Origin of the sequence: Roseibium aggregatum (assembly GCF_017309185.1) — a bacterium.
Taxonomy (GTDB): domain Bacteria; phylum Pseudomonadota; class Alphaproteobacteria; order Rhizobiales; family Stappiaceae; genus Roseibium; species Roseibium aggregatum_B.
Map to the genome: position 1 here is coordinate 228,580 of NZ_JAEKJZ010000003.1, position 56,755 is coordinate 285,334.

Genomic DNA, 56,755 nt, shown 5'->3' on the forward strand with positions numbered 1-56,755 from the left:
CCAGCTGAAACGCGTGGCGCGCACGCTGGCCAACAACCGGCCGGGCACCGTGATCTGGTGCATGGGCGGCACCCAGCACACCAACGGCAACAACAACACCCGCGCCTATTGCATCCTGCAGCTGGCCCTCGGCAACATGGGCACCAGCGGCGGTGGCACGAATATCTTCCGCGGCCACGACAACGTGCAGGGCGCCACGGACCTTGGCGTGCTCAGCCACACCCTGCCTGGCTACTACGGCCTGAGCGCGGGCGCCTGGGGGCACTGGGCCAGGGTCTGGGATGAGGATCCCGACTGGCTCAAATCCCAGTTCGCCACCGTGACCGGCGCCGACGGCAAGGAAAAGAACCTGATGAACCTGACCGGCATCCCGGTCAGCCGCTGGATCGACGGGGTTCTGGAGGATCCGGCCAATACGGATCAGCCGAACAAGGTTCGGGCAATGGTGCTGTGGGGGCATGCGCCCAACTCGCAGACCCGGATGACCGAAATGAAAACGGCCATGGAGCAACTGGATACGCTCGTCGTGATCGACCCATATCCGACGGTTTCCGCCGTACTTCACGATCGCACCGACGGGGTCTACCTGCTGCCGGCCTGCACGCAGTTCGAAACGCGAGGCTCGGTCACCGCCTCGAACCGCTCGCTGCAGTGGCGCGACAAGGTCGTGGAGCCGCTGTTCGAGAGTTTGCCCGATCATGTGATCATGGCGAAGTTCGCGAACAAGTTCGGCTGGGCGGACCGTCTCTTCCGCAATATCGAGATGGAAGACGACGAGACACCGAACATCGAGGACATCACCCGCGAGTTCAACCGGGGTCTCTGGACCATCGGTTATACCGGTCAGTCGCCGGAGCGGATCAAGGCGCATATGGCCAACCAGCACACGTTCGACCGGACGACGCTGCAGGCTGTAGGCGGCCCGAACGACGGCGAATACTACGGCATGCCGTGGCCCTGCTGGGGCACGCCGGAAATGAAGCATCCGGGTACGCCCAACCTCTACGACATGTCCAAGCCTGTCGCCGAAGGCGGCCTGTGCTTCCGGGCGCGTTTCGGGGTTGAACGCGACGGCGACAACCTGCTCGCCGACGGTGTCTCGAATCCGGGCGCGGAAATTCAGGACGGCTATCCGGAATTCACCATGCAGATGCTGATGGATCTCGGCTGGGACGGTGACCTGACGGACGAGGAACGGTCCGCCATCGAGGCGGTCGCCGGTCCGAAGACCAACTGGAAGACCGACCTTTCGGGCGGGATTCAGCGGGTCGCCATCAAGCACGGCTGCGCTCCTTTCGGCAACGCAAAGGCACGGGCCGTGGTGTGGACCTTCCCGGATCCGGTGCCGCTGCACCGCGAGCCGCTCTACACCAACCGGCGCGATCTGGTGGCGGATTATCCGACCTACGAGGACCGGAAGTTCTACCGTCTGCCGACCCTTTACGCCTCGATCCAGAAACAGGACTTCTCGAAGGACTATCCGATCATCCTGACCTCGGGACGGCTGGTCGAATACGAGGGCGGCGGCGACGAGACCCGCTCCAACCCCTGGCTTGCCGAACTTCAGCAGGACATGTTCGTCGAGATAAATCCCCGGGATGCCAACAATCTCGGAGTTCGCGACGGCGCACAGGTCTGGGTCGAAGGCCCGGAAGGCGGCAAGGTCAGGGTCATGGCCATGGTGACCGAGCGGGTCGGCGAGGGCGTTGCCTTCATGCCGTTCCATTTCGGCGGTCACTATCAGGGCGAGGATCTGAGATCGAAATATCCCAAGGGCGCGGACCCTTACGTGCTCGGCGAAAGTACGAACACGGCTCAGACCTACGGCTACGACTCAGTGACACAGATGCAGGAGACCAAAGCCACTCTCTGCAAGATCTCGGCTGCGTAAGGAGGATCAACAATGGCTAGATCAAAATTCCTTTGCGATGCCGAGCGTTGCATCGAGTGCAATGCCTGCGTTACGGCTTGCAAGAACGAGCATGAGATCCCCTGGGGGATCAACCGTCGCCGGGTGGTGACCATCAACGACGGCAAGCCGGGCGAACGCTCGATTTCCGTCGCCTGCATGCATTGTTCGGACGCGCCGTGCATGGCGGTGTGCCCGGTCGACTGCTTCTACCAGTCAGAAGAAGGCGTGGTTCTCCATTCCAAGGACCTGTGCATCGGTTGCGGCTACTGCTTCTATGCCTGTCCGTTCGGCGCGCCGCAGTTCCCGCAGGCGGGCAACTTCGGATCGCGGGGCAAGATGGACAAATGCACCTTCTGCGCAGGCGGTCCGGAGGAGAACAACTCGACTGCGGAGTTCTCGAAATACGGCCGCAACCGTATTGCCGAGGGCAAGCTGCCGCTCTGTGCCGAAATGTGCTCCACCAAGGCTCTGCTCGCCGGTGACGGAGACGTCGTGTCCGCGATCTACCGCGAACGCGTTGTCGCCCGCGGCTTCGGTTCCGGCGCCTGGGGTTGGGGAACCGCCTACGGCCAGAAAGGCGGTTAGGCGCCTGTACTATCGACTGCGAGGCGGCGCAGCCGTGCCGCCTCGTACAACCGGCGCGGCGCAGTCAACAAAAGAGATCGCGCGGTCCCATCGACAACACGCTGTGCGGGCGGGCGGCATCTTTGCCGCCGCGCTCGTCTTGGGATCAACCGGCGTATCGCGGCGTGGAGCCGCGATACGCCGATTTGTCCCTTTGCCGCCACTTTGAAAAGGAACCGGTCATGAAACGCGTGACTTTGGCTTTTGCCCTTTTGCTCGTCCTTCTTGTCCCGGGCGTTGCGCAGGAGCAGACACCGGACAGGTCCTCGACGGGCGGTGCGCAGACACTGGAAGATATCCTGAAACGCCAGAGAGGCGAGAAGGTCGACTACGGCTTCAAGAGCGGAAAGACCGGGGATCCGGCGTCGGCCGCGGCCATGTCGTCACAACTCGGTACGCTCGGGGGCGCATCCGATCCGGATCTCTGGCGGGCCCTGCGTTTTGGCACGGCCGACGTCAAGGTATCCGCGGGCGGCGCACCGGCACGGGTTCTGATCCAGGATGGCGGAATGAGCTGGCTGACCTTCAGAAAGGGGCCGCTCGCCACCTATGGCGCCTATTTGCTCGGCGGCACCATCGTCTTTCTGGCGCTTTTCTATCTGATCCGTGGCCGGATTCGCATCGACGGCGAGAAGACGGGTGAGACCATAACCCGCTTCAAGGCTGTCGAGCGCTTCGGTCACTGGCTGCTCGGCGGATCCTTCATCCTGCTTGCCGTGACCGGACTTCTGACGCTGTTCGGCCGGTTTGCCCTTATTCCGCTGATCGGCAAGGACGCCTTTGCGCCGCTCGCGCATTTCTCCAAATGGATCCACAACAACGTGGCCTGGGCGTTCATGATCGGCCTCGTGATGGTGTTCGTGATGTGGGTGGTGCACAACATCCCCAACAAGCTGGACCTGAAATGGATTGCCGTCGGTGGCGGTCTCTTCAAGAAGGGTGTGCATCCGCCCGCCAAGAAGTTCAACTTCGGACAGAAAATGGTGTTCTGGGGGGTGATCGTTCTCGGCGTGTCAGTCTCCGCCTCCGGGTTGTCGCTGCTCTTCCCGTTCGAGCTGCCGATGTTCGCGGCGACCTTTGAAAAGCTCAACGCGCTCGGACTGCCGCAACTGGTCGGGCTGGGCACGCTGCCGGAGCAGATGGCCCCGCATGAGGAAATGCAATATGCCCAGCTCTGGCATGCCATCGTCGCATTCGTGATGATGGCGCTCATCCTGGCGCACATCTACATCGGCTCGATCGGCATGGAGGGTGCATTCGACGCCATGGGGTCGGGCGAGGTCGAACTGCAATGGGCCAAGGAGCACCACGGGCTCTGGGTCCAGGAGGTTCAGGAGGCCGAGCGGCAAGGCCGGCCGGCGGACCACGCGGTTCCGGCCGAGTAGGGCGTCATGCCTGCAACACGGCCAGGACAGCGTTTCGATGTTGTGGCGTTCGCGAAGGCGGCGCCATGGGCCGTCTTCTTTCTGTGCCAGACTCTGGCGGCAGGCGCGGCAGAGTTCCAGACCCTCAAGGGACATGGCGGGCCCATCATGGATGTCGCCGTCTCGAAGGACAGCGGCACCGTCGCGACGGCGAGTTTCGACAATTCCGTCGGCGTCTGGAGCGGCCGGACAGCGCACTGGCTGGAAGGGCATGCCGCGGCCGTGAAGGTGGTCGCGTTCATCGACCCGGAAAGACTTGTTTCGGCCGGGGACGACAACGCCCTGATTCTCTGGGACCTTGGGAACGGTTCGAAGACGCCTCTTGAAGGCCATACGGCCAAGGTGATGGGTCTTGCCGTTTCGCCGGACAAAGACCTGATCGCAAGTGCGAGCTGGGACACCCGCATCGGATTATGGCCGGTGGCCGGTGGCGAGCCTGACTATTTGAACGGTCACACCGCCGGGGTGAACAAGGTTGCCTTTTCCCGGGACGGCAAATGGCTGTTTTCTGCTTCCGTCGATGGATCGATCAAGCAGTGGGATCTTTCAAAACGCGCGGAAAAGCAGGTCGTCGACCGCAATGGCTTCGGGATCAACGTCATTGCGCTTGGCGGGTTCGACGGCGCGTCCGAGACCTGGATTGCCTATGGCTCTCAGGATGGCGTGACACGGGTCGTCGATCTGGCGACGGGCGAACGCCTTCATGAATTCGCCTTTGAACGGCGTCCCATTCTTTCGATGACCCTCAGCCCGGACGGCAGCCGTCTGGCAACCGGCGACGGGCATGGCTACATCACCGTCTTGAACACGGAAAACTGGTCGATCGAGACCGACTTCAAGGCGGCCTTGAAAGGGCCGATCTGGGCGCTGGCCTTCTCAAAGGACGGAGCGGTCCTTCACGCGGGCGGAATCGAGAATATCGTCTATTCCTGGCCGGTCGCCGATCTGGCGCGTTTCGATCCCATGGCGACCGAGACACCCGAGTTTCTGAAGAAACCGGAGGAGATGTCCAATGGCGAACGGCAATTCGCCCGCAAGTGTTCCATCTGCCACGCATTGACGCCCGATGGAGGCCGCAAGGCCGGCCCGACGTTGCACGAAGTGTTCGGAAGGCGGGCGGGAAGCCTGCCCGGTTATTCTTATTCCCAGACCTTGCTTGAGTCCGGGATCGTGTGGTCCGAAGAGACGATTGACGGGCTTTTTCTGGACGGGCCGGATCATTACATCCCCGGCTCCAAAATGCCGATGCAGCGGATTGTGCGTCCCGCGGACCGGGACGATCTCATCGACTATCTGAAAGCGGCGACCGCCGTTGATGACTCTGACGGAGAAATGGAATGAAAGCGATGTTTATCGCCTTTGCCGCGATTGTCGTGATCGCGATCGGAGCCAATCAGGTTCTGATGCATCTCGGGTTTTCCAGTGAGGATCAGCTCACCAGCCCGTCTGTCCGGCTCGGCGAATAGTCCGGCGTTTTTATGAGGCCGGCTTGCCTCGGCATGGCGTCTCAAAAGAAAGCTCCCTCTCCCGGGGGATGGGAGAGGGAGGAAGAGAGCGGGGAAGGAACTTTCTGTAGTTCCCCGCTCTCTTAGCCCTTGAAGTGCCTTCCGGATGCAGCGACGTCCGGAAGGCTTTTTCATAAAACCGTTGCTCAGCTGCCGCCTTTTTCCGCATTCGGGAAGAACAGCTGCTGGCCGTCCACCTTGTAGGAGGCGATGGCGTCCTGGCCTTCCTTGGAGAGGATCCAGTCGATGAACTCCTGTCCCATGTCGGCCTTCACATGCTCATGGACCTTCGGGTTTACGAGAATGACACCATACTGGTTGAACATTTTGGGATCGCCTTCCACGGCGATAGTGTAATCGCCCTTGTTGCCGAAGGCTATCCATGTGGCGCGGTCGGTCATGATATATGCATCCATGCCGGTGCCGGTGTTCAGCGTCGCGCCCATGCCGGAGCCGGTTTCACGGTACCAGTCGCCGGAATTGGCGCCGGGATCGATCCCGGCAGCCTTCCACAGGCGCAATTCCGCCTTGTGGGTGCCGCTGTCGTCGCCGCGTGAGGCGAAGGCTGCCTTGCTCTCGGCGATCTTCTTCAGGGATGCCGTTACGTCGTTGGAACCCGCGACGCCCGCCGGATCGGAACTCGGACCGACGATGACGAAGTCGTTATACATGACGTCGGCACGGGACACGCCTAGGCCGTCGGCGACGAATTTTTCCTCCGAGGGACGGGAGTGCACGAAGAGGACGTCGCCATCCCCGTTGGCGGCGTTCTTGATGGCCTGTCCGGTGCCGACGGCGACAACGCGTACTTCGACGCCGGTCTTGTCCTTGAACAGCGGCAGCAGGTAGTCGAAAAGGCCTGAATTCTGCGTCGATGTCGTGGACTGAACAATGATGAACTTGTCCTCGGCAAGAGCCGGATGCCCGGTCTGGGCACACAGGAAAAGTGTGGCGGCAAGCGCCAGGAACGTTCTTCTGATCAATTTCCTCTCCCCTTGAATTCTTTCATGTTTTGCATGTTGGGTCCGAGATAGATACGGCCGTCTTTCCAGGCGCGGACCGGTTCGCTCTGGGGCGCGTTCAAAACCTGCTCGGCGGGGCCGGTCTCGGCGACCCTGCCGTTCTGCAGAAAGATGAGATCCTCGCCCAGCCGTCTCGCCTGACCGGCGTCGTGGGTCACGAGCACGATGGTGACCCCGCGAGCATTGGCTTCCAGAACCAGGTTCTCGATGGCCGCAGTTGAGGCCGGGTCGAGGTTGGCGGTCGGTTCGTCCAGAAAGAGCAGTTCCGGGTCGCAGGCGAGCGCGCGCACCAGCGAAAGACGCTGCTGTTCGCCACCGGACAGAACCCGGGCCGGCCGTCTCGCCAGATGGCTCAGGCCGGCGGTCGCCAGTGCGCTTTCGATCCTGTCCGAGCGCTCCCGGCCGCGCAGTCCCCGGACGGAGAGGGCGAATTTCAGGTTGGCCAGTACGGAGCGGCGCAGCAGGACCGGCCGCTGGAACACCATGGCCTGGGCAAACCGGGCCTCCGCCGTGAGCGGGGCTCCCTGCCACAGGATCGTGCCTTCGTCAGGCCGGAGCAAACCGTGCATCATTCGAAGCAGCAGGCTCTTGCCGGAGCCGTTGGGGCCCATGATCAAGGTCCGGGACCCTTGCCGGATGGAAAGGTCTATGCCGTTCAGCAAGCGCTCGCCGCCTGCCGAAAATCCGAGATTGGCGACTTCAAGCAAGGTTGATTGCGCATCGGCGCGCTCTAAGGTGGACGCGCTGGCAGCGCCGTTGAAGGCTACATCACGCATAAGCGGACCTCACGGCTGAGGCGCGGAGCGCCATGACGGCGGCGTTCACTGCAAAGGCGATGGCAAGAAGGATGACGCCGAGCGCAAGCGCGAGCTGGAGATTGCCCTTGGAGGTCTCCAGGGCGATGGTCGTGGTCATGACCCTGGTGACGTGATTGATATTGCCGCCGACGATGATCACCGCGCCGACTTCGGCGACCGCCCGGCCGAAACCGGCAAGAGCCACGGTGAGCAGGCTGTAGCGGGCATCCCACAACATGGCGGTCAACCGGTCCAGCGGGCCGACGCCCATGGAGGCGAATTGCTCGGAATATTCCCGGGTCAGATCCTCAACGACCTGCCGGGTAAGCGCGGCGACAATCGGCGTGACCAGAACCATCTGCGCAATGATCATGGCGGTCGGCGTGTAAAGCAGGCGCAGAGGTCCGAGCGGACCGGAAGCGGAAAGCACCAGATAGACCAGCAGTCCGACGACGACCGGCGGCAGGCCCATCAAGGCATTGAGGACAACGGCTACGAGGGTGCGGCCGGGGAAGTCGAAGGTGCCGACGGCCGCGCCGAGAGGCAGCCCGATCAGGCAGGCGAACAACACGGCCGTCAGCGTGACCCGCATGGAAAGCCCGATGATTTCCATAAGGTCCGGGTCGAGAGCGAATACAAGGCCGATGGCCCCGCCAAGCGCACTCCAGAAGCTGTCCATTCGCGTTATTTCTCCCTATTTGCGGAAAAAATAACGTAAAATGCATCAGAATCCAATTCCGATCTTCCGTGGGCGGCAAAAATCTAAGCGCGCCTGAAATCGGGCACTGTCAATCGGCATTCGATTGGATGAATTGGTTTTCCGACAGGCTGTTGGGGGATGGTGCGCCGGTGCGACCGGCGCCTGTGTGAAAGAGGCCACTTAAGCCGGGCAGGGAAGAGCCGCGAACTGTTCTCTTCCGGCGACAATTGCCCGTCCCGGCCTCCAGGCCGGGACCTTTCGATTGCTGGGCTGTTGAGAGCCGGATCTCCGCCGCGCTCCGTCCTGCTGTCAGTTGCCCAGGATGCCCGGCAGATTGAGTCCCTGTTCCCTGGCGCAGTCGAGGGCAATTTCGTAGCCGGCGTCCGCGTGGCGCATGACGCCGGTGGCTGGGTCGTTCCAGAGTACCCGTTCCAGACGCCGGTCGGCGTCTTCGGTCCCGTCGCAGCAGATCACCATGCCCGAGTGCTGGGAGAAGCCCATGCCGACGCCGCCGCCATGATGGAGCGACACCCAGGTCGCGCCTGAGGCCGTGTTGAGGAGGGCATTCAGAAGCGGCCAGTCGGACACGGCGTCCGAGCCGTCCTTCATGGCTTCTGTCTCCCGGTTGGGCGAGGCAACGGAGCCACTGTCGAGGTGGTCGCGGCCGATGACGATGGGGGCCTTCAGTTCGCCGTTGCGGACCATCTCGTTGAAGGCGAGACCGAGGCGGTGGCGCTGACCAAGGCCGACCCAGCAGATGCGCGCCGGCAGGCCCTGGAAGGATATGCGTTCGCGGGCCATGTCCAGCCAGTTGTGAAGATGGGCGTCGTCGGGGATTAGTTCCGTCACCTTGGCGTCGGTCCGGTAGATGTCCTCCGGATCTCCGGACAGCGCGCACCAGCGGAACGGGCCGACGCCCCGGCAGAACAGCGGGCGGATATAGGCAGGCACGAAGCCGGGGAAGGCGAAGGCGTTCTCAAACCCCTCCTCCTTCGCGACCTGGCGGATGTTGTTGCCGTAGTCGAGGGTCGGTACGCCGGCGCTCCAGAAATCGACCATGGCTTCCACATGCTCGCGCATGGAGGCACGGGCCGCCTTTTCGACCGCTTTGGGCTCGCTCTCCCGCTTCTCGCGCCATTCGGCGACGGTCCAGCCTTTCGGCAGATAGCCGTTGACCGGGTCGTGGGCGGAGGTCTGGTCGGTGACAATGTCAGGGCGCGGACCGCCCGCCTTCATGCGGCGGACCAGTTCGGGGAAGATGTCGGCGGCATTCCCGAGCAGGCCGACGGACTTGGCTTCCCCGGCCCTGGTCCAGGTGTCGATCATGGCCAATGCCTCGTCGAGGGAGGTGGCCTTTTCGTCGACATACCGCGTGCGCAGACGGAAATCGATGCGGGTCTCGTCGCATTCTACGGCGAGGCAGCAGGCGCCGGCCATGACCGCCGCGAGCGGCTGCGCGCCGCCCATGCCGCCGAGACCGGCGGTCAGGATCCATTTGCCGGCGAGATCGCCGCCGTAATGCTGGCGGCCGGCTTCGGCGAAGGTCTCGTAAGTGCCCTGAACGATGCCTTGCGTACCGATATAGATCCAGGAGCCGGCGGTCATCTGGCCGTACATGGCCAGGCCTTTCTTGTCGAGCTCGTGGAAATGGTCCCAATTCGCCCAGTGGGGCACCAGGTTGGAATTGGCGATCAGGACGCGCGGTGCGTCCTTGTGGGTGCGGAACACGCCGACCGGTTTGCCCGACTGGACCAGTAGCGTCTCGTCTTCTTCCAGTTGTTTCAGGCTTGCTACGATCCGGTCGAAATCCTCCCAGGTGCGTGCGGCGCGGCCGATGCCGCCGTAGACTACCAGCTCGTGCGGGTTCTCGGCGACGTCCGGGTGGAGGTTGTTCATGAGCATGCGCATCGGAGCCTCGGTCAGCCAGGATTTGGCGCTGAGCTCCGTGCCGGTCGGCGGAAAGACGTCGCGGCTGTTGTGGCGGGGATCGGTCATTGTGAACTCCCGGTGGGTGCATGGTTTTTCGGGGCGAGCGACGGCGCGAGGGTTTCCAGGGCGCTCAGGACGTCCTTGAGGTGCGAGCGCAAGGCGTCCGCTTTCGCCGTGTCGTAAGCGAAGGGCGTGTCCTCGCTCGCAAGATGCGTCTTTTGCGCCAGCTCCATCTGAATGGCATGAAACCCCATGTCGGGGCGGCCGTAATGGCGCGTCGTCCAGCCGCCTTTGAAGCGGCCGTTCAGAACCGACGTGTAGCCCTCGGCTGCTTCGGTGCGCTCGACGACGGCTGCCTCGACCGCGGGGTCGCAGGTCGTGCCGTTGTTGGTGCCAATGTTGAAATCCGGCAGCGTGCCTTCGAAAAGATAGGGCACCATCGAACGGATCGAGTGGCAATCGTAGAGGATCGCAACGCCGTGCCGGGCCCGGACCCGCTCAAGTTCACCCAGAAGTGCATCGTGATAGGAAGCGTGCCAGGTGCGGCGCCGGGCTTCTATCTCGGCCGGGTCCGGGTCTTTTCCGGAGCGATAGAGCGGGCGGCCGTCGAAATCCGTCGTCGGGCAGAGCGTGGTCGTGTTCTGTCCGGGATAGAGGGAAACGCCCTCCGGGTCCCGGTTGGCGTCAATGACGTAGCGGTGGAAATTGGCTTTCACCATGGTCGCGCCCGGCAAGAGGTCCGAGTAGAGCCGGTCCACATGCCAGTCGGTGTCGGCAAGTTTCCGGCCCGTCGCGTTGAGCCGGTCCCGGATGTCCTCGGGAACATAAGTGCCCGCATGCGGGACACCGAGGACGACGGGCCCGTCTCCCTTGATTACTTCAACGGGCTGCATGGGCGGCTCCCAGTTCGATCATGTGACTTTCGGAAAGTACGGAAACCAGCGCGCGCGTGCTGACCAGTCGGGCGGCTTTTTCCAGATCCGGGGCGAGGTAGCGGTCCTTGTCGAGGGGCGGAACCTGCTTGCGCAACGCCGCGACGACGGTCCGCAGGGCCGGGCTGGTGGCAAGCGGCGCCCTGTGTTCGATCCCCTCGGTGGCGCAGAGAAGTTCGACGCCGAGGATGCGGGCCAGATTGGCGGTCATGCGCGCCAGCCGCCGCGCGCCATGGGCGGCCATGGAGACATGGTCCTCCTGGTTGGCGCTGGTTGGAGTGGAATCCGTCGAGCAGGGATTGGCGAGATGCTTGTTCTCGCTCATCAGGGCGGCGGTGGTGACCTCGGCGATCATCAGGCCGGAGTTGAGGCCCGGATCGCGGGCGAGAAAGGGCGGCAGGTCGAAGGAGAGCGTCGGGTCGACCATGAGCGCGACCCGGCGTTGGGCGATGGCGCCGAGTTCGGCGATGGCGAGTGCGATCTGGTCGGCGGCGAAGGCGACCGGCTCGGCATGGAAGTTGCCGCCTGAAACGATCCGGTCCGCCTCGATCAGAACCAGCGGGTTGTCGGTGGCGGCGTTGGCTTCGATTTCGAGGGTCGTGGCCGCCATGCGCAGCAGATCGACACAGGCGCCCGCCACCTGGGGCTGGCAGCGGATGCAATAGGGGTCCTGCACGCGGGTGTCGCCGTCCCGGTGGCTTTCGCGGATCTCGGAGCCTTCCATGATCGCGCGCATCACGCGGGCGACCTCGATCTGTCCCCGGTGGCCACGCAATTCGTGGATCTCCGGCAGGAGAGGCGCGGTGGACCCCATGATGGCGTCGGTGGAGAGGCTCGCGGTGACAAGCGTCGCCTCCGCCAGCCGCCAGGCGTCGAACAGGCCGGTGAGGGCCGAGGCCGTCGAGAATTGCGTGCCGTTGATGAGACCCAGACCTTCCTTCGGTCCGAGAACGACCGGAGTCAGCCCTGCCTGGGCGAGGGCGTCCGCGCCCGGTATCCTCTTGCCCTCGTATTCGGCTTCGCCTTCGCCGATCAGGACGGCGGTCATATGCGCGAGCGGGGCGAGGTCGCCGGAAGCTCCGACGGAGCCTTGCGAGGGAACAATCGGCGTGACGCCCTTTTCCAGGCAGGCCTCGATCAGCTTCAGCACCTCGAAGCGCACACCGGACGCGCCACGCCCGAGCGACAGGAGCTTCAGCACCATCATCAGCCGGGTGGTGGTGCGGTCCAGCGGATCGCCGACGCCGCAGCAATGAGACAGGATCAGGTTGCGCTGAAGCGTGGCGGTGTCCTCAGGCGCGATCTTGACGCTTGCCAGCTTGCCGAAACCGGTGTTGACGCCATAGACGGCCTCGCCGCCCTGGGCTGCCTTTCCGACCCGGTCCGCCGCGAGATCGATGGCGGCCTGCGCCGCGCGGTCGATCCTGACCGGACGTTCCTCTCGGTAGATGCGCTCCAGATCGGACAGTGTGACGGAGCCGGGAGACAGGGTGAGGGTGCTCATTCAGAGCCTCCGAAAATGCGTGTTTTGAGGGCATTGAAGCCGATCCGGTAGGAGAGTTCGGCCGGATGGGCGACGTTCCAGACGGCCAGGTCGGCGACTTTACCTGCCTCAAGGGTGCCCTGATCGGAAAGGCCAAGCGCCCTGGCGGCTTCGCGGGTCACCCCGGCAAGCGCTTCTTCCGGCGTCATGCGGAAGAGGGTGCAGCCCATGTTCATGGTCAGAAGCAGGGAGGTCAGCGGCGAGGTGCCCGGATTGCAGTCCGTCGCGAGGGCCATTGGCACCTTGTGTTTTCTGAGGAGATCGAGCGGCGGGAGCTGCGTTTCCCGCAGGGTGTAGAAGGCTCCCGGCAACAGAACGGCCACGGTGCCGGCCGCCGCCATGGCTTTCACGCCTGCCTCATCCAGGTATTCCACATGGTCGGCCGACAACGCGCCGTAGGATGCGGCCAGGGCAGCGCCGCCAAGATTGGAGAGCTGTTCGGCATGGAGCTTGACCGGCAGGCCCAGTTCTTTTGCCTTGTCGAAGACTTTTGCGATCTGAACCGGGGAGAAGGCGATGCCTTCGCAGAACCCGTCGACCGCATCGACGAGGCCTTGCTCATGTGCGGCTTTCAGCGCCGGCAGGCAGATGTCCGTGAGGTAGTCGTCCGCCCGACCCTTGTAGGCGGCGGGAACCGCATGGGCTCCGAGGAACGTCGTGACCACCTGTACGGGGCGCGCCTCGCCGATCCGGCGGGCCGCGCGCAGCATGCGCACCTCGGTGTCGAGGTCGAGACCGTAGCCGGACTTGATTTCCAGCGTGGTGACGCCTTCGCCGATCAGCGCGTCGACCCGGGGCAGGGCGGCGGCCAGCAGTTCGTCCTCGCTGGCGGCACGTGTCGCCGTCACCGTGGAAACAATACCGCCGCCGGCGCGGGCTACATCCTCATAGGAGGCGCCCTGAAGCCGCATCTCGAATTCCTTCGCCCGGTCGCCGCCGAAGATCACATGGGTGTGGCAGTCGATGAGGCCGGGGGTGATCAGGCTGCCGCCCTGGTCTTCCGCGGGGATATTGGCAAAGCACTGCGGGAGATCGGCCGCCTTGCCCGCCCAGGCGATCCTGCCGCCGTCGATCGCGAGAGCGCCGTCTTCGATCAGGCCGTAGGGGGCGTCGTTTCCGGCCAATGTCGCCAGTCCGGCATTGGTGAGGAGACGTTGGGACAAGGTGTTTCTCCGACTTGATTAAATCGCGATATAAGATAATATGCATGCACATATTTGCCTGTCAACGGAGAATACGGATCATGCCAGCGGTTTCGGAAACGGAGATTTTCGCGAAGAAGGCGCTGTTGCCGGACGGTTGGGCATGTGACGTCTCCGTGCGGGTCGGCGCGGATGGTCGCATCCTTTCGGTCGCTCCGGATACCGACGCAGAAGACAAACGTCGTGGCGACACCGTCGACATCCTGCTGCCCGCACCGGTCAACCTCCACAGCCACGCCTTTCAGCGGGCCATGGCTGGCATGAGCGAGAGGAGAGGCGCGGAGGCGCGCGACAGTTTCTGGACCTGGCGCCAGATCATGTTCCGCTTTCTGGACGCGCTGACGCCGGAGGACATCGAGGCGATCACTGCCTTCGTTCAGATGGAAATGCTCGAAGCGGGCTATGCGGCGGTCGGCGAATTCCACTACCTGCATCACCAGCCGGGTGGGGCGCCGTATGAAAACCTTGCCGAACTGTCCGAGCGGATCGTGGTTGCCGCAAGCGAAACGGGGATCGGCCTGACGCTGTTGCCGGTCTTCTATCAGCATGGCGGTTGCGACAAACGTCCGCTGGCTCCGGGACAGATCCGCTTCGGCAACGATTTTGACCGGTTTCAGAAGCTCCACGACCTTGCCGCAAACGCGCTCAAGCAGCTTCCCGGCGACGCGGTCCTCGGGGTCGCGCCGCATTCCCTGCGGGCGGTCGATGCGGACGGCTTGAAACTCGCCGCAGACCTTGCTGCTGAAAACCCGCTGCACATGCATCTCGCCGAACAGGTGGCGGAAGTCGACGAGGTCAGGGAGGCCTGGGGCAAGCGCCCGGTCGAATGGCTTCTCGCCAACCGGGACGTTTCCGCGAACTGGTGCCTGATCCACTGCACGCAGATGACGCCGGAGGAAACGTTGGGCCTTGCCCGCTCGGGGGCTGTCGCCGGGCTTTGCCCGATCACGGAATCGAGCCTGGGCGACGGCATTTTCGACGGCCTACGCTATCTTGCCGAAGGTGGCCGGTTCGGCGTTGGCTCCGATTCCAACATACGCATCTCGCTTTCGGAGGAACTGCGGACCCTGGAGTATTCCCAACGGCTGCGCGACAAGTGCCGGGCGGCGGTCGCGACTTCGGAGAAGTCGACGGGCCGGGTTCTTTTCGAAGGCGCCGTCACCGGCGGGGCCCAGGCTGCGGGGCGAAAGTCCGGTGCGATTACGGAAGGCGGTTTCGCCGACCTTCTGGCGCTCGACGGCAGGTCCATCGATCTGGAAGGCCGGGAGGGCGACGAAATCCTGGATGCCTGGATATTCGCCGGAGACGACCGGATGGTTGCGGATGTCTGGTCCGCCGGCCGTCATGTCGTCAAGGAGGGAAAGCATGTGAAGGGGGAGGAAATCCGCGCGGCCTACAGGGCGACCATGACCTCCCTGCGCGAACGTCTTTGAGGACTTCCATCGTGACTGTCGCTGACACAAATTCCTGGACCGGTATCCGCGAGGAACTCCTGCGCCGGATCGTCGGCCGGGTCTGGCAGCCGGGCGAGCAGATCCCGCATGAGGCGGATCTGGCGGAGGAATTCGGCTGCGCCCGCACCACCGTCAACCGGGCCCTGAGGGATCTCGCCGAAAGCGGCCTCGTGGTGCGCAAGCGCCGGGCGGGCACCCGCGTCGCGTTGAACCCGCCCCAGAAGGCGACGCTGACCATTCCGGTTCTGCGCGAGGAGGTCGAGGCGCTCGGGCGGACCTACCGGCACAGCCTTTTGGAACGGGACTTGCGGCCTCTGCCGCCGATGCTCCATGGGGCCTTTCAGGTTCCGCCCGATGCGGATGTGCTTTATCTGAAGTCGCTTCATTTCGCCGACGACCGGCCCTACGCCTTCGAGGAACGCTACATCAACCTTGCCACCGTCCCGGGTGCGCAAGCTGCCTCGTTCGAGGCAATCAGCGCCAACGAATGGCTGGTCCAGAACGCCCCTTACAGCCACGGCGACCTCGCCTTCTTCGCGCTTAGTGCGGACGACGACCTGTCGGCGCAACTGGACGCAGCCCCCGGCACGGCCCTCTTCGCCATGGAGCGCATCACCTTCGCGGGGGAAGAGCCGATCACCCATGCGCGGCTGATCTTCGCGCCGGGGTACCGGATGCGGACGGCGATTTAGGGTTTTTCCAGGATCCCGAAACGTCTGCTTTGCGCCGTTAGTCTCGTTCTGCCTGCGGTCCGCTTTCAGGTGTTTTGCTTCGTCAGCTTTCTCTGGAGATAGTCAGAAAATTGTCCAGCATAGCGTCGCTGGAGTTCGGTACTCTTCCAATCTCTTCCGGTCACCTTCCCCCGGCAGTGAGGCGCGCCGCAGGCGCAGTCCATTTCCCAGTCATCGTCATCGCCAGTCGCGTAGTCGAAGGTAAGTTCTTCGCCGGGATCAATGTCGCGCATAGCGCGAAACGTGATTTGCCCGACGATCTGCAGGTTGGGATTGCAGGAGTGATTCAGACACATCATCGACGCTTCCCGCTCCTCCGGGGTCACAGGTCCGATGAACAAATGGTCGTCGATCTGGATTTCAGCGGGACCAAGCGTCTTGGCGAGCTCGTCCCTCTTCTTCCGGTCAAACACGTGACCGCCTTTCACGACCACGGTCTCGCCCGCCTGTATCGATGCCATGCAGAACAGGCCGCGTCCCTCAATTTCACTTCCGCGTTTTTCGACCTTCTTCGAAAACCAAGTTGTCAAAGCCTGTCTCCTTACAAATCGTGCAGCCGCCCTATCGTTATTTTGCTACAATCGCGTGACGGGGAACTTCTGAGACGACCGCGCAACAAGAGTATTCACAAGCAGACGTCCATGCTGCGGGTCGCATCCTTCGTCATGTGCTTCATCCGCACTTTCAGGATCCGGGCGACGGTAACCTTGCCTTCTTCGCGCTCAGCGCCGACGGGGACCGGTCTGCCCAGCTGGACGCCTCACCCGGCACCGCGCTCTTCGTCACGGAAGGGATCACCTTCGCGGGCGAGACTCCCATTACCCACGCGCGGTGGGTCCTCGCGCCGGGGTGCTGGATACGGACGGCGGTTTCGCGTTTTCGAAGTCTTTTCGTGCCGGTTTGGGCGTCCCAAGCGGACGTACAGGGCCGTTGGCTTTAAGCTTATTGGGTCGTCTTTGTCCGGCTGGATCATCAAACGACAGTCAGATACCGGACAAACGGCGGGCGGAGAGAGTGTATTTCTTGTTCAGTTTGGATGACCGGGTGCGGTCGAATTTGCAGTCCATGATCGAGGTGCAATTTTGTCTCTAAGCTTATAGTAGAGAGCCTCTGTTTTCGTTTTCGGTAAAAAACTGACGGGAAGTGAAAAGTGATGATCCTTGTTTGCAACGAGAACTCTTCGCATTTCGTCCAGTTCTAAAAGACAGTGTTCCGGCAAGCCAAACTCAAACGTCTTGAAACCATTGTTCCAGGCCCGATTTCTGATCGTGGACAAGAGTTCTTTTGTGCTTTCCTCCATCCATCTGCCGTCTTCCGGTTCTTCCAGGTAACCCCAAAAATAGGCGACATACATCATTGCGGTGGCCTGGTCGCAGTCAGCGCGCTCCAGAACAGTTTTCCATTCTCGTGGATGCTCGTCATAGTGTCCTGTGCAATGAAGAAAATGGTGTGCTTGAATTGGATCGCACTCGGATAAAAATGCGAGCACCACTTCGGACGCTTGGCAGCCGTCGGACAATGAATCCTTCCAGGCATTCCAAACATAATCCGGTACGAAAGACTCGTCATAATCGAGCGAACAATGATTTGCCGCGAGTGCCAGTTGCCATATCCAGGACGGCAATTTACGTCGAGACATGTTTTGCACCTTGAAAGATTTAAGTGCTAGAAAATTACAGGATTTCAATTTTAAATTGCTTAACGAATGTGATTAACACAGGCTTCAGTCCCCTGGCGATGAAACGCCAGGAGTGGAGAGGCATGCCACGATCAATCGGTCAAACGTTCTTTTCCGTCCGTCGCCGTGAGCGACGCGGACGTCATTCGCCCCCGGTTTTGGGGTCCTTGCTCAGAAGGTAGGTGTCCATCACCCAGCCGTGCTCGTTTCTTGCCGAGTTCCGGATCCGCTCGATGTCGTCACGTACATCGCGCACCTTTCCGGAAACAAGAATTTCATCCTCCGTGCCGATATAGGCACCCCAGTGGATGTTGATATCTCCGTCGAGGGAGCGAAATGCTCCTTGTCCGTCCAGCATGACAACAACATTTCCCTGGTCAATGGGAAACGCTTCGCTCAATTGGCGCGCGGTCATGATCGTCAGGGATTCCCCGATCCGGTTCAGGGGAACCTTGTGGTTCGCGGCCAGCGCCTGAACACTGCTGATACCCGGAATGACCTCGAAATCGAGGTCGAAGGTTCCGCTTGATCCGATGGTGTCGAGAATGCTCAAGGTTCCGTCGTACAGCGACGGGTCTCCCCACACGAGAAAGGCGCCGATTTCGTCTTCTGCGAGGCTTTCAGTCAGAAGCTTTTCGTATATGCGGCGCACTTCTTCGCGCCAGAGTTCGACATTCTGTTTGTAGCGTCCGTACTTCGACCTCTCGGGGATGTCGAATTCCACCAGCCGGTAGTCGCTGTTCTCGATGAAGCGCTCGCAGATATCGCGGCGCAGGCGAAGCAGCTCAGTCTTCTTAGTTCCCTTGTTCGGAATGAAGAAGACCGAAACCCGGTTCATCGCTTTGATCGCCTGAACGGTGACATAGTCGGGATTTCCGGCGCCGATGCCGATGACCATCAGGGATCGCTTCATCAAGGTTCGCTTTCAGTTGCTTTAAGACATGGAAACGTCAGGTCTTAAAGGAATACCAAGGGTAATAGACAATGGCTCATCTGACCGGTTTTCAGGCTTTTCGGCCAGGAATGTGTCGCGGGGGCGATACGGGGAATCGTCCAAGAGGCGTGTCTCGCGGGAGATCGCCTTTGGCCCATCAGATGGGTCAAAATCTATTTCCCTTGGTATAAGGCCAAGGCGTTTGTCCGTAAAACCGAAAATGCAAGTCGGAATAAGCTTGCGAAAGCGCAACGAAGGGCGGAGCTGAAATCCTCCAATCGCTGCTGCGCTCAAGCCGGGAGAGGGACGCTAAGCGGCGGCGGAGGTCCTCCGCCGCCGTCCGCATTTTCCCTTAATCCACCACGGCCCCTTCCTCGTCCTTCGCCATGTGCTTCATCCGGGCTTTCAGAATCCGGCCGAAAACGATGGGCAGCACGAAGCCGATGACGGCAAGCGACCAGAGGCCGATGGAGAGCGGGCTGTCGATCAGGGTCCACCAGTTGCCGTTGTCGATGGTGATCGCCCGGCGCAGGTTGTTTTCCATGGCGTTGCCGAGCAGCGTGCCGAGGATGATCGGAACCAGCGGCACGTCCAGCTTGCGCAGCACCCAGCCGGCCACGCCGAAGCCGATCATCACCAGGAGATCGAAGGACGATCCCGAGATGCCGTAAATGCCGACGAAGCTGACCATGGCGACGATCGGCATCAGGATGCGCGGCGGGATCAGGAGCACGCGGGTGAACAGGCCGATCATCGGAATGTTCATGGCAAGCAGCATGAAGTTGGCGATGAAGAGCGCCGCGATCAGGCCCCAGACCACGTCCGGCTGCTGGGTGAAGAGCAGCGGGCCCGGGGTGATGTTCAAGGCAAGCAGAACGGCAAGCAGTACAGCGGTGGTGCCTGAACCCGGAACGCCAAGCGCCAGCATCGGCACCAGGGCGCCACCCGCGGCCGCGTTGTTGCCCGCCTCGGGGGCGGCGACACCGCGCGGATCTCCGGTGCCGAAGGTGCCGTCCTTGTCGACCAGGCGCTTTTCCATCGTGTAGGAAATGAACGAGCCGAGGGAGGCACCGGCGCCGGGAAGCACGCCGGCGACAAAACCGAGGAAGCTGGTGCGCAGCATGGTCGGGGTGCAGGATTTCAGAAGCGACAGCGACGGCATCATCCGCCCGACGGAAACCTTGTGACCGCTGGCGTCCGACGCGCCGTGGCGGTGTTCCAGGAACAGGAACACCTCGGAAAGCGCGAACAGGCCGACAATGGCGACCAGGAAGTCGATGCCGTCGTAAAGATGGACCTCGCCGAAGGTAAAGCGCGGCACGCCGGTCTGTGTGTCTACGCCGACGGTCGCGAGCCCGATGCCGAGAGCCGCTGCGAAGGCGGTCTTGGCCTGGTTGGTCGAGGCGATGCCACCGAGGGTGGCGAAGGCAAGCGTGAAGAGGGCGAAATATTCCGCCGGACCGAACAGAAGCGCGATCTTGACGAGCTGCGGCGCCAGCAGGATCAGGCCCCAGGTCGCCAGAAAGGCGCCGACGAAGGAGGCGACGCCGGAGAGGGCAAGCGCTTCGCCCGCACGGCCGTTCTTCGCCATGGGATAACCGTCGAGGCAGGTCATCATGGCCGGTTCGTCGCCCGGGATGTTCAAGAGGATCGACGAGATGCGGCCGCCGTACATGGCGCCGTAATAGACGGAGGTCAAAAGGATCAGTGATGGCGTTGCGCCGAGCCCGAGGGTAAAGGCGAGCGGGATCAGGATCGCGACGCCATTGGAGGGGCCGAGACCGGGCAGGGCGCCCATCATGGTGCCGAGAAAACAGCCGAGCAGCGCCAGCAGAAGATTTTGCCAGGTGAGCGCGATTGCGAAGCCGTCGGCCAGAGAAGACAGGGTTTCCATGGAAGCGCTCCGTTAAAAGCCCAGGGGGCCCTTGGCCAGGGACAGGCCGAGGACGAGGTGAAACACGGCGTAGATGCCCGCCGATGTCGCGCAGCCGGACACTACGGAGGAGATCGGAGCCGAGCCGAGACGCCAGGTCAGATAGGTGGCGGCGAGCGCCGTTGCGATCAGGAAGCCAAGCTCCGGCAGCAGGATCGCGTAGAGGATCATGACGGCGATGGCCGTGCCAACCTCCAGGAAGCGCATGAACGATGGCCAGTGCGGGGCCGCGTCCGGTTTGGCGATGATGGCCAGCGACGCCAGTCCGAGGACGGTCGCGATGATCAGGGGAAAGGCTTTCGGACCGACGGCGTCGGACAGGAAGCTTTCTTCAATGGTGAGAGCGGCCCAGGCATATCCGAGTGCGAGGAGAAGCCCGACCAGCCCAAAGATGCGGTCGCTCATGATGTCTTTCCTTCAAGCGGTCCTGCCGGAGACGGCAGCCGCAGGAAACAGGTGGTTCGGTGACGGTACCTTGCGGATGCCGCCCGGATTTTCGGCGCGCCACACCGCCTCTCTCCCGCCGGGGAAAGTCTCTTGCCGGCCCTGAAGCATGGGCGGCAGATGCCGGGTTCGAAGCCGTTCTTTTAAGGCTACGCACCTCGAAAAGAGGGAGGTATGTGGGGCTATCAGCCTTGAAAAGGAGGGAGGGGCACAGGAAGCACAGACCCGTGCCCCTCCTGAAGAGATCGATGGGGCTGTTTTATTTAATGATACCGATCTCTTTGGAGATGTCCTGGATCTGCTGGACGGAAGCCGCCACGAACTGCTGGAACTCCTCGCCCTGAAGGTCGAGCGGAGCCAGGCCGTTGGCGGCCATGACGCCTTTCCATTCCTCGCTTGCGTAAAGCTCGGAGATCTTCGCGACCCAGGCATTGTAGGCGTCGTCGGACATGTTGCCCGGAGCGTAGAAACCGCGCCAGTTCGCACCGATGGCGTCCACACCCTGTTCCTTCGCCGTCGGGAAGTCGGCGAATTCGCCCGGCAGGCGGTCCGGTGCCAGAACCGCGATCACCTTGATGTCACCGCTGTCGACGAAGCCCTTGGCTTCGGAGATGTCGCCGGTGAAGGCCTGAACGGAGCCGGCCAGGAGCTGGGTGACGGCTTCGCCGCCGCCATCGAAGGCGATGTATTTCACCGAACGCACATCGCCAATGCCATAGGCATTGGCCGCGATCAGGACCTTGAGGTGATCCCAGCCGCCAACCGCGGATCCGCCGGCGACCGAAACGGAGCTCGGGTCGGCCTTGATCTGGTCGAGCAGCTCGGGAAGCGTGTTGACCGGGCTGTCGGCGGCGACCGCGATCACGCCGTAGTCCGCGCCGATCGAGGCGAGCCAGCGGACCTGATCCATGGTGTTGCCCGGATAGGCGCCCTGGGCCAGACGGGTCGCGGTGGCGGACGAGGCTGCCACGATAAGGTCGTTGTCGTCGCCGCGCTTGTTGACGACTTCGGCGAATGCCACGCCGCCGCCGCCGCCGGCCAGGTTGACCACCTGCATGGTCTTGTCGAGAAGTTTGAGATCCTGAAGGGATTTGCCCACCTGACGGCAGGTGAAGTCCCATCCGCCGCCCGGGTTCGCGGGCGCGATGCATTCCGGATTTTCCGGCTGGAAGTCGGCGGCGCTGACGCCGAGAGCGGACGCGCCAAGGAATGCGGCCGCCAGAAGAAGGCGGGACGGTGTGAATGCCATGAATTTTCCTCCACTAGAACCGGCCTGGCCGGCCGGTGAATTTTTGCTCCGCGCTCGGTCTTTGTTCAAACGCGGATGTTCACACACTAGCGCCGAACCCTGTCGTTAACCTGTCACCCAGATAGACGGATGTTCAATCGGTTCTGAAGCGGAAGAGCATCGTGCATTCTTTCGGACGAACGATGCTCTTGCGTCAGATTACTTGCGTGCAGCGTAAAGGCCGGGCAAGACAGGTCGCCGGGAGCTCCGGCAACAAGCAAAGCCGAGGTTTCATTTGCGGCGGGAAGTTAACCTCTTTCGGTCTAGACGCGTGAAAACTTCGGTTTCGTCTTCCCGGACACAGCAGAGCGGAGATCGGGGGTCGGAAGGGGCCCGCTTTCTCAATGTGGTATTGTTTGATAAATCAGATGCTTGTGGCTCTCCGATCCCGGCTCGGCGCTGACACCGGGCCGGAATGACGACCGATATGCGTTGCCTGTGACCTCATCGTTCAGGTTATGTAGAGGTCTCCAATGGGAGAGCGCTTTCCGAAACGGATCGTCCTTCGCTCTAGAAGGACAGGGGGAGGAGTACCGATTTTTGCGCCTGTTGCTCGTTGAAGACACTTTCGACATGGCGGAAGCGATCGTGATCCGGCTGGAGCGCTCTGGCATCGCCTGCGATCTGGCAAGGACGCTGGCGCAGGCCCGCGAGACCCTGAATGTCCAGCGCTACGACGTGATCGTCCTCGATATCAATCTGCCGGACGGGCTCGGCACGGAACTCCTGAAAGAGATGCGCGCGCGCGGAGACCGCACGCCGGTTCTGGTGCTGACGGCTGAGTTCTCCGTGGACGACAGGGTGTCGACCCTGAATTCCGGTGCCGACGACTATCTGGTCAAACCGTTCGACCAGCGGGAACTGGAGGCGCGTATCCGGGCGCTGTTCCGGCGGGAGCAGGGCGACAAGGCGGAGGAGATCGTGCTTGGCAATCTGACGTTCAATCCGTCCGCCCGCGTCGTGCGTCTCGACGACAGTCCGATCAATCTGACCCGGCGCGAATTCTCGCTGTTTGAACTTCTGGTCCGCAACCGGGGCAGGACGGTGAGCAAGGAACGCCTGTTCGAAGGCATTTTCAGCTTTCAGGACACGGATGTCAGCATGAATGCCCTTGAACTCTATATCGCTCGCCTGCGGAAGAAGCTCGGGGGATCGTCGATCCGGATCGAAACCCAGAGAGGGCTTGGCTACAAGCTGGAAGTCGATGCCTGAGTTTTTCCGCAGGCTGGCGAACACCTCGCTGACGGCCCGCGTCGCGCTGGGTATTGCGCTGCTTCTGGTCATGGGAGGGGTCTTCGTTTCCATCGCGGCCTTTGCCTACGGACGGGAAGCGGCCCGCAGCGCCTACGACCGGCTGCTGCTTGGAGCGGCGAACGACATCGCTTCGGCGATCGCGGTTCAAGACGGCGCACCGGTGATCGAGCTGCCGGTCTCCGCGTTCGAACTGCTGGCCTTCGCGCCGGACGACCGGATCGGCTACCGGTTGATCGGTCCGGGCGGGAAAACCCTGACAGGCTACGACGAGATCGTGCTGCCTGCCGGGCGGAGGGAAATCGGGGACGGGTTTTTCGACGGCACGTTCTTCGGCGAGCCAGCCCGCTTTGCCGTCGTGTCCCGGCGGTTCGCCGAGCGGACGCTGAACGGCACCGTCAAGGTGGTGGTCGGGCAAACGCTGCTTGCCCGCAACGAAATGGCTTTGGACATCACGCGCAAGGCGCTTTACGTGCTGGTCGCCTCCGGTTTTGCGATGGTGCTGCTGGCGGCAATCGTCGTCCGCTCGGTGCTTAGGCCGCTTGAAAGCATCGCCGGCGGTCTGTCCATGCGCGATCCCCACGACCTGACGCCGATCGACACCAGCGTGCCGAAGGAAACCACCGTCATGATCAGCGCTCTCAACGGGTTCATGGCGCGGCTCGACCGGCAGATGAATTCCATGCGCCACCTGATCTCCGATACAGCCCATCAGCTCAGAACCCCGGTTGCCGCCTTGCGGGCGCAGGCGGATCTCTTTTCCGATGAGACGGATCCCGCGCGGAAGGACCAGATCGCAGGACGCATCCGGACCCGCTCGGAAAGCCTCGGCCGGCTTCTCGACCAGATGCTGAGCCAGGCCCTTGTCATCCACCGGGGCGAAAGCGTCCGCCGGGAAAAAGTGGACCTGCGCGACATTGCGCTCGACGTTTTCGAGGAGGGGGATCACGCCGTGCTGACCCCGGAAGTGGAGGTGTCGCTCGATCTCGGCGAGGAGCCCGTCATTGTTCTGGCAGACGGACCGTCGTTGAAGGAAGCGGTCAAGAACTTCCTGAGTAACGCCGTCACCCATGGCCGTTCACCGGTCCGGATCGGGGCGGCACTGAACGGCGGCAAGGCGGAGATTTTCGTGGAGGACGCCGGCAAAGGGCCGGATGAGGCGGTGATGGCGAAACTGGGCAGCCGGTTCGCAAGAGGAAGTGTGTCCCGTTCGTCAAGCGCCGGTCTGGGTCTCGCGATCGCTCATGCGGTGGGAGACGCGTTCGGTGGAAAGCTGGTTCTGCAAAAGGGGCCGGAGACCGGTTTCAAGGCCGCGCTTGTTTTTGAGCCGGCCGGGGAGGCCGCGACATGACCGGTGCCTCTATTCTGCGCGCGCTTGTGGCGGCCCTGGCGGTTGCGGTGCCCGTTTCCTGCTTCACCTCCACGGGTTGGGGGCAGGAGTTGGTCGAGGATTTCGGAGCCGAAGACGTGGACCGGGTCATGGTGCTGCGCTCGACCACCGACATTTCGGTTTTCGGGCCCGTGGTGGACGCATTCCTGCAGCTCCGGCCGGACCTGAAAATCCGCTACGAGCAGTGGGGTTCGAACGCGCTCTACCGGATATCGCGGCAGGACTGCCGGGATGCGTCGTCCGGGGCGGATGTGGTGATCAGCTCCGGCGTGCATCAGATGGTCCAGCTGGTCAACGAGCGCTGCGCCTCGCGCTACAGGTCCCGTTTGACGGAGCAACTGCCGGAGGCGCTCAGATGGCGCGACGAGCTTTGGGGGATCACACGCGAACCGGCTGTGATCGTCTATAACCGGGAGCTGGTTCCGGAAATCGATGTGCCGCGCACCCGCTTCGATCTGCTGGACCTGCTGCGCCCTTCCGGCACGCCCTATGCAAAGCGGGTCGCGACCTATGACATCGAAGAGTCGGGTCTCGGCTACCTGTTCGCCTTCGCCGATTTCCAGGAAGCCTCGACCTTCGGTGCGCTTCAGGAGTCCTTCGGACGTACCGAGGCGGTTTCCACCTGCTGTTCCGCGGATATCATCCGCGGCGTCGCGGAGGGACGTTACCTGATCGCCTATAATGTTCTGGGCTCCTACGCGCAGGCCTACCGGCAACAGGACGACCGGATCGGCATTGTGCTGCCCTCCGACTACACGCTGGTTCTGGCGCGCGCGCTGATGATCCCGATAGCGGCGCGCAACGAGGCGGCAGCCGATGCCTTTCTCGACTTCCTCCTGTCTTCGGAAGGAACGTTTGCGCTGCGCAAGGCCCTCCTGATCAGCCCCTTGCTGGAAGTCGAGGACGGCGGTGAAGCGGAAACGCTCAGTCCAACCGCGCTCAGGCCTATCGGCCTCTCGCCGTCTCTGATGGTCGCGCTCGATGCCATGACGCGCGAGACCTTTCTGAGGCGCTGGCGGGCGACCTTTCCGGGGCCTTGAGGGGCAGCAGAGTCAGCGGACACCCAGAAAGGGATAGGGGCCGGGGAAGGAGCCGACGGGGATCAGGTGGCTGAGGAAGCGTCCACCGCGCCATTCATGCAGCATCATGCCGCCAGGTTCGACGGTCAGGCTGTTTCCGGCGTCGCTTCGCTGGTCCAGCGTGACCGCATGCGACGTGCCCTGGCAGATCTGGCAGAACCGGCCGGCGAACAGCCCGGCGATGGAGCGGTGAACATGGCCGCAGATCAGGCGGATCTCGCCGGAATATCCGGCCAGCGCATCTTCAAGCTCGTTCGCGTTCCTCAGATTTTGGGCGTCCATCGCCTGAATGCCTGTGGCGAAAGGCGGGTGATGCAGGGCGATGATGACCGGCTTGCCGTTCAGTTCGACCAATTGTCCTGACAGCCAGGCGAGGGTGTCCGGCGCTAAGGTGCCGTAGGCTTGACCTTCTTCCAGGCTGTCGAGGCCGACGACGGCGAAGTCTTCGAAGTCGGTCTGCCAGTTCACGTCTCCCTGCCGGGACATCCACCCGGTTGTTTCAAAGGCCGACCGCATCGGGCCGCGCCGGTCGTGATTGCCAGGAACGGCCCTGAAGGGAAGTTCGAGATCCGCCATGATCTCGAGAAATCTGCCATATTCGGCATCGGAACCGTGCTCGGTCAGGTCGCCGGTCACGATCACAAGATCGATAGGACCAGCCTGCGCCCGCAGACGATTGATGGTGGCGACGGTTTCCGACAGAGCGGCGGCGGTGTCGACTTTGTCGTAGGCGAGGTCTCCGTGCGGGACGATATGGGTGTCGGAGATCTGAAGTATCTTGGTCATTTCGGTCCAGAGGGTTGGTCGGAGAGGTAAAGGAGATCGGAAGGGGAAATGCTCAGGCGGACCGTGTCGCCACTTTTCGGAGCGGTCTTGCCGGGATGGTGAGCCTGCAGAAGCGCTCCGTCTGAGAGAACGTCCCGGATAGCGAGGCGGTAATGGCCGCCGGAAAAGACGGCCGTTTCGACGACCCCTGCCAATGACCCTTCCGGATCGAGGCGGATGCTTTCCGCGCGGACATAGACCTCTTTGTTTGCTGAATTTTCGGCAAGCTCGAGCCGACCGCCCTTCAGTATCAGGGCGCCGTTGTCCCGTTCACCGGTCAGCGGAATGGCGTTGCCGATGAAGCGGGCAACGAAGGCGGAGGCCGGTGCATGATAGAGGTCTTCCGGAGCTCCGACCTGCTGAAGCTCTCCCTCCGACATGACGGCGATACGGTCGGCGATGGCAAGGGCTTCGGCCTGATCGTGGGTCACGAAAACCGCGGTGATCCTGAACTGGCGCAGCATGGCGGCGAGCTCGTCGCGCAAGCTGTCGCGCAAGGCCGCGTCGAGGGCGGAGAGCGGTTCGTCGAGCAGCAGGATTTTCGGCCGGGGCGCGACCGCACGGGCAAGCGCGACCCTTTGCTGCTGACCTCCGGACAGGGCCTGGACCGGCCTGTCCGCATAGTCGGCGAGACGGCATAGCTGAAGCACTTCGTCCACTCGCCGGTCCCGTTCGGCCTTCGGCACGTGTCGAACCTTAAGCCCGTAACCGACATTTGCGCGCACGCTCATGTTCGGGAAGAGTGCATAGGACTGGAACACCATTCCGACGTTGCGTCGCTCCACGGCAAGGCCGGTCACGTCGGTCTCGCCGAAAAAGACCCGGCTGCCGGCATCCGGCTGTTCCAGGCCGGCGATGATGCGCAGCAAGGTGGTCTTGCCGCAGCCGGAAGGGCCGAGCAGAGACAGGATCTCGCCCTCACCGACAGTAAGGTCGGTCGGGAGCAGGGCGCGCGTGCCGTCCGGAAAGGTCTTGGCGGTGTTTTTTACGGTCAGGGTCATTATTGCGCGATCCTTTGCGCTCTCGCCGTGGCCCATTGCATCGCCATCAGAAGCGGCACGATCATCACGAAGAAGATCAGCGTATAGGCGGAGGCGACTTCCAGACGCATGGAGGCGTAACTGTCGGCGAGGCCGACGGGCAGGGTCTTCAGATAGGGCGTGTGCAGCATCCAGGTGAGGTTGAATTCGCCGATGGACAGCGTCACGACGGTGAGCGCCCCGGCGAGAATGCCGGGCATGGCGTTTGGCACGATGATGGTCCAGAATCGGGTCGGCGCGGTTGCCCCGAGGGTGGCGGCGCTCTCTTCCAGGGTCTTGAAATCCATCGCCATCAGAACCGCGAGCACGGAGCGGACCATGAACGGCAGGGTGTAAAGCACATGGCCGACGAGAATGAAGGTCCAGGAGGTCCGGAAGCCGGTCACGGTGCCGTAGAGTTGCAGAAGCGCGAGCGCCAGCGCGAGGCCTGGAACCGCGAGCGGCAGGGAAATGAACTCTTCCAGCACCCGCGAAAGCCGGCCCGGGTTCCGGGCAAGGGCATAGGCAGCCGGCACGCCGATAACGAGCGTGACGACAAGACACGAAACGGCCAGCCAGAGCGACAGGAAGATGCTGTCCGCGTAGAGCTCCCAGACCCTTGTGATCCATTTCAGGGTCAGGCCGGAAGAGAGGCCGCGGAAATAGCTGACCGTCAGTCCCGCCAGGATCGACTGTATCGCGGGCACGATCAGAAAGGCCGCGGTCAGCAGGGTGACGGCAAGCTGCAGCCACCAGGAGAAGGACCGGTTCATCTCACCCTCCCGCGGCCACGGTGGTGCCGGTGAAGCTGCGCGCGGCAAGCAGCAGCACCCAGGTCACAAGTCCCAGCAGGACCGACAGCGCGGAGGCCATGGCGATGTTCGCCGACAGCGTGAACTCCGTGTAGATGACCATGGGCAGCACGTCGATGTTGGTGGCGAGCGTGAAGGCCGTTCCGAAGGCGCCCATGGCGGTGGCGAAGGCGATCGCACCCGCCGCGACAAGGGAGGGCGCGAGCCCCGGCAGGATGACGTCGACGACGACGCGCAGAGGCGAGGCCCCGAGCGTGCGGGCCGCTTCCTCAAGAGCCGGGTCGAGCTTTTCGACGGCTGCCATCACGGTCAGCAGAACACGGGGAATGGAGAAATAGAGATAGCCCAGGAAGAGGCCAGTCAGGGAATAGGCAAAGACAACGTGCCCCGGCAGAAGCTGGTTGAAGAGCCCCTGTCGGCCGCCGAGCAGAATGATCATGAAGCCGACGACGACGCCGGGAAAGGCGAGCGGCAGGGTCAGGATCGATAACAGCAGGCCGCGTCCGAAGAAGCGGTTGCGGGCCAGAAAGACGCCGGCCACGGTGGAGATCAGAAGAGCTGTCACACTGACGGCGAGCGACACCAGAACCGTGTTGACCAGGGTTTCCAGGTAACGGGGTTTCTGGAGGATCTGCAGATAGATTGCCCAGCCGGCCTCCGTTTCGACGGAGCCTTGCAGAAGACGCACCAGGGGCAGCGCCAGGAAAGCCAGGGTAAAGGCGGCCAGCGGCACCAGGCACGCGGCTACGAATGTTCTGCTGGTCATTGCTTTTGGGCTTTGAAAAAGGAGACCGGTGCGCGAGGGCGCACCGGTCCGGTTTTCGGGTGAGCTTACTTGACTTCGTTCAGGTAGCGCTCGCCGAAGCCGGCCTGGGCGCGTTCCATGTGCGCGTAGTCAACGGCGGCCGCGCGGGCGTAGTCACTGGCCGGCAGGAACTTGGCTGCGACTTCCTTCGGCAGTTCGACCGGGCGGGACGGCTGCAGGTAAGCGTTGGTCCAGATGGCCTGGCCCTTGTCGGACAGGATGAAGTCGAGCACCTTCTTGCCGGTTTCCTCATGCGGAGCACCCGCGACAAGGCTCATGACGTAGGGCACGCGCACGGAGCCTTCGCACGGCAGGACGAATTCGAAGTTGCCGTCTTCCTCGTATTTGCCGCGATAGGCGTTGAAGTCGTAGTCGAACAGGATCGGGATCTCGCCGGACACGACGCGGGCAAAGGAGGTCTGCTTCGGAACGATCGGATCGTTCTTGGCCAGGTCCTTGAAGTAGTCGATGGCCGGATCGAAGTTTTCAAGGTCGCCGCCGAAAGCGAGGTTCACGGCAACGGCGCCCGCATAGCCGACAAAGGCGGACGACGGATCGAGATAGCCGACCATGCCGCGGTATTCAGGCTTTTTCAGGTCCGCGAAGCACTGCGGCACCGGTGCGCCGCCGAGCGCGTCGACATTCACGAAGAGGCCGAGCGTGCCGTAGTGGACGGCGAACCATTTGCCTTCCGGATCCTTCAGGCCGTCCGGAATGTCGTCGAAGCCTTCCGGCTTGTAGGCCTGAACGATGCCCTCGTTGCCGGCCTTGATGCCGGTGGTCACACCGTAATAGGCGACGTCGGCGACCGGGGCGTCCTTTTCGGCCAGAAGCTGGCTCATGGTCTGGCCGGAGTTCTTGTTGTCGTGCGGCAGCTTGATGCCGAGGTTTTCGTTGATGGCTTCCAGCATGGAGGCCCAGTCGGCCCATTGCGGCGGGCAGTTGTAGCAGACGGCGTCCTCGGCTTTTGCCGGAAGAACGGCGGCCATTGTCACGGCCAATGCGATAAGTGTACGTTTCATGTCGGTGACTCCTGACGTGAACTCAAACGGTTAGGGGGTTGCTCGGAGGATGGCAGGGAAGTGGCAGCTTCTCTGCCATCGGTCCTTCCGGGATCGGGCGGTCCGAGACTGCCGCCTGGCCGGAAACGGAAAGTGGTGTCGGGCGCGGGCTGCCCGGGCACGGGCCGGCCGAGCAGCCGGGCCAGGACGGTCTGTACCGCGCCTTGGCCCATGGTCCTGGGATCGGTTTCGATGGTCGTCAGATGCGGGTCGACCATCAGGCCGGTCGAGATGCCGTCAAATCCGATCAGGGAGAGGTTTTCCGGAATGCGCCGGCCGAGCGCCCGCGCCGCCTTCATGGCCGCGAGCGCAAGAAAGTCGTTGGAAGCGAAGATTCCCGTCAGGCTTTTGTGTTCTGTCAGCAGCGTTCCGAGAAGGTCCAGGAGATTGCCGTCCTGTTCCTCGATCTCGAGAAGCAGGGGCTCGGCCATGCCATAGTCCCGGCAGGCCTCGACGAAGCCTTCGTAGCGCTCGCGCGACCTGTCGGACCGGTTAAAGCGCAGGGCGAGAAATCCCGTCTGGACATGGCCGTGACCGTGAAAGGCCCGTGCCGCCTCCCGGGCGGCGCTCCGGTTGTCGATTGCCCAGGACGGCAGGCCATGGACCGACCGGTTGTAGACCAGCGAACAGGGAACCTGTCTTTTGCCGATCAGCGCCAGGGCTTCGCTGTCTTCCGCATTGTTCACGGTCAGGACAAGGCCGTCGATCTTCTTGGCAATCAGGGTGCGTACGGCCTGAAGTTCCAGTTCCTCGTCATATTCGGAGCAGGCAAGGATGAGCTGGTAGCCTTCCCGGTGGGCCTCGTGCTGGGCGGCCTGGACGACCTCGGCAAAAATCGGATTGGCCAGAGAGGGCACGATGCAGCCGATGGTCTTGGTCGAGTTCGACTGAAGAGAGCGACCCAGCGCGCTGAACTCAAAGCCGAGTGCGTCGACGGCCGCCAGCACCTTTTCTCTGGTGTCCGCGCTCGCCGATCCGCTGCCGTTCAGAACCCGGCTGACGGTCGCGATGCCGCAGCCGGCCTGTTCGGCGACGTCCTTGATCGTGGGCGGGCGCTGTTTCAAAACCGGTGCTTTCCCTGAATTGGAAACGTTTCCAAAATGTCTTACAGGGGCGCGATGTCAGTTTGATGAAAGCGTCCGCGATTTCGATTATTTCATTGCCACCGGAAGCGTGAAGGTCCAGCTGCTGCGTCCGGCGGCGGCCGGGATCGGGGGGAAGGAAGCCCGCTGCACCGCCTTCAGAACGGCCTGATCGAAATTTTTCGAACCGGAGGACCGCGCGAGGCGCGTGCCTGATACCGACCCGTTTTTTCTGACTGTGAAGCGCACAACCGCATCCGTGCGGGCCTTCTTGCCGCCACGCGGCGCCCGCACGGTTCGCAGCAGCTTGCGATAGACTTTCGCCGGATAGTTGGTCACGTCCGAGTTTCCGGCCGTCTTGCCCTTGCCTTTGCGCTGAGAACCGCCTTTCTGGGCCGTGCGTCCCGATTTTCCTCCGCTTCCGGCCCGGCTTGCCTTTTCGGCTTTCTGTTGGTTCTTCCTGGGATTTTCCGCCTTGACGGATTTGCGCTCGGCGTTTTTTTTCACCTGCTTGGTCGCGTCCGGTTTCTGGCGAACAGGGGACGGCTTCTTTGGCGGCGTTGGAACAGGTTCCGTTTCGGCGGTTTCGGTCTCTGTCACGGCGACATCCGTCTCTTCGACCTCTATCGCTTCCACCTTTCGGGGGTCGGACGGCTGTACGGCTTTCGCCGGTGTTGGCGTGACAGGCTGCGCTTCGTCCGGTTCGGCTTGTTCCACCGGGGCGGCGGGAGGCGCCGGTTTGGCTGCCTCGCTCGAGCCGGGTGGAACTTTGGCGGATTGCGGAAGTGCTTCCGTCGTCTTGTCCGGCGTTTTTTCCGGCTGGCTTTCAATCGGGGGCAAGGTTTCGAGCGGCTCGACCCGGGGTGCCTGCATCATGGCCAGGGCGTTCGGCGTCATGTCCGGCAGACTGGCGCTCAACTGCGGTTCAGGCGTGGCGACGGCAGCCGCGGCAACGGGGGCAACGGCGGGCTGAGTCGCAGGCTGGACGGCCTCCACGACCGGTTTCGGCCGGGAAACCGGTTGCGTCGCGTCATCCCTTTCAACGGGTTCCGAAATCGCGGAACTGTCTATCGTGCCGGCCGCGACCGTGTTGAAGGGCGATTCACCGAGGACGGGATGCTGAACCTCGCCCGCGCCCTCGAATTCCATATCGGAGCGTTTTTTGTAGGTGAGAGCGACCGCAATGGCGAAATGGAGTGCAAGGGAGATTGCAAGTGCGGCGACGACCGGTTTGCGCAGCGACCTCATTCGCGCAGTATCCGCGTGACGACGACCACACGTTCGGCCCCGGCCTTGTACAGCGCGCTGACATGTTCCAGCAAACGGCCTGCCTCAAGGTCTTTGTCGGCGGCAAGTTTCACCAGCTGTCCCGCCTCGTCCCCGGCTTTCGAGTGCTCTGTCAGATAGGTCTCGGCCGTGATCGGCTCGTCCCGGTAATACAGCGCCCCATCGGCGCGCACGTAAAGGGCGTCCGGTGGAGGCATACGGTCCTCCGTTGCGGCTTCGGACAGTGTCACCTCACGATCCTGGGGCGGGGCGAGCTGCCCTGCGACAAGAAAGAAGATCAGCATCAGAAAAACAATATTGATCAGAGACACGGTCGACTCGAGTGGACGTTTGACCGGTTTTTGGGGAATTTTGATCATCCGCTGCCCGTCACCGTTACCTTCAGGCCGGGAAGCGATCTCAGCCGGGTCATGACGGATACGAGGTTCTGGGTCGTGGTGTTTTCGCGCACCTGCACGAGCAGGCTGTCGATATCCCGGTCGATCAGGTCCTGAGCGCTTTGCAGAAGCGCTTCATCGGCAATGTCGCGTCCGTTGAGGCGAAGCCGTTCGCCGTCGAGAACGAGAATCGCCTTTGGTACCGTGCCGCTGCCGCCGCCTCCGGCAGGCGCGCCGATCTCGACCTGGCCGAAATTGGTAAATGTCGAGGACAGCATGAAAAACAGAAGAAGCAGAAAAATGACGTCGACCAGCGGCGTCAGGGAGATCGGTTTCTGCCTGCGGATCGGCCGGTCAACGTGCATAGGCGAGAGACTGTTCCGGATAGGCACGCGGTTCTTCGCCGGTCACCGCGAACTGCTGCATCAGAAGGGAGGAGGTCAGCGTTTCAATGGCAACGCGCTCGGCCTCCAGACGGCCCTCGAGCCAGGTGACGACCAGCGAGACGGGCATCGCGACGCCGAGACCGGCCGCGGTCGTCATCAGAGCCACCCAGATGCCCCCGGCCAATGCGGAAGGGTCGACATTGCTGCCCGCGGACTGAAGCGCCTGAAAGGCTTCGATCATGCCGAGAACCGTGCCGAACAGGCCGATGAGGGGAGCAACCTGGGCAATCGCTTCCAGGGCGCGCACGCCCTTTGAGAAGTGGTGCAGGTCGCCGGCAGCCATGACGCCGATCCGTTCCTCGATGTCTTGTTTCGGGGTCCGGGCTTCCAGAAGCCCGATGGTTTGCGCAACGGCTCTTTCCGCCGCGCCCTTCGGTGCCGCGAGACAGTTTCTGGCGTCGCCCGGCCGGCCGGATTGCCAGAGTTCGACAGCACTTCTTGCCTTTCGGGGCGTTCCGATGCCGCAATAGAAAAACTCACCGGCCTTCACAAGGACGAGCGCCAGCGCGATGACCGAAAGCCCGGCGATCACGGAGACCACCGGGCCGCCCAACGCAAGCAGCGAGGCAATGGGATCGATGATTTCAGACAGCATGCCGTTCTCCTCTGGACGGTGTGGGGTCCCGTCGCCGGAAGGTGTCCGGCGGCGGGGTCTTGGTCAGAATTTCTTGGCGAAACTCAATTTGAAACTGCGGCCGGCGCCTTCGTCGTCGCTGAGGTGGTGCCGGTAGGACGTGTCGAAAACGTTGTCGACATTGAAGCGGAGTTCGCTGTCGGCCATAAAGCCTTCGTCCGGCTTCCAGGCCGCGTAGAGATTGTGAAGCACGTAGCCGCCGGTTTTGTCTTCGTCCGTGCCGACACGGTCCTGTGTTGCGTAGAAATCGCCCCGCCAGCCGAAATCCAGGTTCCAGGGGCGGTAGGCGTAACCGACCTTCAGGAACAGATTGTCGGCGGGCACGGCGTTCAGGTAACCGCCGGTGGTGACGTTCTTGCCGCGTGTCATGGACGCGCCGAGCGTGCCGTACACGCTGTCGGTGTAGTAAGAGGCTTCAACTTCCAGGCCGTGATATCTGGCGTTCGGAATGATATCTGTCTGAACCGTGGTTCCGTCCCAGTAACTTGCGTAGTAGTTGGTGATGCTGTTGCGGAACGCGGTCGCCTTCAGCCGGAAGGCGTCGCCGTCGAGGACGAGGTCGTCGAAGGAAAACGTGACGCCGCCTTCGATATTGTTCGACAGCTCCTTCTTGATGTCGTTGACCGTGTAGTTCACGAACACTTCGTCGAGGGAGGGAAGGCGTTCCGTGTGGGCGTAGGAGCCAAACACGCCGAACCAGTCGGTCACCTTGACCATGGCGGCCAGCTTGGGAGAGACACCGACTTCGCTCTTGCTGTCGTCGGCGCTCACGAGGTTGCCGGAGCTGTTCACATAGCTGCCGATCGACACGTTGCTGTAGTCGACGCGCATGCCGGGAATGAGCGTGACCCGCTCTTTCCAGACGACTTCAGCCTGGGCATATCCGCCGACGTTCTTGGTTTCGCCTTCCGGGTGAGTCGAGGAGCCGCTTTGTGTGTAGTTCGCGAAGTAACGCGGGTTCCGGCGTTCCTGATACTGGGCGTCCAGACCGGTGGTCAGATAGGTCGTCCAGTCCGGGCCGAAGGAGAATGTCGCGGTGTTGTCGACCTTGCCTTGCCAGGTTTCGTAGGAGTACTCGGAAGCGAGGCCGAAGGGATAGGTACAGACAAAGGGACCGAAACAGATTTCGTCCTGATTTTCCTGTTTTACCCGCGTGTCCGACCAGCTGATCTGGGCCTTCAGATCCAGAAGGTCGTTCTCGGAGAAGGAATTCTCGTAGCCCACGATGGCTGTCTGGTCTGTCACCGTCCGGTCGACGTCCCCGAAGGTCGTACCCCAGGTCAGCTGGTCGTAGCTCTGATTGTTTTCGTCGCTCGACCAGTTCTGGTAACTTGCGAAGACGGATTGATCTTCGTTGGCGCCGAAGCTGTAGCGCGCCTTGACCAGCCCGTTGATGGCATCGAAGTCGGTGTCGGGGAGTTTGTTGCCGTCACCGTCCGTTATGTCGCCGGACTGGCGATAGTTGATCGCGCCGAGGACCTCGAGGTTCTTGACCGGTTCCGTCGCGACGATCGCGCTACCCAGCCAGCCGTTTCCGTTGGAATCCCACGAACCTTTCAGCCGGCCGCCGATCATGTCGCCCGGATCCAGAAAGTCGCTGGCATCCTTGGTGGTGAATGAAATGACGCCGCCCATTGCACCGGACCCGTAAAGGGTCGAGGACGCCGGGCCGCGCAGAACTTCGACCTGCTTGTAAAGTTCAGGATCGGAGAAGAAGGACCCCATCCGGTACTGTTCGAAGAACTTGTTGACCCCGTCGACCTGCATGATGATGCGGGTTTCGTCGCTGGACAGCGTCTCGCCGATGCCGCGGATGTTGAAGCTTTCCCCGAAGACCGAGTTACTTCCGATCGGGGTTATGCCGGGAATTTCGTTGAAGAGGTCGCCGATTGTTCGCGGCTGCAGTTCGTCGATGGCTTCCTGGTCCAGGACCGTGACAGCCTGGGGCGTGTCGATGGCAACCTTTTCGATCCCGGTTCCAAGCACGATCCGCTGAAGCGGAGTCACGTCCGGCGTTGAGGTTGTCGCATCGGCGGGTGCTGCCGTGTCATCACTTGCATCCTGCGCGACAGCCGCGCCGTTAATCATCAAAACCCAAAGGGCGGCACCGCCCAGCAAGCAGGCGCGGGTCGTTTTATTCTGCCCCATTAAATTGCTCCAAGAGTGCGCGTTTTGCGTCCTTATCGCCGCCTCTCAAACGGCGTTTTAAACATGAGTCCTTAACTCAGATATTGATGTCTTAATTAAATCTGAATATATAAGTCAAGTATAAGTTCGCGGCGCCGCGATAAGATAACACACTGGAATTATTCTAACTTCTCCGCTGGGGTGGTTTCCGCAGGGTGAATGGGGCGCAGTGCGAAACGTCAGACCACAGTCACTAGGGCAAGAGCATGAGAACCGATCAGACAACCGCAGAAGCCAGGCCAAGTGCCTTCGAGGTCCGGCAAGCGCGAGAAGAGAATCCGAAGATGCGCGAACGGGATCTGGCGCTCAGTCTGGGTATCTCCGAAGCGGAGCTGGTTGGAAGTTTCGTCGGGTTCGGAGCCCGTCGTATCGCGCCGCGTTTCGACGACCTTTTTCCGGGCTTGAAAGAGGTTGGAGAAGTGATGGCGCTGACCCGGAACGAAAGCGCGGTTCACGAAAAGATCGGACCGTTCGAGAAATTTGTTCCCGGAAAACGCGCCGCCCTGATGCTGGGAGAGAAGATCGATCTGCGCATGTTCCCGTCCAATTGGGTTCACGGCTTTGCAGTCGAGAAACCGGACGGCAAGGACGTGCGCCGGTCCCTCCAGTTCTTCGATGCCCACGGCGACGCGGTGCAGAAGATCCATGCCCGTCCGGCGACGGATCTGGAGGCCTGGAAGAGACTGGTCGACAGGCTCGTCCTGGAGGATCAGACGCCGGGCCGGCTACCCGAGGTCTCGGTGGCCGAGAGTTTCTCAAGGAAACGGCCGATTGAGGGTGTTGAAGACGCATTGCGCAGCCGTTGGGAAGCTATGACCGACCCGCACCAGTTTCACGGGATGCTGAAGGATCTGGATATCGACAGGGTCAGCGCCTTTGAACTGGCCGGAGAGAGCTGGGCCTGGCCACTGGATGCCGGCGCGGTTCCCGCGCTGCTCAGGATTGCCGCGTCCGAAGGCATTCCGATTATGTGTTTCGTCGCCAACCGCGGCTGCATTCAAATTCACTCGGGCGAGATTGCGACGGTCATGGACAAGGGACCCTGGATCAATGTCATGGATCCGACGTTCCATCTTCATCTGAGAACCGATCACATCCACGAGGTCTGGGCGGTGCGCAAGCCGGCCGACGTCGGCCATGTGACCTCCATCGAAGCCTATAACAGCGCAGGTGAGCAGATCATCCAGTTCTTCGGCGTGCGCGGTGAAGGCAATGCCGAACGGTCCGACTGGCGGGGACTGGCGGAAAACCTGCCTCGACTCGACCGTGCCGTTCATCTGGGAGCTGCGGAATGATCTTTTACAAGCCCTCAAAACTGCTCGGCCTCGCCGCGGCGACAGCGCTGTCCGTCGCCGCGCTGGTGACGCCGGGGGAAACGTTGTTTGCCGAAGACGACGGAACAACCTCCGCCAGCCGCATCGTTTCGGTGGGCGGATCGGTGACCGAAATCGTTTTCGCTTTGGGTGAGCAAGACCGGCTGATCGCCCGCGACACCACCAGTATCTACCCGGAGACGGCCAATGCATTGCCGGATGTCGGCTACATGCGGGCCCTGTCTCCGGAAGGCGTGATGTCGGTAGATCCGGATCTCATCCTGCTTCTGGACGGCAGCGGGCCGCCGGAAACGGTCGGTCTTCTTGAAAAATCCGGCATACCGGTGCGCAACATTCCAGACGAGTTCACGGCCCGGGGGATCGTCGAAAAGGTCCGGGCGGTCGGGGCGGCGCTCGGCGTCGAGGACAAGGCCGGAGACCTCGTTCAAAAGCTGGAAGCGGATCTTGAGGCGGCGCACGCCGAAGCTTCCGGGCAGTCCGAGGGCCTGCGCGTTCTTTTCGTTCTCTCCACGAGGGGAGGGAGCATCATGGCGTCCGGGAGCGACACCGCGGCCGACGGCATTCTGGAGCTTGCCGGTGCGCAAAACGCCATTGACGGGTTTTCCGGTTACAAGCAGCTCACCGACGAAGCCATTCTCAGCGCTGCCCCGGACGTGGTGCTCATGATGGACCGCGTCGGGGATCACGTCGCGGGCGGAGACGAACTCTTTAACCATCCCGCCCTGGCGCGCACGCCGGCGGGTGAGAACAAACGTCTCATCAGGATGCCGGGCCAGTATCTGCTCGGTTTCGGACCGAGAACGGCCGATGCGATTCGGGATCTGGCGGCCCGGCTCGCCGACATCAGGAGTTGAAAGAAGCAATGAGCGAAACGGCGGCCAGGACGGGCGTTCAGGGTTTTAAAAATCTGCTTGGTCTGAGGGAGGCGCGGACCGGCAACCGGGAAACCCTGGCGCGGGCCGTCATCGTCCTTCTTGCAGCCGTGACGGCACTGACCATGCTGGGCAGTCTGGCAACGGGACCGATTTCCGTTCCGGTATTCGACCTGCTTCCTCACCTGACAAGTCTCTCGTCCTATTCAAGCGGCGCGGTTCCCGAGGGCGTTTCGCCCCGGGACTGGATTGTCGTCACGGAGATCCGTCTGCCGCGCGTCGTGCTCGGGGCCCTGGTCGGAGCCGCGCTCGCGGTTTCGGGCGCGGTCATGCAGGGCCTCTTCCGCAATCCTCTGGCGGATCCCGGGATCGTCGGCGTTTCCGCCGGGGCCGGGCTCGGCGCGGCGCTGTTTATCGTTCTGGGAAATGCCGCCTTTGCCCCCGTCATGGCGGTTCTGGGAATATACGCCGTGCCCCTTGCCGCTTTCGCGGGCGGTCTGGTGAATACCCTGCTGCTTTACCGGATCGGCACACGCGGTGGCATCACGTCGGTCGCAACCCTTCTGCTGGCCGGTATTGCCCTGGGGGCCCTGACCGGAGCGATGACCGGCATTCTGGTCTATGTGGCCGACGATCAGCAGTTGCGGGACCTGCAGTTCTGGGGGCTCGGCTCCCTGGCGGGCTCCAATTGGGAAAAGGTTTCCTCGGCCGCACCGATCATCCTTGTCATGCTCTTCAGCGTGCCGTTTCTCGCACGCGGCCTGAACGGTCTGACGCTGGGCGAGGCGGCGGCGGCTCATATCGGCATCCGGGTTCAGCGGCTCAAGAACCTCAGCATCCTGCTGGTTGCGGGCGCGACCGGCGCATCCGTCGCAGTAAGCGGCGGGATTGGCTTTGTCGGCATTGTGGTGCCGCATCTGCTCAGGCTGACGATCGGACCGGACCACCGGTATCTGCTACCCGCGTCTGCGCTCTTGGGTGCCGTGATGCTGATTGCGGCGGACACGCTCAGCCGGACAATCGTCGCGCCGGCGGAAATGCCCATCGGCATCATCACGGCCTTTGCGGGCGCACCGTTCTTTCTCTGGATCCTGCTGCGCAAACGCGGCCTGACCGGAATTTAGGAGGCTTGAATGTCTTTTCACTTCAGGCCCGCCCGGCCTGAGCAAACCGAAAAGGACCACCGTGGAGGAGGTGAGACCAGCCTTGAGGTTGCCCGCGCCGGTGTCTCCATCGGAAAAGCGGTCATCGTGAAGGAGGTCTCCTTTCAGGCCAGAGCGGGTGAGTTTCTCGCAATCATCGGGCCCAGCGGGTCGGGTAAAACCACCCTCTTGAAGGCGATCACGGGAGAGATGTCCTTTACCGGAGACATTCGTCTGGCGGGTCGGGACGTTTCGCTGCTTACCCCCGATGCAATGGCCGAGATGCGCGGCGTGCTGCCGCAGATCAGCCAGATCGCCTTCCCTCTTTCGGTTTCCGAAGTGGTCGGGCTCGGGATCATCAACGTGCTTGGAAGACGGGCCGATCGCGCACGGCGCATCGCGGACGCGCTTTTCAAGGTCGGCCTGTCGGGGTTCGAAGGTCGAATCTATCAGGACCTTTCCGGCGGCGAGCAGCAGCGGGTGCAGCTTGCGCGGGTCCTGTGCCAGGTCTGGGAGCCCGTGCCGGAAGACGGACCGCCGCGCTGGTTGTTCCTGGATGAGCCCGTTTCGAGCCTCGATATCAAGCACCAGTATCAGATCATGCAGCTGGCGGCGGATTATGCCTCAAGAGGCGGCGGAGTGGTGACGGTCATGCACGATCTCAATCTCACCATGGCCTTCGCGGACAAGGTCCTGGTGATGAAGCAGGGACACCTTCTGGCGCATGGAAACCGCGATGCCATCATGCGACCGGAGCTTTTGTCCGAGGCTTACGACTTTCCGTTGCGTATCTCCCAACCGGCCGACGTGGACGCACCTCTCGTCGTTCCCGTCCGGCAGGACAGGCAGAACCCCTCAGCCCAGTGAGGTAAGTGCCGCGATCATCTCGGGGGAATCCCAGACCCGTTCCCCGATGGCCGCGAGGATGACATCGCCCGATCCGTCAACGACGTAGGTGACCGGCATCCCGCGCAGGTACCACTTGCCGGACAGTTTTCCGCTTTTGTCCATGAGGACGGGCAGGCCGTCGTGATCGATCCGGTCGAGAAAGCTTTGGATCTTGTTCTGGTTGTCACCGATATTGACCGCCAACACAGCGAAGCGGTCCGGAGCCAGTTCCCGGCTCAGCCCTGCCAGCGTCGGCAGTTCCTTGCGGCAGGGTGGGCACCATGTTGCCCAGAAGGAGACGACAACGGTTTTGCCGCGATAGTCTTCGATCCTGTGTACCGCGCCGGCGAGGTCCGGAACGTTCAGGACCGGGTCGTCGATGGCAAAGGGCGGTCTGGCCAGGCCGAGCTTGTGCAACTCTTCCTCGCCGGCCTGCGCCCGGCCGGCGGTCACCGCCAGAAGCGTGCCGCCGACCAGAACGTCACGTCGATTGATCAGACCCATTCCGAACCCCTGTGCGCTTGCTGAGGAATGGCCGGACGTTCTGAATGACGCGCCCGGCCTGTTGCGCCGTAGATAGGTTCTCAGGCTTTTAATGCAATTTCACGAAAGTTCACATGCGTGCGATGGGCGTATCACGCGCTCAGGAAAGATAATTCTTGAGTGCTCCGGCGACGCCGTGATTGGAGATGTTCCCGACCGCGCCACGGAAGGCGTGCTCGAAGTTCTTGTGGGTCTTGAGCTCTCCGAAGAGGTCCGGCAACGTGACGGTTTCGGCGTTTCCGGTGAAAACGCTTTGCGCCCAGGCCCGCAGAACCGGGGCGTTTTCATCCTCCAGCGTCAGCGGTTTTCCGGCTTCGTCCTTTTCCAGGCAGTAGCGGCACCATAGCGCGGTTTCCAGCGCCAGACCGGTGACGGAAAGGCCTGCGTTCAACCTGTCCAGGATGGTCGGAAGGATGAATTTCGGCTGACGGTTGGAGCCGTCGAGGCAAAGGCGGGGAATGGTGTCGCCGACAGCCGGGTTGGAAAACCGCTCCATGACCGTTGCAAGATAGTCCTGAAAACTGACGCCCGGGATTACCGGAACGGTGGGGAGGATCTCGGTCTCCTCCAGCTTTTTCAGGTAGGCGTGGATCAGGGGATCGGCCATCGCATCGTGAACGAAGTAGTGCCCGAGCAAGGCGCCGGGATAGGCGATGGCCGCATGGCCGCCGTTCAAAATGCGCAGCTTCATCAGTTCATAGGGAGCGACGTCGCCGACGAACTCCACGCCGACCTTTTCAAGAGCGGGCCGGCCGGCCGGGAAGTTGTCTTCCAGCACCCACTGACGGAAGGGTTCGCAGACGACCGGCGCGGCGTCTTCGAGGCCGAAGGTCTCCTTGACGAGGGCGCGTTCGCGCTCGCCGGTCGCGGGCGTTATGCAATCCACCATGCCGTTCGGAAAGGCCACGTTTTTCTCGATCCAGTCCGCCGGTCCGTCGTTCAGCGCGCCTGCGTAGCCGACGACCGCCTGTTTGGCGACATGGCCGTTTTCCGGCAGGTTGTCACAAGACATGATCGTGAACGGGGCCTGTCCGCTTTCCTTGCGGCGGGCAAGTGCAGCGACCAAAACCCCGAAGACGGAAGCAGGGGTCTCGGGCGCCTTCAGGTCGGCCTGAATGTCGGGGTGAGACGCATCGAAGCCGCCGGTCACCGGATCGACGAAATATCCGCCTTCGGTGATCGTGAGCGACACGATGCGAATATCGGGCTGGCAGAGACGTTCGATCAGATGGACCGGATCGACCTCGAGAAAGTCGATCATGGAGCCGCAGACGCGGGCGCTCAGGCCGTTCGGGTCGAGTTCGACAACGGTCGTCAGCCAGTCCTGCGCCTTGAGCCGTTCGCGCATGGCGGAATCGTAAGGTTTCAGCCCGGCGCCGACAATCGCCCAGTCGTGTCCCTCGCCCAGTTCGAAAAGCCGGTTGAGGTAAATGGCCTGGTGGGCGCGGTGGAAATTACCGACGCCGATGTGAAGAATGCCGGGGGACAGAAGATTGCGGTCATAGGCCGGGGCCAGGACGTTTTCGGGAAGCGAATGGAGCACAGTTTCGTCCAGTTTCTTGGTCATTGGTCAGCTCATCCAGTTGCCGCCGTCGACATTGTAGGTCTGGGCCAGGATGTAGTCGGCTTCGCTTGAGGCCAGGAATACGGCCATGCCGGTCAGATCGTCGGCGGTCGCCATGCGGCCCGCGGGAACCGAGGCGCCGACGGCGGCCTTTTTCTCGCCGGGAACAAGGCCTTCATATTTCGCAAAGAGCGCGTCGACGCCGTCCCAATGCTCGCCGTCCACCACGCCGGGTGCGATGGCGTTCACGTTGATGCCGTGTTCAATGAGATTCAGTCCGGCCGACTGGGTGAGGCTGATGACGGCGGCCTTGGTGGCGCAGTAGACGGCGACCAGGGGCTCCCCCCTGCGGCCCGCCTGGCTGGCCATGTTGATGATCTTGCCGCCCTTGCCGCGCCTGATCATGGAACGGGCCGCCGCCTGCATCGTGAAAAGCGTACCGGAGACGTTGATGTCGAACAGGCGCTGGTAGCTCTCGCGGCTGATCTCGACGATGGGAGCCAGATCGAAGAGCGCGGCATTGTTGACCAGAATGTCGAGGCCGCCTGTCTTCTCCTCGACAGTGGCCATGGCCGCGTCGATGGAGGCCTGATCGGTGACATCGAGCGGAACGGCATAGGCCGCCGGTCCGATTTCCGCCGCGGCCGCCTCTGCCCCTTTCAGGTTGATGTCGGCGATGGCAACCGTCGCGCCTTCCGCAACATAGCGGGCCGCGAAGGCCTTGCCGATCCCACGCGCCGCGCCGGTGATCAGCGCCGACTTTCCTTCCAGACGCATCATGCGATTCTCAGTCCCTGTTTGTCGAAGCGGTGGATCTTGCTGGTATCCGGGGTGAGATGTACCGTATCGCCATGACGGACTCCGAACTCGCCGGTGGCGCGGACCGTGACCGGATCGGGAAGGCCGTTCACATCCACATGAAGAAAGGTGTCGGATCCCAGATGTTCGGACACGCTGACGACGCCCGACCATTTGCCTTCGCTCTGGGAGACGTCCAGGTGTTCCGGCCGGATTCCGATGGTGTCCGTGCCGTATTCTTCGGCGAACGCACCGGTCAGGAAGTTCATCTTCGGCGAGCCGATGAACCCCGCGACGAATGTGTTGCGCGGCGTGTGATAGAGTTCGAGCGGCGTTCCGACCTGTTCGATCACACCGGCCCGAAGCACCACGATCTTGTCGGCCATGGTCATGGCCTCGACCTGATCGTGGGTGACGTAGATCATGGTCGTTTCAAGCGAGTTGTGAAGTTCGGAGATTTCCAGGCGCATGTTGACGCGCAGGGCCGCGTCGAGGTTCGACAGCGGTTCGTCGAAGAGGAAGGCTGCCGGCTCGCGCACGATGGCCCGGCCGATGGCAACGCGCTGGCGCTGACCTCCGGACAACTGTCCCGGCTTGCGCTCGAGATAGTCGGTCAGGTTCAAAACCTTTGCCGCCGCCTCGACCTTGGCCTTTTGCGTTTCCTTGTCGATGCCGGCCATGCGCAGCGGAAAGGCGATGTTCTTGCGCACCGACATATGCGGGTAGAGCGCATAGGACTGGAACACCATGGCAAGGCCGCGCTTTGCCGGCGGCACTCGGGTGGCCTCGTTGCCGTCGATCAGGATCTCGCCGGTGGTGACGTCTTCCAGCCCCGCGATCAGCCGCAGGAGGGTGGACTTGCCGCAGCCGGACGGTCCGACGAAGACGACGAACTCGCCGTCCTCGATCTGGAGATCCAGAGGCGGGATCACCTGCACTTCGCCGAAGCTCTTGGTGATCTGGTTAAGCGTAATCTGGCCCATTTTCTTGTTCCGCCTTATTTAACCGCGCCGAAGGTGAGGCCGCGTACAAGCTGTTTCTGGCTGAACCAGCCGAGAATGAGAATCGGTGCGATCGCCATGGTCGAGGCCGCGGAGAGCTTTGCGTAAAAGAGACCTTCCGGGCTTGAATAACTGGCGATGAAAGCTGTCAGGGGAGCTGCCTTGGCCGCCGTCAGGTTCAAGGTCCAGAACGCCTCGTTCCAGGCCAGGATGATGTTCAGCAGCAAGGTGGAGGCGATGCCCGGAATGGCCATCGGAGTCAGGATGTAGAGGATTTCCTCCTTGAGCCCCGCGCCATCCATGCGCGCGGCCTCCAGGATCTCGCCCGGGATTTCCTTGAAGTAGGTGTAGAGCATCCAGATGATGATCGGCAGGTTGATCAGCATCAGGACGATGGTCAGGCCGAGGCGGGTGTCCAGCAATCCGAGTTTGATGAACAGGAGATAGATCGGATAGAGCACGCCGACCGCGGGCAGCATCTTCGTGGACAGCATCCACATCAGGATGTCCTTGGTGCGTTTCGAGGGCACAAAGGCCATAGACCAGGCCGCAGGAACACCGATGGCGATACCGATCACCGTGGAACCGCCCGCCAGGATGACCGAGTTCCAGAGGAAACGCATGTAGTCTGAGCGTTCCTGGACAATGGCGTAGTTTTCAAGCGTCCAGTCGAAGAACAGGAACACGGGCGGATCGGCGATCGCCTGGGCCTCTGTCTTGAAGCTGGTCAGGATCGTCCAGAGGATCGGGAAGAAGATCAGAAGGCCGATGCCCCAGGCAAACAGGGTGTTGAGGGTCTTGCGGCGTGTGGTGATTTTGCGGGCCATGCTCGTTCCTCCTCACGCGTCCAGGTTTTTGCCGACGATGCGCATCAGGAAGATCGCGACGATGTTGGCGAGAATGATTGCGTAGACACCGCCGGCCGAGCCCAGGCCGACATTCTGGCTTTCCAGAACACGCTGGAAAATCAGGTAGGTGAGTGTTTTCGTGCCGAAGGAGCCCTGCGTGGTGACGAAGATTTCGGCAAAGATGGCGAGCAGGAAGATCGTCTGGATCAGCACGACGATGGTAATCGCGCGGGACAGATGCGGCAGAACGATATGGCCGAAGCGGGAGAGCGGCGGCGCTCCGTCCATCTCCGCGGCTTCCAGCTGCTCGCTGTCAAGCGACTGGATCGCGGTCAGAAGGATCAGGGTCGCGAAGGGCAGCCATTGCCAGGAGACGATCAGCACAATCGAAAAGATCGACGCGTCGCTGAGCCATTCGACCGGCTGGGCGCCGAAGAATTTCCAGAGATAGGCCAGGAGCCCGTTTACGGGGTCCATGAACATGTTCTTCCAGACCAGCGCCGAAACGGTCGGCATGACGAAGAAGGGGGCGATCACCAGAATGCGAACGACGCCCTGTCCCCACATCGGCTGGTCGAGAAGCATCGAGAGCAGAACGCCTAGCACCACCGTGATCAGCAGAACGCCGCCGACGATGATCAGCGTGGTCTGGATGCTCGGCCAGAAGGCGCTTGAGGAGACGAAGCGGACGTAGTTGTCGAAACCGACCCAGCCGAGATCGCCGCCGCGCAGCGGCAGATACTTCTTGAAGGAGAAGTAGAGGGTCATCGTCAGCGGGACGAGCATCCAGCCGAGCAGCAGGATAACGGCGGGCGCCATCATGATGCGGGCGGCGGAGCGGGAATGCTGGGTTGCCATGGGCGCACCTACTCGGTTGACAGGCGGATCACCGGCCTGACCGTCACGGATGGGCGAAAGCTTTGTCGTTTAAAGAAGAAGGGCGAGGCAAACCCCGCCCTTCAGTCAGGGAGGAACCCTTAGTAGCCTGCGGCTTCCATTTCTTCCGCCGTCAGAGCCTGCGCCTTGGCGAGGGCTTCGTCAGCCGACTGCTGTCCGGCCAGCGCCGCGGAGAACTCCTGGCCGACCTGGGTGGCGATGCCGGCAAACTCGGGGATCGCGACGAACTGCACGCCGATATAAGGAACCGGTTTGACAGTCGGGTTGGTCGGATCGGCCGAATTGATGCTGTCCAGGGTCATCTTGGCGAAAGGCACCTTGGCGTATTCCGGGTTCTCGTAAAGAGAGGTCCGCGTACCCGGAGGAACGTTTGCCCAGCCTTCCTCGGAAGCGACCAGTTCCAGGTATTCCTTGGAGGTCGCCCATTCGATGAATTGCTTCGCGGCGGCTTCCTTCTTGGTGCCGGCGGGAATCCCCAGGGCCCAGGCCCAGAGCCAGTTGCCGCGTTTGCCGAGACCGGTGTCGGGAGCAAGGGCGAAACCGACCTTGTCCGCGACGGTGGAGTCGTCCGGGTTGGTCACGAAGGAAGCGGCGACCGTGGCGTCAATCCACATGCCGCATTTGCCCTGCTGGAACAGCGACAGGTTTTCGTTAAAGCCGTTTGTGGAGGCTCCTGGAGGGCCTGCCTCGTTCATCAGGTCGAGATAGAAGGTCAGTGTTTCCTTCCATTCCGGGCTGTCGAACTGGGGCTTCCAGTCTTCATCGAACCAGCGGGCGCCGAAAGCGTTGGACGTGGCGGTCAGGAACGCCATGTTCTCGCCCCAGCCCGCCTTGCCGCGCAGGCAGATGCCGTAGATCTCGTTGTCCTTGTCGGTCATCTTGCGGGCTGCATCCGCCACGAATTCCCAGGTCGGCGCGTCGGGCATTTCCAGCCCGGCTTTTTCCATGAGGTCCGTGCGATACATGATCATGGAGCTTTCGCCGTAGAACGGTGCGGCGTAGAGCGTGCCGTCGACGGACAGACCGCCACGCATGGCGGGCAGGATGTCGTCGGCATCGTAGCTTTCGGGGAGGTCGTCGAGCGAGACGAGCCAGCCCTGCTTACCCCAGATCGGCGTTTCGTACATGCCGATGGTCATGATGTCGAACTGACCGCCCTTGGTGGCGATGTCCTGGGTGACGCGCTGACGAAGAACGTTTTCTTCCAGCGTGACCCATTCGACGTCGTGGCCGGTCTTTTCCGTGAAATCCTTGGTCAGACCCTGCATGCGGATCATGTCGCCGTTGTTCACGGTTGCGATGGTGAGTGTTTCTGCGGCTGCCGGAACGCAAAGCGCAGCAACCGAACATGCGCCGAGCAGCGCACGGATATGAAATGCCATATTATCCTCCCAGGCGAGATGGGCAATTGCCAGTCAAGCGGGCAAATATTCATCTCAATTTATAAGCAGAGTCAAGGCTGGAAACGTGCAAAATCATTAAGAATTCGCGCTGCAGCGCAAAAACACATTTAAAAACAATTGGATAATTTCGGTGAGAATATGCTCAGGCTTTGAGCAATTGCTCTGCGGTGGATTCGTTGGTGATCAGGCAATTAATGAATTTGCCCTTGAGCGCACCGAGCATGGCCGGGACCTTGATGTCCCCGGCGGCCACCCCGTAGACCGGTTTTTCGCCGGCGGGCAGCAGGGGCGCACTTGCAACGAGGTCGTTGGTGTGGCCGTCGATCAACGCGCCGTTCCTGTCATAGACCCAACTTGTGATTTCACCGACTGCCCCGGCGTTCTCCATGGCGCGCATTTCATCGAGGCTGACAAACCCGTCGACGGCGAGCGGAGCGGAGGGGCCCATATTGCCGATCCCGACAAAGGTGGCGTCGGCCTGACGGATCAGGTCCAGAATGTTGTGCACGGCTTCCTGATTGTGCAGAAGCTGGAGTTCCTCGCGGCTTCTGGCGAAAACGGGCAGGGGCATGGGATAATGGCGGGCATTGATCCTGTCGGCCAGACGGATGATGACGTTGTAGGCCGACGCGGACCCGTCGGACATCATGTTGCCGAGCAGGGAAACGATCCGGTGCTGCGGACAGTCCATGGCGGGCAACTGGTCCACCGAGGCACGCAGGGTCCTGCCGGTGCCGTAGGCGATGATCTTCGGCTGTTGAGAGCGGAACTGGCGTTCCATCTCGGCGGCGGCCGCCTGGGCGATGCCGATGGGCGAGCCGGGGGCGTCGGGATCGGACGGCACCACTTCGCAGCTCTTGAGCCCGAACCGTTCCACAATAAGGCTGCTGAGTTCCATGCAATGGGCGATCGGGTGGTCGAGGCGCACCTTGATGAGCCGCTCGCTGACGGCAAGCGATACCAGCCGCTGGGCGGATTGCCGGGAGACGCCGAGTTTGCGGGCGATTTCATCCTGGGTGTTCCCGGCCACATAGTAGAGCCAGCCCGCCCGAGCTGCGTCGTCCAGGCGGGAAACTTCGGCGGAGGTTTTCTGTTTCATGTCAATTGCCGGTTCGTCGCAGATCCGGCATAAGCTGATAGAATTCGCCGAAAGATGCAAATACTTGCGCGGCGCCTGCCGCGGCGTCCGGGGTGTTCGCCAGGTGTTTCAGATGCGATCCGCCGGTGAACCGCCAGACCCGCATTCCCGCCGCGAGGCCCGCCTTGATGCCGTTTTCGCTGTCCTCGATCACCAGGCAATTTGCGGGATCGGACCCGTGTTTTTCCGCCGCCAGCAGGAAAAGATCCGGGGCGGGCTTGCCGTGCCGGACTTCGGACGCGGTGGTTGTCCGCCCGGAAAACTTTTCCGTCAGGCCGGCGATTTCCAGCGAACGGGCCAGCCTCGGCGGGCTGGAACTGGTGGCGAGGCAATAGTCGCAGGCCAGGGTATCGATCACATCCTTGACGCCTGGAATGGCGCGCAGATCGTTTTCGAAGGCGGCGAGCAGGTTCGCCCGGTATTCCGTCTCGAATTCCGGCGGCAGATGGACGCCGAATTCCTCGCGGATCTGCTGCAGGACGATCGGATAGCTGCGCCCCAGAAAATGGTGGGCGACATAGTCCATCGTGATGTGGACCTGCCGTTTCGCCAGTTCCTCCACCAGCATGCGCGCGCTGATGACTTCGCTGTCGATCAAGACGCCGTCGCAATCGAAGATGACAAGGTCGATGTGTTCGGAAGCGGCCAGTTTCGTCTCCAGGCGGTTATACCGAGTTTATTTTTTGGGCGCCCCGAACCAGCGCCGGAACCATTGGCGGAAGCCGCTCGTAGCCGCGCTTGCGTGTCTTTGGGCGTGGCTCCGCGCCTGTTCGGCGTTTTCTCCGACATCGTCAATGAATTCGTCGATATTCGCAACGACGGGATCTATGCGTCTGCGTTTGAAGGCGTCAATCGTGCGGTAGGCCAGATAGAGGATGAGCAGCACGACCGCAAAGAAGATGATGTTGAACCATGGAATGAGGAAGACGTCGGGACCGGAGACCTGTTCGATGTCGATGGCGTTCGGGAAGATGGTGAAGAGCTTGATCCGCCAGCCGTAATGGGTCACGGCGACCCAGACGTCTCCCTCCTTCTTGACGAGATCCTGCGCCTGGGCGGTGATGTTGCTGCTGTCGAACTTGAAATAGGGAGGCCAGCCCCAGTCGGTGTCCTCGTTTCGGTAGACCCGGGGGTCTCCGTTCGGCCAGACCGTGTTGATGAAGCGCACATCCCGGGTCCAGCTCGTGTTGGTGCCGGCGTCGGGCGCGGCCCAGAACAGGGATGAGGAGCCGATATCCATTCGCTTGACGTCGGTTCCGACAACCCGGACCACGTCCCGGCCGGGGAGGGTGTAGTGCGCGAACAGCACGATGACGAGCACCAGGGGAATGCCGATGATCCATTTCAAGTATTTCATCGCTCGTCGTCCCACTCGTCGTCTTCAAATTCCGGTCTTGCGCCCCAAGGCCCCATTCTGTCGTCGGGGCGGGAGACCTCCGCATCCTCTGACATGTCGGGTTCCGGTCCGAAAAGCTCTTCGCGGGTTCCAACCTTGTCGAGCATGTATTCCTCGGCGAGAAACCTTGCCGCGTAGGTCCTTTTGGCATCCGTCCAGGTGTTGTAGTGCCTGTAGAATGCGTCCTTGTGGCAGATGAAAAGCTGCCGGAAATCCAGCGGTGTCAGTTCCGCCAGAAGCATGTTGACCAGAGGCTTGTCCCGGTGGTTCGCGGATCTGAACAGATAGAAGAAGGCGGGGTCGTCCGGAGCCGGCCGTCGAATGCGCGACCCCGAACTCAGTTGCCGTACCGTTTCTTCCAAAGCGTGATAGGCGTCCGGCAGGTCCCTGCGGTATTTGCGCTTCAGGGACCTGAGGTCGTGGCGTTTGATCCCTGACAGGTTCTCGCCCTGATTGGCGGCGGTGTCGATGACGATGAAATCGAGCTTCTGCTTCAAGACGGGGGCAGCGTCCGCCTTCATCACATCGACAATCGACTCGATCAGGCCGCTTTTCAGCAGATAGACAGCGACAGCCTCACGATCGTCCAGGCTCAGGAGCTGGTCCACCGGCAGGTCGCCGGGATCCGTATCCAGCGCCGCCGCGGAAATGCAGGCGGTCTGTTTGACGTCGCGGAGAACATAAAGCCCGCCATAATGCGAGGTGTAGAAGTTGCCCTGCTCGAAACTGTGCGAGTGCAGGGACAGAGGTGTTCGGACGATGTCGCCGGTGTGCCTGGCGAGTTCCACCATCTCCGCGATCAGCACATCGTCCCACCAGCCGTCCGGTTCGTTCAGGAAACGGTCGATCCTGTGCGACAGGTCCTCGCTGGCTTCGACATGCGCGCCGACCGTATCCGCCTCGACCTCGATTCTGCGGATGTCGAAAAGATCGCGGGGGCTGTCGATCGAAAACACCGAGTTCAGCAGTTCGCCGACTACGGCGTCGCGAATGGACAGCGCGAAGAGCTGATCCTCGTTCGCCTCGATGAAGCGCTTGAGAATGGACCGTGACGTGGAGAAATGGGCGTTGAGCAGGGGCGCCGACCTCTGGGCCACCGAAAGGAAAATGAACTGCCGATTGCAGCCGTTCGGATTGAGATAAAGCGGGTCGTCCAGCTCGTCGCCGATTTCCGGCGAGAAACCGGAGATGTCGATATGAAATTCTTCCAGGGACGTTCGTTTGCCCGTGAGATGCTCGAGGGCGCGATTGTAGCGGCCGACCAGGGACGGGGAGGACACTTCCACCAGGTTGCCGTACATCAACCCGTTTTTGACGAGCCGCATCATGAGCGGGACGCCTCCATGAAGCGGCGCTTGGCTTCCTCCATGCGCTGCATGTCCCTGACCGCATTGTCGATGGCGGCTTCGTCGGACTTGTCGGCGTACCGGAACTCACTGTCGGCGTACCGGTTGATTTCCTGGATCACCATGTCGACCGTGATCGGCTGGGCCAGGTCCGCGATCATGGATTTCTTGGTCGCGTAATCCTTGAACAGGAAGAGGTCCGGGTTTTCCATCCATTCGTCCGGCAACTCGAAATCCATGGCACGGACCTTGATGGCGTCCGTGATGTTCTTGATCGCCCGGCCGGTGAACCTTTCGTCGGCTTCCTGGATGGCTTTCAGGTAGGCGCCCATTTTCGCGATCGTGTCCAATGGGCCGGTCTTTGCCTGAACCTCGTCGAACACTTTTGCAAGGGCGTCCTCCTGCGGACGGGAATGACGGTCGTAGGAGGCGGCGACCGCCTTCTTGATGGCCTGGGCCTCGAAGAGGTCGTGGTCTCCGACCGGGATCGCATGGTTCTTGCCCATCAGCAGATGGAGGATGTCGATGTAATCCTCTCTGGTCTGCGGTCCATCGACCAGAAAGCGCGCTCCGGCCCGTTGGCGCAGCGCATCGTCGACGTTCTCGGGATAGTTGGAGAACATGCCGAACGTGCAGTTGCCGCGGACCACGGTGTTGGCGCCGGCGAAGCTTTCCATGAGCACGGCGGTAATCTCAAGCTGACCCGCCGAGGACTGCCGGTCGCCCCGCTTGCCCGCAAGCTGGTCGATATCGTCGATGGTGCCGAAGCCGATCACGTTCGGGTCCGTCACGGTCTTGATGAAGGCCTTCGCGTTCTGGGCGGACTTACCCTGGTAGCTGTCGATGCTTTCCGTCGACAGGTTCTGGTAGCGGAACGGGTAGCCGGCATTGGCGCAGTAGTCGTTGATCAATCCGGCCATCATCTGGATCAGCGTCGTCTTGCCCGTGCCGGGCTTGCCGTCGCCCATGAAGGTGAAGATGAAACCGCCCAGTTCGGCGAAGGGGTTGAGCTTGTGCTCGAAGTCGTAGGCCATCAGCATCTTGGCAAGCTTCATGGCTTGGTACTTGGCGATGTGGTTGCCGACAACCTCTTCCGGCTTCTTGAAGGCCATCGACAGACTTGCCGTGCGGGCCCTTGCGGCGGGCGTGAAGCCGGTGATTTCGAAGTCGTCGGCCTCGACGCGGTAGCGCGACTGACTGAAAGGATGCAGCACAAGGGAATTTTCCGCGCGCAGCGCCACCTTTTCCATGAGCTGTTCGCAAAAGGATGTGATCAGGTCGATCAGCTGGCTGTCGGTCTCGACCTGTGCCGCCGCGATTTCCTGATCCAGCTCCCAGAGGATGCCGTGCAGCGCGAGCTGATCGTTGTCGAGCAGGATTTCCTCGACCTCGCCGCTTTGGACGGTGGCTTCCTCCGTGGTGCCGACAAGGCCCGACAGCAGGAAGTCGGTCATGTTCGCGAACACATGCAGCGAGATCAGCGCCGAAGCCGAAAGGAGCTGCTGAAACCGGTCCTTGCGCGAAGCGTCAAGGGTGCCGGCAAGGTTGCTGCGCTTGAGGTCGGCGAGTTCGGTCTGCTCGGCGAACTGGTCGGAGGCGACATGGGCCACGGCGATGGCCCGCCGCAGCGCGCGCAGGACGCTTGCCTGCGACGGGGTTGTCAGCGGGTCGTCGTCGCACTCGAGGATGCGTACGCTCAGTTGAACGCCTTCCGGCCGCGCCGTCGAGCGGGTGACCAGGCCGGGGGTCGTGGAGCGGAACCGCCGCCTGGTGCCGAGACCGGGAGAGCGTTCCTGAACGACGTCGGGCTGGCTTTTGGCCGCGATCCGGGGCGTGTGGTCGAAGCCGGCAAGCATGGCTTCCGCAAGCGGGTACTTCTCGCGGATGCGGTCTTCTTTCAGTTCCATGAGGTCGTTGGAAGTCGTCACGCGCGAAACCTATCTGTAGCTGAGGATCTTGCCGCTCGGGCTGACGGCATACTTGCGGATGTTGGCAAAGCCGGGGGGCGCGAGTTCCTCCAGGATCTGGTACGGCCGCTGCGGCAGAATGAGGGAGCGCTGCTGGTGGGTGTGTCCGGCCGCGTCGTCCGGCGCCTGGCCGGAGGCGGCGAACGGATCGAGCTGATAGATCTGCCGTTCCACGGAGGAAAAGAAGCCGGTAGACTCCTGCTTCGAACTGGAGGCGACCAGGGTTTCGGTGGTCCAGGCGAGCGCCCAGTCGTCACCGGGCTTGCCGCCGGCCTGGCCGAGAACGTCGCGCAGCGGTCCGCTTTGCTGTGTGAACACGTGACTGTACATTGGGCCGACGTAAAACCGGCGCAGTCTCTTGGGGTGCAGGTCGTCGAAATCTCGGTCGAATCCGCGCGCGATTGTCACCAGTTTCAGCGATGACGACGACTGCGCGCTCAGATGGCCCTGAACCCGTGGCCAGCGGCGCTCGTCCTTGGCGAGCGGTTTCTTGCCGGTGTCCTCCAGATCCATCACATAGACGAGCGGAATGTTCTGCTGGCTGTCGTAGACCGCCCAGTGCAGCCGGTATTTCCGGCGATTTTCCGAAACGTTTCCGGTCCATGCCGCGCGTGGATCGTTGCGCGCCCAAAACAGCGGGGCGTCCGTCAGTACCTCGTAGTATCTTCGCTCCGAGGCGGCGAATTGAAGGTTCACCGGGGCGCTTTGCTCGCGCAGGATATGATCCAGCATGCGCAGTTTCAGATCGCGCATGTCCGGCAGGGACGCCAGGTGGCGCTTCGCCTGCATGGCGTCATTCGCCATTTCAAGCAGTTCCTGGTAGACCGGGAAGCCGCTGTCCTGCCGGTCGATGCTCATGAGCTTCGGCAGCTTGTCGGAGACGCGCCCGGTCAAGAGGTACTTGTAGGAGAGTGCGCTGAAAGTGCCTGCAAGTCCGTTCAGATAGTCCTGCAGGATCGGAATTTCGCTTTCGAGCGCCGTGTCTTCCGACAGGACGCTGGCGGCCACGCCTTTCAGGTGGGAGATGATCCGTTCGAACTTCGAGAAGTAGCGCCGTGTTTCATGCGCTGCTTCCAGGGTCCGGTGATCCAGGGTCAGATCCAAGGGTCAGCCCTCAGGCGCCGTAGGCGTTCTTGTCGTGCTTCTCGACGATCTTCTCGAACCGGCGCGCGAAGCGCTCGTCCGACTTGGCCTTCTCTTCCAGGACCTTGCGCGCGAACACCATGTGGTCCTCGTGCTGCTCCATCATGTCGGCCATGCGCTGGTTGGTGGCCGAGCCGATGGCCGCCATGGCGGACTGGGCCTCCTTGTCGGTGGCGACGCCGATTTCGTTGATCCGGTGGGCGACATCCTGCTGCTGCGCCGTTTTCAACGATTTGACCAGGGCGTCATAGAGCACGACCCGCTGCTTGGTGTCCGTTTGCAGCTTGTTGATCAGGACCATCTGGGTCGCGGCCTGGTTCTGCAGGCTGTCCACCCAGGTCTTGCCCTTTTCGATATAGCGCTCGAGCGTCTGGCTCTCGGCCAGTTTGACCTGCTCTTCCTGGGCCAGCTCATTGTATCTTGTGTTCAGTTCCGCCAGTTCGCTTTCCAGTTTGGTCCGCGCGGCGGCGTCGGTTTCGACGGAAATCTTGTTTTCCAGAGCGATGATGTCCGGATCCATGGCGACAAGCTTCTGCTTGATCTCCTCCAGGTTGGAAACCGTCTGCTCGCGCTGGGCGAGGGTTCCGCTCAGGTTCGTTTCCACGCGCTTGCTGTGTTCGTTCAGCGTGTTGAGCTGTTCCTGGAGCAACTGGCCGATCACGTTCGACTTCGAGATCAGGTCCTGCAGCTTGTCGTCGATGCTGGCGGTGCGCATGCGTTCCTGGCGAATGCTGTCCGCCCGATCCTTGGAGAAGAAGCCGATAAATGTTTCCCAGCCGGTTTTCGTCCGCATCGCGTCGAAATCCTTGGAAAAGGTCGCCGTGACGTCGTCGAGCCCCATGATCAGTTCGGCGATATTGGCGCCCATCAGCTCGGTATGGGCGTGGACGTCGTCGAGCGTGGCGTTCTCGATGTCGATGGAAATGTCCTGGCCGGAGGCGAGTTTGGACTGGGCCGTTTCGATCCTCGAGGTCAGATCGCTGATCTTCTGCCGGGCCGTTTCCACTTCCTTTTTGGATCGTTCGATTTGAGCGCTGAAATCCGCCATCGGCCCCTCCTGAAAAACTTGATAGAATGACTTGAACGTCGCGTAGTTTATCTAGTTACAAAATGTTGAAATACAATTACACCCAATGTCTCAGGGCATGCAAATCGTAGCGAAAATTACCATGTGCCGCGAATGCGCACCATCGGGGCAAAAATGTTCCAGGCCCGCACGGATTGGGTTCGGACGATGAGGCGCTCAACTTTTCTCTCGGTCGGCTGTCTTGTCGTTCTTCTCGGACTTGGCGCGACGGCTGCCTTCACCGGTCTCCGTGCGCAGGAGGCCCGTCCTTCCGACGTTACGGGAAACGGGACTGATGGCGACGTTGAGCCCGAAGAGCCGTGGAAGCTGAGGCGGAAGATCGGCCAGATGATCCTCGTCGGTTTCCTGGGAGACACACGCGACCATCCGGGGTTCAAGAAGGTTCGCGAACAGCTTCAATCTGGCGAGATCACGGGTGTCCTCTATCTGGGCCGGAATATCCGGAACCGGCAAAGCGTCAGCCGTATGAATTCCGGTCTGAGCGATGTGCCGACCGGCTTCGCGAAACCTTTGCTTGCCATCGACCAGGAAGGGGGAAAGGTTCAGCGGCTGCGGGCGCGGCATGGCTTTCCGCAAACGAGATCGGCCCGTCGCATGGCGCGATCGGTGGCCCCCGCCAGGGCGTCGGCCCTTTACGCCACGCTTGCCAGGAACCTGTCAGGCTGGGGGTTCAATCTCAATCTGGGACCGGTGGTGGACCTGAACGCGAATCCGCGCAATCCGGTCATCGGACGACTGGACCGGGCGTATTCCGGCGATCCGCAGGTCGTGACCCGCTATGCGGCGGCCTTTGTCGACGGGCATCGCAGCAACGGTGTCCTGACGGCTCTGAAACATTTCCCAGGGCACGGGTCGAGCCGGAACGATAGTCACACGGGATTTGTCGATGTGTCCCGGACCTGGTCGAAAGGGGAACTGGAACCGTTCCGGCGCCTGATCTCCGGCGATTGCGCCGAACTGGTCATGAGCGCGCATGTCCATAACAGCGCCCTTCAGGACCCGAAGGAAACCGTCCCTGTGTCCTTGTCCGTTTCGGCCTTGTCGCAAGTCCTGCGCAAGGAGCTTGGTTATGACGGGGTGA

General features: G+C 62.0%; 53 protein-coding genes (2 of these 53 running past the window's edge). 15 read left to right on the forward strand and 38 right to left on the reverse strand.

Annotated features, from left to right (window positions below; genetic code table 11):
* The 5 genes from JF539_RS16240 to JF539_RS27920 form a co-directional block, all read left to right on the forward strand.
* Nucleotides 1-1,891, forward strand: partial view of a formate dehydrogenase subunit alpha gene (locus JF539_RS16240; RefSeq protein WP_207141749.1) — the 3' portion only. Its footprint begins 1,001 nt before the window's first position; 1,891 of the gene's 2,892 nt are visible here — the last part of the coding sequence; its start codon lies off the left edge, out of view; its stop codon occupies nt 1,889-1,891.
* 12 nt (nt 1,892-1,903) lie between these two features.
* Nucleotides 1,904-2,497 carry a formate dehydrogenase FDH3 subunit beta gene (gene fdh3B / locus JF539_RS16245; protein WP_207141750.1) on the forward strand — a complete coding sequence of 198 codons (594 nt, stop codon included), beginning with the start codon at nt 1,904-1,906 and terminating at the stop codon, nt 2,495-2,497.
* Nucleotides 2,498-2,718: 221 nt separating this feature from the next.
* Nucleotides 2,719-3,921, forward strand: coding sequence for a formate dehydrogenase subunit gamma (locus JF539_RS16250; RefSeq protein WP_207141751.1), 1,203 nt, complete (start codon nt 2,719-2,721; stop codon nt 3,919-3,921).
* 6 nt (nt 3,922-3,927) lie between these two features.
* On the forward strand, nt 3,928-5,301 hold the full coding sequence (locus JF539_RS16255) for a c-type cytochrome (RefSeq protein ID WP_207141752.1): 1,374 nt from the start codon (nt 3,928-3,930) through the stop codon (nt 5,299-5,301).
* Nucleotides 5,298-5,426, forward strand: a complete 129-nt coding sequence (locus tag JF539_RS27920; protein WP_268957564.1) for a hypothetical protein — start codon at nt 5,298-5,300, stop codon at nt 5,424-5,426. Before JF539_RS16255 ends, JF539_RS27920 begins: the two co-directional genes overlap by 4 nt.
* 185 nt (nt 5,427-5,611) lie before the next feature.
* On the opposite strand, the gene JF539_RS16260 is transcribed toward JF539_RS27920, so the two are convergent.
* The 7 genes from JF539_RS16260 to hutI form a co-directional block, all read right to left on the reverse strand.
* Complete coding sequence (locus JF539_RS16260) at nt 5,612-6,448, reverse strand: substrate-binding domain-containing protein (RefSeq protein ID WP_207141753.1); 837 nt, start codon at nt 6,446-6,448, stop codon at nt 5,612-5,614.
* The gene (locus JF539_RS16265) at nt 6,445-7,263 is read right to left on the reverse strand and encodes a phosphate ABC transporter ATP-binding protein (protein ID WP_207141754.1); all 819 of its coding nucleotides are present in this window, start codon (nt 7,261-7,263) and stop codon (nt 6,445-6,447) included. Before JF539_RS16265 ends, JF539_RS16260 begins: the two co-directional genes overlap by 4 nt.
* Nucleotides 7,256-7,963 (reverse strand): ABC transporter permease, encoded by a 708-nt coding sequence (locus JF539_RS16270; protein WP_207141755.1) that lies wholly within the window; start codon nt 7,961-7,963, stop codon nt 7,256-7,258. The genes JF539_RS16265 and JF539_RS16270 overlap by 8 nt, the downstream gene beginning before the upstream one ends.
* Nucleotides 7,964-8,293: 330 nt before the next feature.
* Nucleotides 8,294-9,979, reverse strand: coding sequence for a urocanate hydratase (gene hutU, locus JF539_RS16275; RefSeq protein WP_207141756.1), 1,686 nt, complete (start codon nt 9,977-9,979; stop codon nt 8,294-8,296).
* Entirely contained in the window at nt 9,976-10,806 is an 831-nt protein-coding gene (hutG, locus tag JF539_RS16280; RefSeq protein ID WP_207141757.1) for an N-formylglutamate deformylase, read from the reverse strand. The genes hutU and hutG overlap by 4 nt, the downstream gene beginning before the upstream one ends.
* Nucleotides 10,793-12,349 (reverse strand): histidine ammonia-lyase, encoded by a 1,557-nt coding sequence (hutH, locus tag JF539_RS16285; RefSeq protein ID WP_207141758.1) that lies wholly within the window; start codon nt 12,347-12,349, stop codon nt 10,793-10,795. Before hutH ends, hutG begins: the two co-directional genes overlap by 14 nt.
* Nucleotides 12,346-13,551, reverse strand: coding sequence for an imidazolonepropionase (hutI, locus tag JF539_RS16290; protein WP_207141759.1), 1,206 nt, complete (start codon nt 13,549-13,551; stop codon nt 12,346-12,348). Before hutI ends, hutH begins: the two co-directional genes overlap by 4 nt.
* Nucleotides 13,552-13,631: 80 nt before the next feature.
* Between hutI and JF539_RS16295 the strand changes: the two genes are divergently transcribed.
* Nucleotides 13,632-15,023 carry a formimidoylglutamate deiminase gene (locus JF539_RS16295; RefSeq protein ID WP_207141760.1) on the forward strand — a complete coding sequence of 464 codons (1,392 nt, stop codon included), beginning with the start codon at nt 13,632-13,634 and terminating at the stop codon, nt 15,021-15,023.
* 11 nt (nt 15,024-15,034) lie between these two features.
* Complete coding sequence (locus JF539_RS16300; protein WP_207141761.1) at nt 15,035-15,736, forward strand: GntR family transcriptional regulator; 702 nt, start codon at nt 15,035-15,037, stop codon at nt 15,734-15,736.
* A 65-nt stretch (nt 15,737-15,801) separates the two neighbouring features.
* Here the strand turns inward: JF539_RS16300 and JF539_RS16305 are convergent, their stop codons facing one another.
* The 6 genes from JF539_RS16305 to JF539_RS16330 form a co-directional block, all read right to left on the reverse strand.
* Nucleotides 15,802-16,305, reverse strand: coding sequence for an SET domain-containing protein (locus tag JF539_RS16305; protein ID WP_207141762.1), 504 nt, complete (start codon nt 16,303-16,305; stop codon nt 15,802-15,804).
* 497 nt (nt 16,306-16,802) lie between these two features.
* Nucleotides 16,803-17,414, reverse strand: coding sequence for a hypothetical protein (locus tag JF539_RS16310; RefSeq protein WP_207141763.1), 612 nt, complete (start codon nt 17,412-17,414; stop codon nt 16,803-16,805).
* Between the two features lie 181 nt (nt 17,415-17,595).
* Nucleotides 17,596-18,366: a precorrin-6A synthase (deacetylating) gene (gene cobF / locus JF539_RS16315; RefSeq protein ID WP_207141764.1), complete on the reverse strand. Its 771-nt coding sequence runs from the start codon at nt 18,364-18,366 to the stop codon at nt 17,596-17,598.
* 373 nt (nt 18,367-18,739) lie between these two features.
* Complete coding sequence (locus JF539_RS16320) at nt 18,740-20,281, reverse strand: tripartite tricarboxylate transporter permease (RefSeq protein WP_207141765.1); 1,542 nt, start codon at nt 20,279-20,281, stop codon at nt 18,740-18,742.
* A 12-nt stretch (nt 20,282-20,293) separates the two neighbouring features.
* Nucleotides 20,294-20,725, reverse strand: a complete 432-nt coding sequence (locus tag JF539_RS16325; RefSeq protein WP_207141766.1) for a tripartite tricarboxylate transporter TctB family protein — start codon at nt 20,723-20,725, stop codon at nt 20,294-20,296.
* Nucleotides 20,726-21,023: 298 nt separating this feature from the next.
* On the reverse strand, nt 21,024-22,013 hold the full coding sequence (locus JF539_RS16330) for a Bug family tripartite tricarboxylate transporter substrate binding protein (protein ID WP_207141767.1): 990 nt from the start codon (nt 22,011-22,013) through the stop codon (nt 21,024-21,026).
* Between the two features lie 579 nt (nt 22,014-22,592).
* On the opposite strand from JF539_RS16330, the gene JF539_RS16335 reads away from it, so the two are divergent.
* From JF539_RS16335 to JF539_RS16345, 3 genes are read left to right on the forward strand one after another with little or no spacing between them, the layout of a single operon-like run.
* Nucleotides 22,593-23,264 (forward strand): response regulator transcription factor, encoded by a 672-nt coding sequence (locus JF539_RS16335; RefSeq protein WP_207141768.1) that lies wholly within the window; start codon nt 22,593-22,595, stop codon nt 23,262-23,264.
* Nucleotides 23,257-24,654, forward strand: coding sequence for a sensor histidine kinase N-terminal domain-containing protein (locus tag JF539_RS16340; RefSeq protein ID WP_207141769.1), 1,398 nt, complete (start codon nt 23,257-23,259; stop codon nt 24,652-24,654). Before JF539_RS16335 ends, JF539_RS16340 begins: the two co-directional genes overlap by 8 nt.
* A complete protein-coding gene (locus tag JF539_RS16345; RefSeq protein WP_207141770.1) occupies nt 24,651-25,733 on the forward strand; it encodes an ABC transporter substrate-binding protein in 1,083 nt (360 codons plus the stop codon). Before JF539_RS16340 ends, JF539_RS16345 begins: the two co-directional genes overlap by 4 nt.
* Before the next feature lie 12 nt (nt 25,734-25,745).
* Here JF539_RS16345 and JF539_RS16350 read toward each other — a convergent pair whose 3' ends face one another.
* From JF539_RS16350 to JF539_RS16400, 11 genes are all read right to left on the reverse strand, one after another.
* Nucleotides 25,746-26,558, reverse strand: coding sequence for a phosphodiesterase (locus JF539_RS16350; protein WP_207141771.1), 813 nt, complete (start codon nt 26,556-26,558; stop codon nt 25,746-25,748).
* Nucleotides 26,555-27,598: an ABC transporter ATP-binding protein gene (locus tag JF539_RS16355; RefSeq protein ID WP_207141772.1), complete on the reverse strand. Its 1,044-nt coding sequence runs from the start codon at nt 27,596-27,598 to the stop codon at nt 26,555-26,557. The genes JF539_RS16350 and JF539_RS16355 overlap by 4 nt, the downstream gene beginning before the upstream one ends.
* Entirely contained in the window at nt 27,598-28,389 is a 792-nt protein-coding gene (locus JF539_RS16360; RefSeq protein WP_207141773.1) for an ABC transporter permease, read from the reverse strand. The genes JF539_RS16355 and JF539_RS16360 overlap by 1 nt, the downstream gene beginning before the upstream one ends.
* A 1-nt stretch (nt 28,390) precedes the next feature.
* Complete coding sequence (locus JF539_RS16365; RefSeq protein ID WP_207141774.1) at nt 28,391-29,194, reverse strand: ABC transporter permease; 804 nt, start codon at nt 29,192-29,194, stop codon at nt 28,391-28,393.
* A 65-nt stretch (nt 29,195-29,259) separates the two neighbouring features.
* The gene (locus JF539_RS16370) at nt 29,260-30,255 is read right to left on the reverse strand and encodes an ABC transporter substrate-binding protein (protein ID WP_209017358.1); all 996 of its coding nucleotides are present in this window, start codon (nt 30,253-30,255) and stop codon (nt 29,260-29,262) included.
* Nucleotides 30,252-31,358 (reverse strand): LacI family DNA-binding transcriptional regulator, encoded by a 1,107-nt coding sequence (locus JF539_RS16375; protein WP_207141775.1) that lies wholly within the window; start codon nt 31,356-31,358, stop codon nt 30,252-30,254. The genes JF539_RS16370 and JF539_RS16375 overlap by 4 nt, the downstream gene beginning before the upstream one ends.
* Before the next feature lie 87 nt (nt 31,359-31,445).
* Nucleotides 31,446-32,624, reverse strand: coding sequence for an energy transducer TonB (locus tag JF539_RS16380; RefSeq protein ID WP_207141776.1), 1,179 nt, complete (start codon nt 32,622-32,624; stop codon nt 31,446-31,448).
* On the reverse strand, nt 32,621-32,974 hold the full coding sequence (locus tag JF539_RS16385; RefSeq protein ID WP_209017359.1) for an ExbD/TolR family protein: 354 nt from the start codon (nt 32,972-32,974) through the stop codon (nt 32,621-32,623). The genes JF539_RS16380 and JF539_RS16385 overlap by 4 nt, the downstream gene beginning before the upstream one ends.
* A gap of 44 nt (nt 32,975-33,018) precedes the next feature.
* The gene (locus tag JF539_RS16390) at nt 33,019-33,405 is read right to left on the reverse strand and encodes a biopolymer transporter ExbD (protein ID WP_207141778.1); all 387 of its coding nucleotides are present in this window, start codon (nt 33,403-33,405) and stop codon (nt 33,019-33,021) included.
* Nucleotides 33,395-34,081 carry a MotA/TolQ/ExbB proton channel family protein gene (locus JF539_RS16395; RefSeq protein ID WP_209017360.1) on the reverse strand — a complete coding sequence of 229 codons (687 nt, stop codon included), beginning with the start codon at nt 34,079-34,081 and terminating at the stop codon, nt 33,395-33,397. The genes JF539_RS16390 and JF539_RS16395 overlap by 11 nt, the downstream gene beginning before the upstream one ends.
* Before the next feature lie 63 nt (nt 34,082-34,144).
* A complete protein-coding gene (locus JF539_RS16400; RefSeq protein ID WP_209017361.1) occupies nt 34,145-36,268 on the reverse strand; it encodes a TonB-dependent receptor domain-containing protein in 2,124 nt (707 codons plus the stop codon).
* A gap of 245 nt (nt 36,269-36,513) precedes the next feature.
* On the opposite strand from JF539_RS16400, the gene JF539_RS16405 reads away from it, so the two are divergent.
* From JF539_RS16405 to JF539_RS16420, 4 genes are read left to right on the forward strand one after another with little or no spacing between them, the layout of a single operon-like run.
* Nucleotides 36,514-37,602, forward strand: a complete 1,089-nt coding sequence (locus JF539_RS16405) for a hemin-degrading factor (protein ID WP_207141779.1) — start codon at nt 36,514-36,516, stop codon at nt 37,600-37,602.
* Nucleotides 37,599-38,495 (forward strand): heme/hemin ABC transporter substrate-binding protein, encoded by an 897-nt coding sequence (locus tag JF539_RS16410; RefSeq protein WP_207141780.1) that lies wholly within the window; start codon nt 37,599-37,601, stop codon nt 38,493-38,495. Before JF539_RS16405 ends, JF539_RS16410 begins: the two co-directional genes overlap by 4 nt.
* An 8-nt stretch (nt 38,496-38,503) precedes the next feature.
* Nucleotides 38,504-39,637: a FecCD family ABC transporter permease gene (locus JF539_RS16415; RefSeq protein ID WP_207141781.1), complete on the forward strand. Its 1,134-nt coding sequence runs from the start codon at nt 38,504-38,506 to the stop codon at nt 39,635-39,637.
* Nucleotides 39,638-39,646: 9 nt separating this feature from the next.
* Entirely contained in the window at nt 39,647-40,522 is an 876-nt protein-coding gene (locus tag JF539_RS16420) for a heme ABC transporter ATP-binding protein (RefSeq protein WP_207141782.1), read from the forward strand.
* Here JF539_RS16420 and JF539_RS16425 read toward each other — a convergent pair.
* The 14 genes from JF539_RS16425 to JF539_RS16490 form a co-directional block, all read right to left on the reverse strand.
* A complete protein-coding gene (locus JF539_RS16425) occupies nt 40,511-41,047 on the reverse strand; it encodes a TlpA disulfide reductase family protein (RefSeq protein WP_207141783.1) in 537 nt (178 codons plus the stop codon). The two genes, JF539_RS16420 and JF539_RS16425, sit on opposite strands and share 12 nt — an antisense overlap.
* A gap of 139 nt (nt 41,048-41,186) precedes the next feature.
* Nucleotides 41,187-42,653, reverse strand: a complete 1,467-nt coding sequence (locus tag JF539_RS16430) for a mannitol dehydrogenase family protein (protein ID WP_207141784.1) — start codon at nt 42,651-42,653, stop codon at nt 41,187-41,189.
* Nucleotides 42,654-42,656: 3 nt separating this feature from the next.
* Nucleotides 42,657-43,430, reverse strand: coding sequence for an L-iditol 2-dehydrogenase (locus JF539_RS16435; RefSeq protein WP_328809254.1), 774 nt, complete (start codon nt 43,428-43,430; stop codon nt 42,657-42,659).
* Nucleotides 43,427-44,431, reverse strand: a complete 1,005-nt coding sequence (locus tag JF539_RS16440) for an ABC transporter ATP-binding protein (RefSeq protein WP_207141785.1) — start codon at nt 44,429-44,431, stop codon at nt 43,427-43,429. Before JF539_RS16440 ends, JF539_RS16435 begins: the two co-directional genes overlap by 4 nt.
* Nucleotides 44,432-44,445: 14 nt before the next feature.
* Nucleotides 44,446-45,276, reverse strand: coding sequence for a carbohydrate ABC transporter permease (locus JF539_RS16445; protein ID WP_207141786.1), 831 nt, complete (start codon nt 45,274-45,276; stop codon nt 44,446-44,448).
* A gap of 12 nt (nt 45,277-45,288) precedes the next feature.
* Nucleotides 45,289-46,155 (reverse strand): carbohydrate ABC transporter permease, encoded by an 867-nt coding sequence (locus JF539_RS16450; RefSeq protein ID WP_207141787.1) that lies wholly within the window; start codon nt 46,153-46,155, stop codon nt 45,289-45,291.
* Nucleotides 46,156-46,274: 119 nt separating this feature from the next.
* Nucleotides 46,275-47,576, reverse strand: coding sequence for an ABC transporter substrate-binding protein (locus tag JF539_RS16455; RefSeq protein WP_207141788.1), 1,302 nt, complete (start codon nt 47,574-47,576; stop codon nt 46,275-46,277).
* Between the two features lie 163 nt (nt 47,577-47,739).
* On the reverse strand, nt 47,740-48,696 hold the full coding sequence (locus JF539_RS16460) for a sugar-binding transcriptional regulator (RefSeq protein WP_207141789.1): 957 nt from the start codon (nt 48,694-48,696) through the stop codon (nt 47,740-47,742).
* A 1-nt stretch (nt 48,697) separates the two neighbouring features.
* A complete protein-coding gene (locus tag JF539_RS16465) occupies nt 48,698-49,396 on the reverse strand; it encodes an HAD family hydrolase (RefSeq protein WP_328809263.1) in 699 nt (232 codons plus the stop codon).
* A gap of 15 nt (nt 49,397-49,411) precedes the next feature.
* On the reverse strand, nt 49,412-50,092 hold the full coding sequence (locus JF539_RS16470) for a DUF1523 family protein (protein WP_207141790.1): 681 nt from the start codon (nt 50,090-50,092) through the stop codon (nt 49,412-49,414).
* Nucleotides 50,089-51,459: a DUF6638 family protein gene (locus JF539_RS16475; RefSeq protein ID WP_207141791.1), complete on the reverse strand. Its 1,371-nt coding sequence runs from the start codon at nt 51,457-51,459 to the stop codon at nt 50,089-50,091. Before JF539_RS16475 ends, JF539_RS16470 begins: the two co-directional genes overlap by 4 nt.
* A complete protein-coding gene (locus JF539_RS16480; protein WP_207141792.1) occupies nt 51,456-53,405 on the reverse strand; it encodes an AAA family ATPase in 1,950 nt (649 codons plus the stop codon). Before JF539_RS16480 ends, JF539_RS16475 begins: the two co-directional genes overlap by 4 nt.
* A gap of 9 nt (nt 53,406-53,414) precedes the next feature.
* Nucleotides 53,415-54,548, reverse strand: a complete 1,134-nt coding sequence (locus tag JF539_RS16485; protein ID WP_207141793.1) for a hypothetical protein — start codon at nt 54,546-54,548, stop codon at nt 53,415-53,417.
* 10 nt (nt 54,549-54,558) lie between these two features.
* Nucleotides 54,559-55,635, reverse strand: a complete 1,077-nt coding sequence (locus tag JF539_RS16490) for a hypothetical protein (protein WP_207141794.1) — start codon at nt 55,633-55,635, stop codon at nt 54,559-54,561.
* Between the two features lie 186 nt (nt 55,636-55,821).
* Here JF539_RS16490 and JF539_RS16495 point away from each other — a divergent pair, with 186 nt between their 5' ends.
* A protein-coding gene (locus tag JF539_RS16495) for a glycoside hydrolase family 3 protein (RefSeq protein WP_207141795.1) crosses the window boundary here: on the forward strand, nt 55,822-56,755 show its 5' portion. 290 nt of this gene lie beyond the right edge of the window; only the first 934 of its 1,224 coding nucleotides appear in the window; the start codon lies at nt 55,822-55,824; its stop codon lies beyond the right edge, outside the window.

Coding starts and splice junctions, on each gene's coding strand:
- fdh3B (WP_207141750.1), top strand. CDS start 1,904: ATGGCTAGATCAAAATTCCTTTGCGATGCCGAGCGTTGCATCGAGTGC.
- JF539_RS16250 (WP_207141751.1), top strand. CDS start 2,719: ATGAAACGCGTGACTTTGGCTTTTGCCCTTTTGCTCGTCCTTCTTGTC.
- JF539_RS16255 (WP_207141752.1), top strand. CDS start 3,928: ATGCCTGCAACACGGCCAGGACAGCGTTTCGATGTTGTGGCGTTCGCG.
- JF539_RS27920 (WP_268957564.1), top strand. CDS start 5,298: ATGAAAGCGATGTTTATCGCCTTTGCCGCGATTGTCGTGATCGCGATC.
- JF539_RS16265 (WP_207141754.1), bottom strand. CDS start 7,263: ATGCGTGATGTAGCCTTCAACGGCGCTGCCAGCGCGTCCACCTTAGAG.
- JF539_RS16270 (WP_207141755.1), bottom strand. CDS start 7,963: ATGGACAGCTTCTGGAGTGCGCTTGGCGGGGCCATCGGCCTTGTATTC.
- hutU (WP_207141756.1), bottom strand. CDS start 9,979: ATGACCGATCCCCGCCACAACAGCCGCGACGTCTTTCCGCCGACCGGC.
- hutG (WP_207141757.1), bottom strand. CDS start 10,806: ATGCAGCCCGTTGAAGTAATCAAGGGAGACGGGCCCGTCGTCCTCGGT.
- hutH (WP_207141758.1), bottom strand. CDS start 12,349: ATGAGCACCCTCACCCTGTCTCCCGGCTCCGTCACACTGTCCGATCTG.
- JF539_RS16295 (WP_207141760.1), top strand. CDS start 13,632: ATGCCAGCGGTTTCGGAAACGGAGATTTTCGCGAAGAAGGCGCTGTTG.
- JF539_RS16310 (WP_207141763.1), bottom strand. CDS start 17,414: ATGTCTCGACGTAAATTGCCGTCCTGGATATGGCAACTGGCACTCGCG.
- cobF (WP_207141764.1), bottom strand. CDS start 18,366: ATGAAGCGATCCCTGATGGTCATCGGCATCGGCGCCGGAAATCCCGAC.
- JF539_RS16320 (WP_207141765.1), bottom strand. CDS start 20,281: ATGGAAACCCTGTCTTCTCTGGCCGACGGCTTCGCAATCGCGCTCACC.
- JF539_RS16325 (WP_207141766.1), bottom strand. CDS start 20,725: ATGAGCGACCGCATCTTTGGGCTGGTCGGGCTTCTCCTCGCACTCGGA.
- JF539_RS16330 (WP_207141767.1), bottom strand. CDS start 22,013: ATGGCATTCACACCGTCCCGCCTTCTTCTGGCGGCCGCATTCCTTGGC.
- JF539_RS16340 (WP_207141769.1), top strand. CDS start 23,257: ATGCCTGAGTTTTTCCGCAGGCTGGCGAACACCTCGCTGACGGCCCGC.
- JF539_RS16345 (WP_207141770.1), top strand. CDS start 24,651: ATGACCGGTGCCTCTATTCTGCGCGCGCTTGTGGCGGCCCTGGCGGTT.
- JF539_RS16350 (WP_207141771.1), bottom strand. CDS start 26,558: ATGACCAAGATACTTCAGATCTCCGACACCCATATCGTCCCGCACGGA.
- JF539_RS16355 (WP_207141772.1), bottom strand. CDS start 27,598: ATGACCCTGACCGTAAAAAACACCGCCAAGACCTTTCCGGACGGCACG.
- JF539_RS16360 (WP_207141773.1), bottom strand. CDS start 28,389: ATGAACCGGTCCTTCTCCTGGTGGCTGCAGCTTGCCGTCACCCTGCTG.
- JF539_RS16365 (WP_207141774.1), bottom strand. CDS start 29,194: ATGACCAGCAGAACATTCGTAGCCGCGTGCCTGGTGCCGCTGGCCGCC.
- JF539_RS16370 (WP_209017358.1), bottom strand. CDS start 30,255: ATGAAACGTACACTTATCGCATTGGCCGTGACAATGGCCGCCGTTCTT.
- JF539_RS16380 (WP_207141776.1), bottom strand. CDS start 32,624: ATGAGGTCGCTGCGCAAACCGGTCGTCGCCGCACTTGCAATCTCCCTT.
- JF539_RS16390 (WP_207141778.1), bottom strand. CDS start 33,405: ATGCACGTTGACCGGCCGATCCGCAGGCAGAAACCGATCTCCCTGACG.
- JF539_RS16395 (WP_209017360.1), bottom strand. CDS start 34,081: ATGCTGTCTGAAATCATCGATCCCATTGCCTCGCTGCTTGCGTTGGGC.
- JF539_RS16400 (WP_209017361.1), bottom strand. CDS start 36,268: ATGGGGCAGAATAAAACGACCCGCGCCTGCTTGCTGGGCGGTGCCGCC.
- JF539_RS16405 (WP_207141779.1), top strand. CDS start 36,514: ATGAGAACCGATCAGACAACCGCAGAAGCCAGGCCAAGTGCCTTCGAG.
- JF539_RS16410 (WP_207141780.1), top strand. CDS start 37,599: ATGATCTTTTACAAGCCCTCAAAACTGCTCGGCCTCGCCGCGGCGACA.
- JF539_RS16415 (WP_207141781.1), top strand. CDS start 38,504: ATGAGCGAAACGGCGGCCAGGACGGGCGTTCAGGGTTTTAAAAATCTG.
- JF539_RS16420 (WP_207141782.1), top strand. CDS start 39,647: ATGTCTTTTCACTTCAGGCCCGCCCGGCCTGAGCAAACCGAAAAGGAC.
- JF539_RS16425 (WP_207141783.1), bottom strand. CDS start 41,047: ATGGGTCTGATCAATCGACGTGACGTTCTGGTCGGCGGCACGCTTCTG.
- JF539_RS16430 (WP_207141784.1), bottom strand. CDS start 42,653: ATGACCAAGAAACTGGACGAAACTGTGCTCCATTCGCTTCCCGAAAAC.
- JF539_RS16435 (WP_328809254.1), bottom strand. CDS start 43,430: ATGATGCGTCTGGAAGGAAAGTCGGCGCTGATCACCGGCGCGGCGCGT.
- JF539_RS16440 (WP_207141785.1), bottom strand. CDS start 44,431: ATGGGCCAGATTACGCTTAACCAGATCACCAAGAGCTTCGGCGAAGTG.
- JF539_RS16445 (WP_207141786.1), bottom strand. CDS start 45,276: ATGGCCCGCAAAATCACCACACGCCGCAAGACCCTCAACACCCTGTTT.
- JF539_RS16450 (WP_207141787.1), bottom strand. CDS start 46,155: ATGGCAACCCAGCATTCCCGCTCCGCCGCCCGCATCATGATGGCGCCC.
- JF539_RS16455 (WP_207141788.1), bottom strand. CDS start 47,576: ATGGCATTTCATATCCGTGCGCTGCTCGGCGCATGTTCGGTTGCTGCG.
- JF539_RS16460 (WP_207141789.1), bottom strand. CDS start 48,696: ATGAAACAGAAAACCTCCGCCGAAGTTTCCCGCCTGGACGACGCAGCT.
- JF539_RS16470 (WP_207141790.1), bottom strand. CDS start 50,092: ATGAAATACTTGAAATGGATCATCGGCATTCCCCTGGTGCTCGTCATC.
- JF539_RS16475 (WP_207141791.1), bottom strand. CDS start 51,459: ATGATGCGGCTCGTCAAAAACGGGTTGATGTACGGCAACCTGGTGGAA.
- JF539_RS16490 (WP_207141794.1), bottom strand. CDS start 55,635: ATGGCGGATTTCAGCGCTCAAATCGAACGATCCAAAAAGGAAGTGGAA.